The sequence below is a fragment of the Arthrobacter sp. SAFR-044 genome (assembly GCF_059414985.1).
In genome coordinates, this window is sequence record NZ_JBPFDN010000010.1 from 1 (window position 1) to 56,636 (window position 56,636).

A 56,636-nucleotide genomic window follows, 5' to 3' on the forward strand; every position below is an offset into this window, starting at 1 on the left:
GGCACAATCAACCAATTACATACATAATCGGTATCAACAAACTTGGCACACTATTGAGTTCTCAAACAACAGACACACCCGGCACCACCCAAACCCTCGTTCAGGATCGCTCCGGAGCAACTTTTCAAACTTACCCGATCCTCCACCGCGAAGCAAATCCATCTTTCAGGATCCGCATCGAATTGAAGACCGCCCCAACCGATTTCCAGCGCCCTAAAGAGCAACCAGATTTTGGCTTTGATTGGGGTTTTTGGCCACCCGGTGATCAGTTCTTCACTGTCTCCCCCGCGGCGACTTAGAAAACAATACACGCAGTCCGGGCCCACCGCAAACCGGCCCTCAGGGGGTAGGAAATCCCCGGGATTCCGGGGCGATACGCGTGGTGGGGCACCCAGGAAGCCAACCGGCGTCGGAATTCCACCCTGTGTGCTGCCGCACAGCCCACCGGACCGGCGCCCACCTGCCACGGCTTAACGCAGAAGGGCCGGCAACCCTAAGGTTGCCGGCCCTTCTCAAGCAGCTGGAATGAGCGGTGCTGGATTACCAGGAAGACTTGGTGATGCCCGGGAGTTCGCCCTTGTGTGCCATGTCGCGGAAACGGACACGGGAGATGCCGAACTTCTGGAAGGTGCCACGGGGGCGGCCGTCGATGATGTCGCGGTTACGCAGACGGATCGGGGACGCGTTGCGGGGCAGCTTCTGCAGGCCCAGGCGGGCTGCTTCGCGTGCTTCGTCGGTTGCGTTTTCGTCAACCAGGGTCTTCTTCAGTTCGAGGCGCTTGGCAGCGTAACGCTCAACGATGACCTTGCGCTGCTCGTTGCGAGCAATCTTGGACTTCTTAGCCATGTTTAGCGCTCCTCTCGGAATTCGACGTGCTGGCGGATCTTGGGGTCGTACTTCTTCAGGACCATGCGGTCCGGGTCGTTACGACGGTTCTTGCGGGTTACGTAGGTGTAACCCGTGCCCGCGGTCGACTTGAGCTTGATGATCGGACGTACGTCCTTGTCCTTAGCCACTAGAGCTTCACCCCACGAGCCAGGATCGAGGCGACGACTGCGTCGATGCCTCGTACGTCGATGGTCTTGATGCCACGAGCAGAAACCTGCAGCGTGACGTTACGGCGCAGGGACGGAACCCAGTAGCGCTTCTTCTGAATGTTCGGATCGAACCGACGCTTGTTGCGGCGGTGCGAGTGCGAAATGCTGTGCCCAAAGCCCGGCTCGGCTCCGGTCACTTGGCAGTGTGCTGCCATGACTTCTCCTCAAGAATTGAAAGTAATGATCCGCATATCTGCTGCTGGACCATGCTGCCAAGTGCGACCCACAGAATGTACGGGCAACGGTTAGTCACGCAACTTGAGCCCCTAACTACCGGCCACCCTGGAGAAAATTACCGGGCAACCGGAGCAATTGCGCACGCTCCGCGCACTTAGCGCCTACCAAGTCTACGAGTTGACGCAATTAAAGACCAATCGGGTGTATAAGAGGTACCCAAAGGCGGAAAGGTCACAGCCGCCGCTGACCCCTTTTCACAGCCTGGACATAGCTTCCCCACGCATGTTTGATCCATGAACACGCAGCTCCTGCCGGTATCACCGGCCGCAAGCAGCTCCGGCCGCCCGGAGCTTTCACCACCGAAGATACCCGCCCGCGGCTGGTTCGCCCGCCAGTATCGCCAGCGCATGCTGCGGACGGACTTCCTGACCGTCATTGCCTGGGCATCCGTGGCTGCCGCCATCGCCTTGTGGCTGGCCGACGGCGGTGCCACCAACATCACGTCGCCCGCCGCACTGTTCACGGCGGCGGGAATCGTGGCCGGGCTGGCGGGCATGGACCTGGTCCTGCTCATGCTGCTCCTGGCCGCAAGGATCCCTTTCATCGACCGCACGATCGGGCATGACCGGGCCCTGGAATTCCACGGCAAACTGGGCAAGCCCTCCCTTTACCTCCTGTTGGCACACGGCCTCCTGCTCGCCGTCGGGTACGGCATGGCCGAGGGACTGGACCCGGTCAGCGAATCCATCAACCTGTGGGTGCAGGTCCCCGATATGTGGCTGGCGTTCGTCTCCATGGCTCTGTTCATCGCCGTCGTGGTGACCTCCCTGGTGGCTGTGCGCCGGCGCTTCCCCTATGAGTTCTGGTACGTGGTCCACCTGCTGACCTACGCAGCAGTGGCAACGTCAATCCCGCACCAGTTCAGCGTGGGCGGCCTCTTTGCGGCCGGCACCTGGCAGCGGTGGTACTGGCTCGCCATCTGCATCTACACCGGCAGCGCCCTGGTGTACTTCCGCATCCTGGAGCCGGTGCTGGCCACCGCGCGCCACCAGCTGACGGTGGCCCGCGTGGAAGCTGTGGCTCCCGGCGTGGTGAACATCGTCATGAGGGGCCGGAAGCTGGACCAGCTGGCAGGGACAGGCGGACGCTTCTTCATCTGGCGCTTCCTGGCGCCGGGCATGTGGTGGCACCCCCATCCGTTCAGCCTGTCCGCGGAGCCCGTCGTCAACGGCCGGGACGGCCAGGGGACGCTGCGGGTCACTGTCCGGAACCTTGGCGACGGGTCCGCCCAGCTGCTCCGGCTGCGGAAGGGCACAAAGGTGGCCCTGGAGGGTCCCTACGGATTGCTCAGCACGGCAGCCCGGACGAAGAACAAGGTGGTGATGATCGGCGCCGGCATCGGCATCACCCCCCTGCGGGCGCTGCTGGAAACCACGCCCTTTGCTCCGGGCGAGGCGACCGTCCTGCTCCGCGGGCACACAGAAGAGGAGCTTTACCTGGGCAGCGAAATCCTTGACCTCTGCCAGGCCCGAGGGGTGCGGCTCTTCCACCTCACCGGGCCGCGGGGCCACGGCCGGTCCACTTGGCTTCCCGAGGACTCTGTGCGCCACGGCTACAGCCTTGCCTCCTATGTGCCGGACATCAGGGATGCGGACGTCTACGTCTGCGGCCCGGCGGCGTGGGCGGCCAACGTCATTGCGGATGCCGGGAAGGCCGGCGTCCCTGAGGAACAGATCCATCACGAAAGGTTTGACTGGTGAAAATTCGCGGAACAGTCGCAGCAGCTTTGGCCTCCGCCGGGATCCTCCTGGCCGGCTGGCAGACAGGCACCCAAGTCAACGGCATCAGCACCGTGGCATCAAGTACGACGGCGACAGGCACCACGGGTGCCACCGGCACGGGTTCGTCCGGCACGGGGACAGGTTCGTCCGGTTCGGCTGGGTCCTCGAGCTCATCGGGCACAACAGGTTCCTCCGGTACTACAGGTTCTTCCGGGTCCTCCGGGTCCACTAACTCCTCTGCCTCCGGCACCTACAAAGGAAACACCGTCCAGACCCGGTTTGGCCCCGTGCAGGTCCAGATCACGGTGGCGAACGGGAAGATCACCGATGTCACGGCGCTGCAGCTGACCAACACGGACGGCAAATCCATCCAGATCAGCAACCGCGCGGCACCCCTGCTCCGCAGCAAGGTCCTGGCGGCACAGTCGGCCGATGTCCAGACCGTCAGCGGCGCCACCATCACCAGCGACGCCTACCTCACCTCTCTCCAGGCAGCCATCGATGCAGCAAACCTCTGACGCACAGCCGGCAGCCACCGGCACGGTCCTCAAGGCCCGCACCTTTGAATGCATGGGAACGGTCATCGGCCTGACGATGCCGGTGGGCTCGCCCGCGGAAGGGCAGCCGGGGCTCGACGAGCTCGGTGCCGCCACCGCCGTCGTCGAACGCCTGTTCCGGGACCTGGACGAAACGTTCAGCCTGTACCGTCCCGATTCGGAGGCGAGCAGGCTGGCGTGCGGTGACCTGAAGCTGTCCCACGCCTCGGCGCAGATGCGCGAGCGGTACGCCGAGGCCCATGAGTGGCGCCTGGGTACGGAAGGGGCCTTCACCCCTGAAAGGCCCGACGGGGTGCTGGATCTGTCCGGGATCATCAAGGGCCATGCCGTCCGTGAGGCCGGGACGTCACTCCTCGCCCTAGGCCGGCGGGACTGGTGCCTCAATGCCGGTGGCGACGTCCTGGTCAGCGGCTCTCCGCACCCGGGCAGCGCTGAGCCTTGGAAAGCAGGCGTGGTGGACCCGGCGGACCGCCAAACGCTCATCACCGCACATCCGCTGGGCGGCACGGGGCGGCACAAGGCGATGGCCACCTCCGGCTCCGCTGAACGTGGCGAGCACATCTGGCGGGTGGGAAGCGGCACCCGTGACGCCGGGTTCGTCCAGGTCACCGTTGCCGCCGCTGATATTGTCACCGCCGACGTCCTGGCCACGGCCATCGTTGCCGGCGGAACGCCGATGCTGGACCGGGCCGCTGACAACTGGGATGTTGCCGTGCTGGCCATCCACGCGGACGGCTCGATGCTGGCGACCCCGGCGTTCCAGCCGGCGTAAAAAAGCTACAGCCGGGTGAGCTGGGGGTACCTGGGCTGCAGGTTGTCCCCGGAGGACTTGCCGGTGACACGGCGGACCACCCACGGCGCCGCGTACTCCTTGAACCACTGGGCGTTGACGCGAATGGCCTCGGCGCGGCTGAGTTCCGGGACCTGCGTCATGGGCGGGATGTCGATGGAGTGGTCGTACTTAAGGACCTCGAGAACCCGCTTGGCCATGTTCGCGTGGCCGGCAGCGGACATGTGCATCCGGTCGTGGGCCCACATGCCCCAGTCGTAATATTCGCTGAAGCGCCAGTAGTCCACCAGCAGGGCGCCGTGGTCCCCGGCGATGCCGCGGACCAGTTCGTTGTAGATGGCAGTGCGGCCGCGCATGGTGCCGAACACCTTCGAACCCCGGGCGTCGAAACCCGTGAACATCACCACGGTGGCGCCGGTGGCAGCGAGCTTCGCCACGGCGTCGTTGTATTCCACCAGGAGATCATCGATGTCCACGCGCGGGCGGAGGATGTCATTGGCGCCGGCGTAGATGCTCACCAGTGTGGGGTTGAGTTCGACGGCGGCGTCCACCTGCTCAGACAGGATCTGCCGGAGCTTCCTGCCGCGGATGGCTAGGTTGGCATAGCCGAAGTCCGGGTCGGCGGCGCAGAGCTGTTCTGCCACGCGGTCGGCCCACCCGCGGACGCCATTGGGACGTGCCGGGTGGTCGTCACCGACCCCTTCGGTGAAAGAGTCGCCAAGTGCCACGAATCGGGAAGTGAAATCCATCCGGTTAGTTTGCCGTCCGTTGCCGGGAGCAACCAATCGACCGGTATCTGCCCCGGTCAGCCCTGCTTCTCGCGCAGGATCCAGTGGTCCGTATCCAGCCGACCCACCACTTTCTCGCCGATCCGCGCCAGGTCCAGCACGTCCTGTTCGGTCAGGGCGTCGAGGAACAAGTCACGGACGTCTTCGACATGACCCGGGGCCAGGCCCACGATGGTGGCCATGCCTTCCTCAGTGAGGTGCGCGGTGGTCACCCGGGCGTCGGAGGGGTGCGGGCGGCGTTCCACCCATCCGCGCTTCTGCAGCTTGGTCACCACATGCGAAAGGCGGGACAAGGATGCACTGCTGCGGGCGGCGAGCTCGCTCATGGGCAGGAACCGGTCCTCAGCTTCGGACAGCATGGCCAGGACGGTGTAGTCGAAGAGGGACAGCTTTCCCGCGGCATGCAGCTTCGTGTCCAGGGCCGCGGGCAGCAGCGTATTGATGCTCACCAGTGCCAGCCAGGCACGGCGTTCGTCAGCGTTGAGCCAGCGGGGTTCGGTCATGTTCCCCATTCTACGATTGATCCTTCAAGTAGCTTGTGCGGCGCCGGTAGGCTTGCCCCATGTATGTTGTCTCCCTTACCTACCGTGTGCCCCAGGAGATCGTCGACTTCCACAACGACGCCCACATCGCCTGGCTGCAGAAGGCGTTCGACGACGGCGTGTTCATCGCCGCCGGCCGCAAGATTCCGCGTACCGGCGGGTTGCTGCTGTCGCAGGCCGAACGGGAAACCCTGGACGCGAGCCTGTCCCAGGATCCGTTCTACACCAACGGGGTTGCCGACTTCGAAGTAATGGAGTTCCACGCGGGCCGGGTGGCCCCGGGCTACGAAATCCTGCTGGACACCCCGCCGCAGCCCGCACCCTAAGGCGCGATGCCTTCGTAAGGTGCGCTGCCGCCGTCGGACGTTCCCGCGGCGAGCTTCTTCAACCCGCCCTTCCGCGGGACTTTGACCGGCTGGGGCCAGCGCGGGGTGAGGGTGTCCCCCAGCGTGACGCCACGGAGCTTGCGGCCGAAGAGCGGCAGGACCCAGTCGTGGACCCAGCGCCGCTGGCGCCGCTCCCACTCGCGCAGGCTGGGCCGGGCGGGCGGTTCCCAGTCCCTGGGCTTGATCTTGTGCGGCACGCCCAGCTGGTCCAGCACCTGCCCGGCAAGGTATTTGTGCCCGGCCTTGGACATGTGGAGCCGGTCCGAGTCCCACATCTGCCGGTCGTGGAAGGCGTCCAGGCACCAGTAGTCCACCAGCACGGCCCCGTATTTATCCGCGATGTCCCGGACGCGCTGGTTGTAGTAGGTGTTGCGCTTCTTCAGCGGTTCCAGCAGCGCGGACACCTTGACGTCGAATCCCGTGAAGAGGACCAGCGTGGCCCCGGTACCGGCCAGCCGGGCCACCAGCTGTTCGTAGTCCGCCATGAGCGCGGGCATGTCCGTCTTCAGGTCCAGGATGTCGTTGCCGCCGGCGTAGAGCGTAATCAGCGTTGGCCGCATCCGCAGCGCAGGTTCCAGCTGCTCGTCAACGATGTGCCGCAGCCGCTTGCTCCTGATGGCCAGGTTGGCGTACTTCCACCCTGGCTGCGCTTTGGCGAGCTTCTCGGCCACCCGGTCGGCCCACCCCCGCACCCCGTTGGGCAGCCGCTCATCCCGATCCCCCACTCCCTCGGTAAACGAGTCGCCAAGGGCAACAAACACCCGCCCGGAGTCAGGAAGCAAGGGATCACAGGGCACCACGCCAACCTAACCCCACCATAGAAAGCGCAGGGAAAGCCGAGGTAAAGCAATGGTGACGAACCCTTGCAGCCGGAGCCGGGGGCTTGCGTAGGAGCGCATCGCCGACAGGAGCGCAGTGAAGGCCGCCCGCGGCCGAAACGCAGCGGAAGGAGGTGTCTAAGCGACGGCAAGCCGCCGGTTCCGGCGTAGCCGGCAACGGTGCCGGGGCTACCCTTCGGCTTTGCCCTGCCGCCAGTACCCCATGAACGCCACCTGTTTCCGGTCGATCCCCACGTCACGGACGAGGTACCGCCGCAGCTCCTTGATAACCCCTGCTTCGCCCCCCATCCAGGCGTAGAAGGGCAGGGCACCAGTTGGTAAGTGCGGGTTCCTGGAGCCGCTGATGACCGAGGATTCCAGGCGTGCAGGCGTCTCCCAAAGGATGTCCACGTCCACGTTGACGTCATCGGGCTCAGGCCCGGCGCCGCCGTCGTCCGCCGTGATGCCCACCCAGCCGGGCACGGGGACGGCGTTGCGCACGGCCTCCTGCAGCAGCTGCCCGTGCGGCCGGGACCGTCCGATGGCGGCGCCGCGGGCCAGCCAGGTGATTTCGATGTCCGCCGGGGAGCTGAGTTCCAGGAAGTCGGCGGCCTGCGGGACCTCCAGGAAGGCGTGCCCGCTCATGTACGGCGGGAGGGTTTCGAGGATGGCGGAGAGGGCGGGAACAGCGGTTTCGTCACCGGCGAGCAGGACGCGCTGCGCCATGCCGGGGCGCCACTCGATGCCGGAATAGGTTTCCGCGGTGACGCAGTGCGCGGCGCGGTTGTTCGGGCCTATGAGGGTGAGCGGGTCGCCAGGTTTGGCCTTGGATGCCCAGTCCGCGGCCGGCCCGGCGTGTCCGTGGTCGTCGGCGTGCATCACGAAGTCGACGTCGATCTCCGGGTACACCGCATCCAGCCGCGCCTCCCGGACCGTATAGGTGCGCATCGATCCGCGAACGGCCGGGTCCATGGCCAGCCAGTCCCGGTACCAGCCCGCGTGGCCCGTGTCGAAGGCGGGGAGCGGAAGTTCCGCGCCATCCGGGGCCTTCGACGGGATCAGGAGTTTGATCCGCAGGTCCAGGGTCTCGCTGTGGACGCCGAAGTCACGCAGCGAGTAGCCGCCGAACGTGATCCTGCGGAACGTGGGGCTCAGCTGCTGGACAGCGGACACGGTCACCTCGAAGGCAAGGCTCATCGGCTGGGTGGCGGTTGGCTGCCCAGCGCTTTCCCGGGTCTTCATGAAACGAGCTCCAGTTCGGTGGTTGTGGCGTGGTGGCGGCCGATGGGAATGATCAGCGGGGTGCCGGAGACGGGATCCGGGATGACGCGGCTCTCCAGGCCGAAGACGTTCCTGACCAGGTCCTCCGTCACCACGTCCCCCGGGGAGCCCAGGGCCGCGACGGTGCCGTCTTTCATGGCGATGACGTGGTCCGCGTAGCGTGCGGCCAGGTTGAGATCGTGCAGGACGATGGCCACGGTGGTGCCGCGCGTGCGGTTCAGGTCCGTCACCAGATCCAGGACCTCCACCTGGTGCGCAAGGTCAAGGTAGGTGGTGGGTTCGTCCAGCAGCAGGACGTCGGTTTCCTGGGCGAGCGCCATGGCGATCCAGGCCCGCTGCCGCTGCCCGCCGGACAATTCATCCACGTTCCGCCCGGCGAGCTCCAGCGTTCCGGTGGCTTCCAGCGCGCGCTGCACCGCGAGATCATGTGGGGATGATTCCCCTTCACTCCAGCTGCGGAAGAAGCCCTGGTGCGGGTAGCGCCCCCGGCCCACCAGGTCGCGGACGGTGATCCCGTCCGGGGCGCTGGGGTGCTGGGGAAGGAGGCCCAGGGTGCGGGCCAGTTCGCGTGCCGGACGGGAATGGATGTCCTTGCCGTCCAGGGTCACGGCGCCGCCGGCGGGTTTCAGGAGCCGGGAGAGGCCGCGCAGCAGGGTCGACTTTCCGCAGGCGTTGGCGCCCACGATCATGGTCACCCTGCCTTCCGGGATTCCGACGCTGAGCCTGTCCACCACGCATCGTTGGTCGTATTTGAGCGTCAGGTCCTTGGCTTGGAGAACTGCCACGTCAGGCATCCTTTCGGTTGGCTGTGACCAGGAGCCACAGCAGGAACGGGGCGCCGAGCGCGCCGGTGACCACGCCCACCGGCAGGACGGTGCCGCCCAGCAACAGGGGCGCCAGGTTCGCGGCGAGGAAGTCCGCGGCCAGGACGATGAGAGCCGCCACAAAGGCCGACGCCGGCAAACTGGCTTTGCCGGTGAAGCGGCGGGCGATGGGACCGGCCAGGAAGGCGACGAACGAGACCGGCCCGGCAGCCGCCGTCGCCACTGCTGCCAGTGATACCGCGATGGCCACCAGTGCCAGGCGCGCGGTGTTGACCCGGACGCCCAGGCCGGCGGCTGCGTCATCCCCCAGTTCCAGGATGCGCAGCGGCCCGGCGATAAGCCCGGCCGCGGGAACCAGGACGGCGAGCGCGAGGAACAGGATCCCTGCGCGGTCCCAGTTGGCGGATTTCAGGGATCCGTTCAGCCACACCAGGGCGTCGGCGGCGGTGCGGATTTCAGCGCGCGTCATCAGGAAGCTGACCACGGCCTGCAGGGCGGCCGCGATCCCCACCCCTGCCAGGACCAGCCGGTTTCCGGCACCGGTTCCCCTGCCAATTCGGCGGGCTCCGCGGGAGATCGCGTAAATCAGGGCCGCCACGGCCAGGGCTCCCGCCAGCGCCGCCCCGGACACCGCGGCACCGGATACGCCGAAAACAACGATCGCAACAACCGCCGCCGCGCTGGCCCCGGAGCTGATGCCGATGACGTCGGGGCTGGCAAGGGGGTTGCGGAGCATGGTCTGGAACAGGGCGCCGGCCAGGCCGAACGCGATCCCGATCAGGGTGCCGATGACGGCACGTGGAAGCTTGTTCTCCATCACGATGAAGCTGGCGCCGGGAATCTTGATGCCGCCGGTGAGGTGGTTGATGACGATGGTGAAGAAATCCGGGATGGTCACCGTATAACTGCCCAGCAGGACGGACGCGAAGAACATCAGCAGCGCGGCTGCGGCGAGAATCCCCGTCCGGTTCACTCCGCGAGATGGCAGATAACCCCAATGTTTGGGCGGGGGACTGCTGCGAAGTGCCATCTCGCGGGGTTGGGTGGGGGTTGCAGTCTCCTTGGCACTCACAGCCCGGCCCCCTTGCCGCGGCGGACCAGCCATACGAACACCGGTGCGCCTACCAGGGCGGTCATGATCCCGGCCGGGACCTCACCGGGCAGCAGCACCACCCGGCCAACGATGTCCGCGCCCAGGAGCAGCGCCGGGGCGGCGACCAGGGAAAACGGCAGGATCCAGCGGTAGTCCGGGCCGGTGAGGAATCGGACGGCGTGCGGGACCACCAGGCCCACGAAGCCGATGGGCCCCGCCAACGCGGTGGCCGTGCCGCACAGCAGGACGACCCCCAGTGCCACCACGGCGCGGGACAGGCCCACCCGTTGGCCCAGGCCGCGGGCAATGTCGTCGCCCAGGGCCAGGTTATTGAGGCTCCGGCCGGCCAACAGCGCGATGAGCGCACCGGCTGCCAGGAAGGGCAGGCCCGGCAGGAGCACTGACCAGTCCCGGCCCGCGATGCCGCCCACCTGCCAGAAGCGGAACCTGTCCAGCGTGTCCTGGCTGGAGACGAGGATGACGTTCATGAGCGACGACAGCCCGGCGCTCAGCGCGGCTCCCGCCAGCGCGAGTTTCACCGGGGTGGCACCGTCCCTACCCAGCGAGGCGATGAGGTACACCACGACGGCGGCCGCGGCGGCCCCGGTGAACGCGAACCAGATGTAGCCGGTGAAGGTGGTGACGCCGAACACGTAGATGCCGGCGACCACCGCCAGGGCAGCTCCGGCGTTGACTCCGATGATGCCGGGATCGGCCAGTGGGTTGCGGGCAACACCCTGCATCGCGGCACCGGCCAGGCCCAGCGCGCCGCCCGCGAGCAGGCCAAGGACGGTGCGAGGGATGCGGGCGCGCACCACGGCATGGTCGCCATTGGCGGGATCGAAGGCCGTCAGGGGCTGCCACACGGTGCCGAGGGGAACGTCACGCGCGCCCACGGCCAGCGATATGCCGGCCAGGAGCACCAGCACGACGACGGCGGCCAGCAGCCAGGCGGCCCGCCTCCTTCCCGAAGCATCACCGCGGAGGGTGCCCGGGGCTGCCGTGGCCGACACCTGGGCGCCGTTGTCCGCTGGCGGACGCGCCGTCGTCGTACTCATGGAGGTGCGCCTACTCCACTGCATCCGCTGCCGTGGCCAGCTGCGGCAGGAACATGTCCAGGGACCACGGCAGGCTCAGCGGTGATGAGGCCGAGATGGAAAGGGTCAGCGTGTTGTCCGAATCGGCTACCAGGGCGCCGTTCTTGATGGCGGGGATCTGGCCCAGCAGCGGATCGGCCTTGATGGCGTCGGTGGTTGAGGCGTCCGGGACCCAAGTGACGAAGATGTCGGACTGGAGTTCGTTGGCTTTTTCGGCGGACCACGGAATGTAGAACCCCTTGGAGCCCTTGGAGTTGTCCGCCACCACCGGGGCCAGGGTCATGCCGATTTCGCTGAGGAAGCGGGGGCGGTTGTCGTTGGCGGTGTAGACGTTCACGCCGTCGCCCTTGGCGGGCTCCAGGTTGCCGTAGATGAAGCTCTTGCCTTGGATCTGCGGGTACTGGGCGACCTTGTCCTTGACGGTCGATTCGGTGTCGGAAACCAGTTTGGCGGCTTCGGCGTCCTTGCCCAGGGCCTTGCCGGTGATGGTGGTTGCGTCCTGCCAGGAGGTTCCGTAGGCCACGTCCGGCTGGGCCACCACCGGGGCGATTTCGCTGAGCTTCCTGTAGTCCTCTTCCGTGAGGCCCGAATAGGCGGCGAGGATGACGTCCGGGCTGAGCTTCGCGATCTCGGTGAAGTTGATCCCGTCCGCCTCGGAGTACTGGGCGGGAGCCTTGGCCGAACCGAATCCGGCGCCCAGCTTTTCGAGGGCCGCATCTTTCCAGGGGGTGGATCCCTTGTCGTTGCCGCCCCATTCGTTCTTGGGGACGCCCACCGGAACCACGCCCAGGGCGATGGCGACGTCGTCGTTCACCCAGGAGACGGTGGCCACCCGGGTGGGCTGCTTCTCAATAGTGGTGGTGCCGTACACGTGGTCGATGGTGACCGGGAACTGGGCGCTGCTGCCGTCGTTGCTTGCGTCCCCGACAGAGGAGGCGGGCCCCGTGCTGCAGGCGGACAGCGTGAGGGCTGTTGCGGCCAGCACTGCCGCAGCCTTACCGGCGGATGAGAAGAGGGTCCGCCGGGTTGGATGGCCGGGGAAGAAGGGGTTGGTCACGGGACTCCTTGGATCAAGCTGACGAAACTTAAGTAAGGCTAACCTATGTAAATGGCAATTACGCAACTGTTTTGTCACCTAATCCGCGTAGGGTGACGAAGGCGACACTGCCTGACCAGCTCCTTGAACAGGACCCGCATCATTTGGCAGGATGGCCCTTGCCGGTCCGGGCTTTAGGACACCGGATGGCTGAACAGGAACAGGACAACGGGAACCATGCGCACGCAGAAGGCCAGCTGGGCCGCCGCTGCCTTGGAGAGCGGGGTGGCCGCTTTGGCCTGCACCGCGGGAACTGACTGAATCCCCCGTTACCCTTGGCCCGGCTCCGGGCCGCCCACCTTCACGAAAGTTTCAGCCATGCAATCAGTCACACCCCAACAGATCCGTTCATCCTTCGTCAACGCCAGCCGGTCAGAAGCCGCAAAGCTGACGCTGCCCAGGAACTTCGACTCCCTGGACTGGGACAGCCTGGAGTTCCTGGGATGGCGCGATGACAAGATGCCGCTGCGCGGCTATCTGGTGGTTCCGGGACCTAAGGGCCTCACCGGGATCATGCTCCGCGCCCCCGAAGGAGGCGCCAAAAAGAACCGGTCGGTGCTGTGCGAGCTTTGCCGGGACGTGTTGTCCAAGGAGGACGTCCTCCTGTGGGTCGCCAAGCGGGCGGGCCAGTCCGGACGCAACGGCAACACCGTCGGAACCTTAATCTGTGCCGACTTCGTGTGCTGCGGCAACGTCCGCAGGGAACCGCCGGTCAATGAGATCAACCCCGATCCCGCCGCCGTGGTTGAACGCCAGATCAACGGCCTGCAGGACCGGACGGCGCAGTTCCTTGCGCGCGTTCAGGCCACGTAGAACGTCGGGCCAAGCAGGCGGGCAGGGAACCCCGTTCACTCCCTGAACGGGGTTCCCCGCTTGCCGGTCAGCGGTAGGAAAAGCTCATCAGCACCGACTTCAGCGTTTGGCCTTCAGCGCTCCAGTACCAGGCTTTCGCCGCATCATCATCGGCAAACGGCTGCCCGTCGAACAGGACGTCCGCGCTCAGGACCCGGTCGCCAAGCAGCACCGGACCTTCCCGCACCTGCCCGTCCGGGGAAACAGGCAGTCCGGCCGTGAGTTCCATGCGGTACCTTGCGGTGCCTTCACTGCGGTCCACGAAGAACGACGAATGCGGCGTGGGGACAGAATGGTCCCGGAGGCCCAGGACGGGGTCTGTTTCGATGACGGTCCGGGTGGCAGAGCCGGCCACGACGTCGGCGATTTGGCCGTAGTAGATGTTGATGCGGCTGTTTCCTTCGGTGTCGTGAACCGTGGCCGTTCCCACGTACGGAGTCTTCGACGGCTCGAAAACCTGCACCGTCCAGTCCGCCGGATGACTGAAGGACAGCCGGCCATCGGGAAAGGTGAAGGTTTCCGGACCCGCGGGAACCGGTGACGATGTGGCGGCGGGAACTACTGACGGAGCCGGGTCCGGGGCCACTGTGGAAATGGCGGCGGACGCCGGGGATGACCCGCCATCGCGCGGGGTCCCGTCGGCACAGGCCGCGAGGGGGAGCAGCACAGCAGCGAGCGTCAGCGGTGCAGATTGCAGGAGGCGCATGGGAATGCCTTTCAAGAGGACGCCATCGTTCTCTTGGGGAACAGCGCGGACCCAGCATCCAGCAGTACCTATGGGATTTATTCAGGCGAGGTGTAGTTGGTAAAGCCCAGAGTGGCACAACGAAAACACCAGCCACCATTACCCGGACAATAAATCCATCAATTTGTTATATCCAATTTGTTATATAGCTGTTCCCGATCAGCGCAGAACGATGTCCACCGGGTTCGCTTCCGACCGCCAAACCCCTTCCTCCCCCGGCCGGGGACGGATCACCGGCGCCGTGAGGACGCCGGAACGGTTGGTTCGCCGGTCGCGGAGGATCTCGGTGACAGAGCCCAGGTGCCGGGACAGGTCGATCACGTTTTCGGGTGCGGCCAGCAGCAGCTGGAAACCGAACTCGTGCAGCGCCTTGATGCCGGCGCCGGCGAACTCCTCCGACGCGAGCACGAAGGCCTCGTCCATCATCACCGTGCCGTAGGTGGTGAAGCCCTGCTCGGCGATGCCCAGCTGGTAGCTCAGGGCCGCGGCCATGATGAAGGCGGTGAACCGCTGCCGCTCGCCACCGGACATCGAACCGGTGTCAGCGTGCATGAACACCTCGGTCTTCTTGCCACTGCGTTTCCCGTTTGACGGCGTTCCGGTGACTTCCCTGTGCTCCTTGCACTGGATAAACAGGTGCCCGCGCACGTCCAGCACCTCGGCCCGCCAGCGCCGGTCCTCGGGCGCCTGGGAACCAAGCCGCTTCACCAGGGTTTCCAGGGACTTGTAGCGGGCGGTGAGCTCGCCGTCGTCGTCCTTTTCCGGCCCGGAACCCTCTGCACGGCTCGCTTCCGCTTTCGCCGGCCGGGTGTGCCGGGCCTTCAAGGCGCCCTGGATGGCGTCCTTGAACTGCTTGGCCGTGGGCGGCAGCGTCTGCTTGATGTCCAGTTCCAGGTAGCTTCCCTCGTGGAAGTTCACCTGCGAGAGGATGCCGTTCAGGGGCAGGATGCGGCTGGTGATGGAACGGCGTTCCTCGTCCAGCAGGTGCAGGAGGGTGCTGAAGGACTCGTGCGTGCGCTGGTTGAAGAACTGGCGGAACTCCGCCTCCTGCGCGGGCAGTCCGTCGTTGACGATCGCGTGATAGCGCGCCTCGAACTCGCTTGCGGCGCCGATGCTGGTCCCATGGTCAGCCGAGATGGCGCTGCCCCACTCGCGCACGAAGCCTTCGAAAATACGGGTAAGCCGCTCCGCCGTCGCCTGGCCCCGCGACTCCGCGGTGTGCAGTTCGCCGAGCAGTGCGGTCCGGATCCGGTTGGCCAGGTTGTCCAGCTCGTGCATCTCAGTGATGTCGCCAAAGTCGGCGAAGTAGGGTTCCAGGGCTGTGACGGTGGCGGCCGACGGCGGTGCCTCGGCCAGACGGTCACGCGCGGCTTCCAGCAGGGTGTCCGCAGCGGTCAGCTGGCGGTCGAGTGCCTTGTATTCGCTTTGCAGGACGGCGGCGGACTCAGTGCTGGACTGGTGCTTGTGCCGGACCTCCTCGATGGTGGCGCGGAGCGGCTCCAGGTCGGCCTGGGCAGCAAGCGCATCCTTGAGCCGCTGCTCGATCCGTGCGAGCTCATCGGCGGCCACCGCGGCAGACACCTGTTCCCAGGGGCGGTCGTCTTCGGCGATCCGCCGCAGTGCGTCAAGCTGCCGGCTCATGCCCTGGTGCGAATCCTCGCGGCTCTGCGCCAGTTCGGCGGCCTTGGCCACTTCCTCCCGGAGGTCCTCCACCTGCCCGGCCACGAGCTCCAGCTTGGCCGCGTTGTCGAAGCCCAGGACGTAATCCTGGCGGCTGGTGAAGCGGTCGTCCTTCTCCACCGTGTGCCGGTTGCGCTTGACCACGCCACCCAGGCTGAGCCCCTTGTCCAGCGTGGCCAACTGGTCCGGGTCCTCCACGCAGGGATAGGCGAAGTCCATGGCGATCCGCTCCCGCACCCATTCCCCGGCTTCGGCAGCCGCGCCCGAGGCGAGGATGTCCAGCTTGGTGAGCAGGTCGCCGTCGCGCGTGTCCTCCACGGCGAGCGCGCCGCCTGCGAGCGGCTTGGAGACGTCCACTGCCCGGAGCGCGCCCCGGACGTTGTGGTCGTTGAGGTAGCGGGTGACGGCGCCGAAGTGCTCTCCGGGGACCAGCAGGGTGGTGGCCAGGTTGCGGAGCGCGCGTTCGGCAGCGGGGCGCCACCGTTCCTCCCCTTCCGCGAGGTCCATCAGCTCGCCGGCGAAGGGCATGCGGTCCTCGGGGATGCCGGTTGCGGCGGCAATGGCGGCGCGGTTTTCAATGCTCGACGGCGGCAGCAGGGATTTGCGCGTCTTCAGTGAGACAAGTTCCTGCTCAGCCGCGGCCAGTTCCCGTTTCCGGCTGGCATGCGCGTCGAACGCCTCGAACCGCAGCTCCTGCAGGGCCTGCGAATCATCCTTCAGCTCAGCTGACCGGGCCGCCGCCTGCTCGTGTGCCTGCTCCCAGCCGGCAGCGCTCCACTCGAGCTGCAGGCCGGCGTCGGCCAGTGCCTGCTGGGCTGCCTCCTCCACCTGTTGGCGGAGTTTCAGGCCAACCCGGGCGTTCTCCAGCGACTGCTCGATGGCCGAGATCGCGTTGCCGCCCTGGTTGTTGTAGTCGGTTTCCAGCTGCCGCAGGTCCTTGGCAAGGGCATCGCGGACCGCCCGTTCAGTGCCGAGTTCCTTGGCCTTTGCCTGCGCGAGCTCGCGGAAACGGACCAGGGTCTTCTGGTGGACCGTGACGGCCAGCTGCTGCCGGTAGGCCTCGAACTCCCCGCCCACCAGCTCCCGGAGCCGGTTCGCGTCCAGCAGCGACTGCGCATACTCCCTGTTGAGCCCCGGGACCGGAGCCAGCTGGTCCCGCTGTTGCCGGACGTCCTCCAGCCGCTGGCGGATGGACATCAGGTTGCTGAACTCCTCCACCACATCGTCCGCGGCGGCGAGCGTTGCCGGTGCGTCGAGGACCTGGTCGCGGAAGAAGGTGTTGACGCTGCCGCCCAGCCCTTTCCCCGCCTGAATCACGCGCAGCAGGGGCAGTGCCTGGTCCGAGCTGATCCCCAGGAGGCGCCGGAAGCGCTCCGCGAACGCCTTGTGGACGTCGAACACCTGGGCGTGCGGGAAGATCGTCTCCAGCGCGCCCTTGGTGAACCGCTTGTCGGCGATGCCCTCAACCGCTTCAAGGTCCAGGGGAACGTTGTCGATCAGGTAGAACCGGCCGACGCTGGACTCGGTCCCGTTCTTGGGCAGGTCGAACAGCGCCGAGACCGTCACCCGCGTCCCGGCGGCGTTATCGAACGTCAGGGCGACGGCGGACCAGGTCGCCCCAGGGCGCTGGAACGCACTCGCCGAGCCCTCGCCCACGGCTTTGTCGCCCACCTTGCCACGCATGTACGTGAAAGTGGTCCGTTTGTCTTCTACGGCACCCGAACGCTGCGCGGCGGCTTCGTTGGATCTCGGCCGGGCGTCGAACACCCGCAGCATCGCATCGAACAGCGTGGACTTGCCCACGCCCGAGTTACCCGTCAGCAGGGTGCCGTTCCGGTCCACGTGCATCGTGTGCGCCCCGTGGAACGTCCCCCAGTTGACCACCTGCACCAATGCCAGGCGCATTTGCCCCGGGTTGGTCACGTCCCCCAACGGAAGCATGCTCGCGATCGTCACTTGGTCACCTCAGTCTTGGTCGCCTTTGGCTCCGCAGCCGATGCCGCCCCCGCCCCTTCGCCGGGCGGCATCCGTCCTACGGACGATGCGCCCGGCTCCGACAGGCCCGATGCCACTCCCTGGGCGGCATCGGCTGCTTCGCCTTCTCGTCCGTCACCAGAGGCGGCATCGGCGTCGTCGTCCCCCGCGCCTTCCTCGTCCTCGTTCTCGTTCTCGTTCGAGGAAGACTCGGCGTCGAGGTCCAGCATCGCTTCTGTGCCGGTGGCGTCTGCCGAGGCCGCTACCAGGGCCTCGATGTGGGCCGGGATGTCGCCGATGTTCTCGAACGGGAGGGCCAGGGGCAGGGCGTTGGAGATGGTGTAGACGTCGTCCAGGCCGGTGGGGAGCAGGAGCTGGCGGGCCAGGAGCTTGGTGATGGCGCGGGTGACCACGTCCGAGTCGCGCAGGGCGTCCTGTTGGCCGGCGGGCTGGTAGTGCGCCACCAGGTCCGTGATTTCCTCGCGGGTGATGGTGGGGTCCGTCTGGGCCGTGACGTGCCGGTCCAGGAGCAGGCGCAGCCGGAGCAGCACGATGGTTTCCACCCGGCTGAGGGCGCGCTGCTGGCGCAGGATGCTGGACCGGCTGTTGCCGCCGATTACCTCCGGCTCCACGGGACGCAGGACGGCGATCTTCCGCTCATGGTCCAACTGCAGGGTCAGGAAAAGCTCGGAAAGGCGGCTGCGTAGGATCACCTGGTTGTCGAGCAGGACTGTCCAGAGCTTTTCGTCCCGGCCGCCGTCAATGTAGGGGCCCTTGAGGAGCTTCACCAGGGCCTGCCGCACCTTCATGGACAGGACTCCGGTGTCGCCGGGGAACAAGGCCGCGCCGTCGACGAAAGTGTCGCGCGGTGAAACAGGTCCGGGGTACCCAGTGCCCGATGCCGCCCCCGCCCCTTCGCCGCGCGGCTGATCTTCGATCAGCCCAGCGCGCGGCTCCGATAGCGGGTCCGGACTTCCCGGTGCTCGCAAGCTCGCACCGGGGCCCTCGTTCGTCCCCTTCAATGCCACTCCCTGGGCGGCATCGGGCGCTGGGGTGGTGACGTGTGAAACCTCAGTCATCTGAATCCTTTGCGAGCGTGACCACCGGCAGGTAGGCCCTGCGGGTGGAGCCGTCTATCTGTTCGAAGTCCAGGCCATCCCAGGCGCCGCGGTCGAAGTCCGCCCCGGCATGCAGGGCCTCCGACAGGAGGGCGCGGATGGTATTGATGTGCTGCTCTTCGGGCGGCAGCTGCTGCCAGGCGTCGGCGAGGGTTGCGGCTCCTGCCATGGCCGCCCGGACCACTGCCGGTTTGGCCTTGCCGGTCCTCGGCGAGCGCACCCGGTCCGAATCGGTGAAGGCGATGGGATCCGCCAGGCGGGGCGGTGCCGCGAACTCGTCGGGATCGAAGAGCTTCACCATGGACAGGGACTCGAAGCCGGCGTTGTAGAGGACAGGTCCGGGTACCAGGCCGGGGCGTTCCCGCTCGTACGGGAGGGACCGGATGGCCTGCTCCGCTTCGCGCAGGACCTGCCGCAGGCGGACCGACTGGCGGAAGTCGTCGCTCTGGACGTAGGTGTTGAGACTTTCGCTGAGTTTGCCGTAGATGCGCTGGATCTGGCTGTGCTGCTGGCGGAGCTCGGCCACCAGGTTCTTCAGGGTTTCCCGGTCATCGGGCGAGAGGTCGTCGGCGAACTGGCGGCTCAGCACCTCGCCGATGGCCGAGCGGAACCTCAGCTGCTGCTGCGGATCCTCGAGGAATGCCGTGAACGACCGGAACGTCCTGCCCTCGGGGCTTTGGCGGAGCCGCTTGTCCGCGTCAAGGACCTGGGCCATGGTGGCGCCCTTGGTCAGGGACTCCTCGATAATCTGGTTGCGGAGCCCGCCCACCAGTTCCTCGATCCGGTCACGCATCTTCTTGTAGTCCGCGGGCAGGCTGGCGGCCAGGTCCAGGATGTTTCCTGCAGCCTCCACCGCTTCATCGTCGTCCAGCAGGCCGTCGAACTCTCCGGTGCTGATGTCCTGGATGAGCTGCTGCCGCTCTTCGATTTCCTCTTCGAGGGCTTCGAGCCGCGCGCTCTGGTCCGGGTTGGTCTCATTGGCGAGCTTTTCCACGTCGCCCAGCAGGGTGCCCAGGCGGGAACCGTTCAGCGTTGACCTTTCACTGGAGAGGCTGTCCAGGAAGGCGAGCACGCGGGCTGCCGGCTCGGTAGCCTCATAGACGATCTGCCCTGACTGGTTCCGGCGGGTCAGGAACTGCCGCCGGGTCCACTCGTCCCCAAAGGCCTTTCCGCTGGCTCCTCCTCCCAGCCCGGGATCCTGGCGGCGGAGCTCCTCAAGGAAGGAGTCGACGTCGGCATGGAATTCCTCGAGCGGAACCTGCGGGCGGGTGCGGGTAAAGGAAGCCTGCAGCACCGCGATCACCCACGGCGCCGACCGCGTCAGGGCCCAGGCAGGACCCTTGGTGAGGAGTTCGAGGTCCCGGAGCCGGGCGCTGATGGCGTCAGCGGATGACCTGGCGGAGCGGGGCACACACTCTCCTTGGACTGGTGGGCGGGGGCTGGGCAGGTGCGGGCCGAAGGGGCCTGACGGGAAAACTGCCAACAACAAGGTTAACGCAGGCTGCCGCGACCACTCCGTGACCTACCTGCCGGTAGTGTTTCAATCCCGTATCAAGAGTCACATCCGCCCCATCCTCCTCTGGCTGGCTGTGCGGCTGTCCCCCTAGGCTTCTGCTACTGGTCTTCGCCACAGCAGTCTTTCGGAAGCAATGTCGCAGCAGGGGGATTCATGCAGTTCGATCTAAGCTCAGTGGAAACAGCCACCTTGGTCTTCATCGGGACACTGGTTTTCGGTGCAATCCTGGCCGGTTTCGTCCTCACGGCGGGGCTGGTTGCCCTGGTAGTCCTGGGGGCAGGAAAACTCACCTGGATGGTGGTGGCCAATACCCTGATGGCGGTAGTCCACGGGATCAACGCCGGCTGGGACAAGCTGGTCCACCGCGCCTCCGCCGTTGAGCTTCCCGGCGACTTCCAGGCCCAGCCATCCCCTAGCACCGGAACCTACCCGCGGGTAATCTTGAGGGACAGCTGAAGGGTTCTCCAACCCGGCGGATCCATGGCTACACCGGCCAATCCGGCCAAGGAGATAACCCATGACCTCCGCAACTGACAGCCAGGCCAAAGACGCCCCGGCTGAAGAAACCCCCGTCCCCGCCGGCAACATCGGCGCTGGAGCCACCGCCGAAGACGCCCGGGCCGTCGCTGAGGCCGCCCGGGAATCCGGCTGGGACCGGCCAAGCTTCGCCAAGGGCCTGTACCTTGGCAGCTTTGACCTGGACCTGGTCCACCCCTGGCCTGCCGCAGACGCCGTCTCCGTGGAACGGGGCGAGGAGTTCATGGCCCGCCTCACCGGGTTTGCAAAGACCATGTCCGGCCGCGTGATCGAACGGGACGCGAAAATCCCCTACGACTACATCAAGGGGCTGGCGGACCTGGGTGTCTTCGGCATGAAGATCCCGGAGGAATACGGCGGTCTTGGCCTCTCCCTGGTGTACTACGGACGGGCCCTTGCGCTCCTGGGCAGCGTGCACCCCAGCCTTGGCGCCCTGATCTCCGCCCACCAGTCCATCGGCGTGCCGGAGCCCGTCAAGGTCTTTGGAACACCCGAACAGAAACGCGAGTACCTGCCGCGGTGCGCCGGCGGCGCCATCACAGCCTTCCTCCTCACCGAACCGGACGTGGGCAGCGACCCTGCCCGGCTGGGCAGCACGGCAACGCCCACGGACGACGGCGATGCATACCTTTTGGACGGCGTGAAACTTTGGACCACCAACGGCGTGATCGCCGAACTTGTGGTGGTCATGGCAGTGGTTCCGGCGCACAGCGATGCGGACGGCACCAGGCACAAGGGTGGCATCAGCGCCTTTGTGGTGGAGATGGATTCGCCGGGCATCACGGTGGAGAACCGGAACGCGTTCATGGGCCTGCGTGGCATCGAGAACGGCGTGACCCGCTTCCACCAGGTGCGGGTGCCGGCCGCCAACCGTCTGGGCCGCGAGGGCCAGGGCCTGAAGATCGCGCTTACGACGCTCAACACCGGCCGTTTGGCACTGCCCGCGCTCTGCGTGGCCTCCGGACGGTGGAGCCTCAAGATCGCCCGCGAGTGGTCCGACGCCCGCACCCAGTGGGGCAGGCCCGTGGGCGAGCACGAGGCCGTGGGCAAGAAGATTGCCTTCATCGCGGCCTCGGCCTTTGCCCTGGACGCCGTGTTTGAACTGTCCGCCGAACTTGCCGATGCCGGGCAAAAGGACGTCCGCATCGAAGCCGCCCTCGCTAAGCTCTGGGCCACGGAGATCAGCTGCCGGATTGCCGACGAACTGGTCCAGATCCGGGGCGGGCGGGGGTTCGAAACGGCCGAGTCGCTGGCAGCCCGCGGCGAACGTGCGGTCCCGGCGGAGCAGCAGCTGCGGGACCTCCGCATCAACAGGATCTTCGAGGGTTCCTCCGAAATCATGCGGCTGCTGATTGCACGGGAAGCGGTGGATGCGCACCTTGCCGCCGCGGGCGACCTTGCGTCGCTTGATGCGAGCCTGGCCGACAAAGCGAAGGCCGCCGTCGGGGCTTCCAGCTTCTACGCCAAGTGGCTGCCCAAGCTGGTGGCCGGCGCCGGAATGGATCCCCGCTCCTACGGCGAGTTTGGCAGGCTGGCCAAGCACCTGCGGTTCGTGGAACGCTCCTCACGCAGGCTGGCGCGGCAAACCTTTTACGGCATGGGCCGGTGGCAGGCCAAGCTTGAACGCAAGCAGGCGTTCCTGGGCCGGGTGGTGGACATTGGCGCCGAACTCTTCGCCATGACCGCCTGCTGCTCCCGCGCAGAGATGCTGCTCAAGACCTCCCCGGACAAGGCGGCCAGCGCGTACGAGCTCGCCGACGCCTACTGCGAGCAGGCCAAGGTGCGCGTGGACGAGTACTTCGACCAGCTGTGGCGGAACACGGACGACGCCGACCGGGCCTTGACCCGCAAAGTCCTCGCCGGTGACTACACGTGGCTGGAAAAGGGCGTCCTGGACCAGTCCGAAGGGACCGGTCCATGGATTGCCGATGCCACGCCGGGCCCATCCCAGAAGGAGGACCTGCACCGGAAATACCGGTAAAACCGCAGGTCACAAAATAGTAAGCACGCTTGCTATCACCGTGGCCGGGTGGTTGAGTTGAACCATGAGCAGCTCAACGGACCCAGAGAACCTGCCTCCCCGCCGTGCCCGGGAGGACGACACCACCCGCAACGGAAGCTACCGCGCGGGTGCCACGGACGACGCCGCCACGCGCTCGATGGACCAGGCGCCGGCCCGGGAAGGGGCGGCAGCCCGGTCCGTGGACCGGGACCGCGCCTCAGACCGGGGCCGCGTTGTGGACCGGGACCGCGTTGCACCCACGGCGGAGCGGGAGTACCAGCCTGCTCCCACCACTGCGACGCCAGTCGTGGCGCCCGCGGTGAACCCGGGGATGGCAGACCGGGAGACCGCCGTCGCACGCCAAAAGGAGCGGTTCGGCGGTATCAAGGTCGGCTCCGCCTTCTTCGGGTGGCTGACCGCCACCGGCATGGCCGTGCTGCTCACCGCACTGGTGGCAGCCGCCGGAACCGCCGTGGGCCTTGCCAACAACACCGACGTCAACCAGGCCGTGAACCAGGCCGCCCAGAACAGTGGCACGGTTGGCTTGGTGGGGATCATTGTCCTGCTGGTGATCCTGTTCCTCTCCTATTACTGCGGCGGCTACGTGGCAGGCCGCATGGCCCGCTTCAACGGCGTCAAGCAGGGGCTCATGGTGTGGGTCTGGGCCTTGATCGCGGCCGTTGTGGTGGCCATCCTGGGCCTGGTGGCAGGACAACAGTTCAACGTCCTGGCCAACCTGAACAGCTTCCCGCGCATCCCCATTAACGAAGGTCAGCTGACCACCACGAGTATCATCGCCGCGGTGGTGGTAGCCGTCGTGGCCCTGATCGGAGCCGTGCTCGGCGGCCTTGCCGGTATGCGCTTCCACCGCAAGGTTGACCGTGCCGGCTTCACCCCGGACAGCGAGTTTTACGACGACGAGGAGTAGTCACCCGAGGATGTCGCCGTCCACGTAGAACCACCGGCCGTCCTCACGGACGAACCGGCTGTTCTCGTAGAGGATGCCTCGCGCGCTGCCGTGACGGTAGTACGCCTTGAACTCCACCGTGCCAATGGTGTCAAAGGGGCCGCCACCGCCGGTGGCCACGATGTCCAGGCGGCGCCACTCCATGGCGGGGTCCAGGTCCAGGGCAGGTGGCGCCGTGGATGGATGGTGGGTGCGCAGCAGATAGTCCTCATTCAGCAGGACAAATGCGCTGTAGCGGGAGCGCATGAGCTGTTCCGCCGTGGATGCCTCCGCCTGGCCAGAATGGAACCGGCCACAGCAGGCAGCGTAGGGCTCCCCGGACAGACATATGCAGTTTGCGGAATCTATTGATGCGGTCACCCGGCGATGCTGTCATATCGGGTAACAGCTTCGCTACAACCTGCGTCGGGCCCCTGCCGGCAGGGGCATGGAAGGACAAAAATCCGTATGGTGGAGAAGGAGCTTATGCCCGGCACCGTACACCGGAAGCGGCCCCAGGATGTTGGCTAGAGAGGAGAAGACGTGGAGAACCCGGACACTCTCGTCCTCAACCTGACCTTCCTGGGCACCATGGGTGTGGCTCTCCTGATGTTCCTGGTCCTCTTCCTGCTCGGAGTTATCACTTTGGTCCTTGCGGGCCTTGGGCGCCTCACGGCCGTCGTGCTGATGACCTTGTTCGGGCGGCCTCCAGGCAAACGGGATGCCGTCGGTTTTTCCGGCGCACCGGCCAAGCAGGCCCAGCCGCGCACGCCGCTGCGGGAACGTGCCGCCATCATGAAGCCGGACCGGCTGAAAGAGTCGCTGCGCACCGCCGTCGTACGCCACCCCAAACTTGCCGCCGCCCGCCCTGAACCGCAGGTCCTCGCCGAAGACTGGGCCTCCGCCGTTGCCGAGGCCGATAAGCGTGCCGAGGCCAGGGCCCGGGCAGCTGCGCCGGAGATCAAACTGTCGGTGCGGGATCTTCCGGATCCGGCTGTACCTGCGGACAAAGTGTCCGAGGTCGCGCCGCTGGTGGAGTCCGCCCTGCACAACCACCGGCCGCCGCATGAAATGCCGCGGTCCTTCAAAAAGCCCCAGCCGCCGCATCCGCTGCCGCCACTGGACACCGGATCCCTCGTTTCCCTGGCCGGGCCCCAACAGGTGCTCAAGGAGCAGGCCAAGGAGAACGGCTAAGCCCTTACCCTGAGCAACCATCTGGGTTAGCGTGAACACATGGAATTCAGATACCTCGGTAACAGCGGCTTCAAAGTTTCGGAAATCACGTTCGGCAACTGGCTGACCCACGGTTCGCAGGTGGAGAACGACGTCGCAAGCCAGTGCGTGCGCGCGGCCCTCGACTCCGGCATCAGCACTTTCGACACAGCTGACGTCTACGCCAATACAGCCGCGGAGACCGTCCTGGGTGAGGCCCTGAAGGGTGAGCGCCGCGAGTCCCTGGAAATCTTCACCAAAGTTTTCGGCCCCACTGGCCCCAAGGGCAAGAACGATCTTGGCCTGTCCCGCAAGCACATCATGGAATCCATCAACGGCTCGCTGCGCAGGCTGCAGACCGATTACGTGGACCTCTACCAGGCCCACCGCTACGACTTCGAAACACCGTTGGAAGAAACGATTCAGGCGTTCGCGGACATCGTCCGGCAGGGCAAGGCGCTGTACATCGGCGTGAGCGAATGGACCGCGGAACAGCTCCGCGAAGGCCACAAGCTGTCCAAGGAACTCGGCTTCCAGCTCATCTCCAACCAGCCGCAGTACTCCATGCTGTGGCGCGTGATCGAGGCTGAGGTGGTTCCGGCATCGGAAGAGCTGGGCGTATCCCAGATTGTGTGGTCGCCCATGGCGCAGGGCGTCCTCAGCGGCAAGTACCTGCCCGGCCAGCCGGCCCCCGAAGGCACCCGCGCCACGGATGAAAAGGGCGGCGCCAAAATGATCCAGCGGTGGATGCGCGACGACGTCCTGGCAGCCGTCCAGGAACTGAAGCCGATTGCCCAGGACGCAGGCCTGTCCATGCCGCAGCTTGCTGTTGCCTGGGTGCTGCAGAACCCCAACGTGGCGTCCGCCATTGTCGGCGCCTCCCGGCCCGAGCAGATCGCCGACAGTGTGGGCGCTGCGGGCGTGAAGCTGGAGGCGGAGGTCCTCAAGAGGATCGACGACGCCGTCGGGGGGTTGGCCGAACGCGATCCCGCACAGACCAAGTCGCCGGCCACCCGGGAAGCCTGAGTGGCGTCCCCGTCGGAACTGCCGGAACTGCCGGACCTCGCTGTCACCGGGTCCACCGGGGGCCTGGGCGGAATGGTGGCGCGGCAGCTCGCCGCGTCCGGTTTCGCCCAGCGCCTGCTGGTGCGCGACGCCGCACGGGCACCGCAGCTGGACGCCGCACATCCGGTGGTGTGTTCCTACGGGGACGCCGCCGCCTCCCGCCAGGCGCTGGACGGGGCGAAAGTCCTGTTCATGGTGTCCGCCGCCGAGGCCGAAGACCGGCTGCAGCAGCACTACGCATTCGTCGATGCTGCTGCGGCCGCCGGGGTGGAGCACGTGGTGTACACCTCCTTCTACGGGGCGGCACCGGATGCCACCTTCACCCTGGCCAGGGACCACTACGCCACCGAGGAGCGGATCAAGGCGTCCGGGATGGCGTACACCTTCCTGCGGGACAACTTCTACCTCGACTTCCTGCCGCTGATGACCGGCGACGACGGCGTGATCCGGGGCCCTGCGGGGGATGGCGTTTTCTCCGGGGTGGCCCGGGAGGACGTTGCCCGCAGCGCCCACGCCGTGCTGCGGGATCCTGCCATCCACAAGGGCAAGACCTACCACCTGACCGGCCCGGAGGAACTGAGCATGGCGCAGGCTGCCGAGGTGCTGAGCACCGGTACGGGGCGGACGGTGCGCTACCAGCCGGAGACGGTGGAAGAAGCCTACGCGTCACGGGCTTCCTACGGTGCCCCGCAGTGGCAGCTGGACGCGTGGGTCAGCACCTACACCGCGATGGCGGCCGGCGAGATGGCAGGGCTTTCGCCGGATGTCCATGGGCTGACCGGGCAGGATCCCATCAGCCTGGCCGAGTTCCTGACCCGGCCGGTGCTATAGCCGGGGTTAATCTCGTTGACGGGCGGGGCGGCCCGGCGTAGACCTGTGGCGGGGGGCCTTTAGTCCGCCGAGCAGAATCGCACCGCCATGAATCCCAGCAACCAGCAGTCCACCCGGCAGGAGCCGGCGCCGGCTCCTGCCGCCGCCGCGCAGCCCACGTCAGGCCCACTGACCCGCGAGGAACTGCAGCTCGCCGCCCGCAACCATTCCATGCCGCTGGAGGCACTCCGCCGCGAGGTCACGCCGCCCGGGCTCCACTACGTCCTCACGCACTTCGACATCCCGGACCTGGACGTTTCCGCCTGGCACCTGCGGATAAGCGGTGCGGTGGAACTCGCCCTGGAGCTGAGCATGGCCGCGCTAAGGAGGGACCCGGCCATTACTGTGCCCGTCACCCTTGAGTGCGCGGGCAACGGCCGGTCGCTGCTGGAGCCGCGGCCCCTCAGCCAGCCCTGGGTCCTGGAGGCGGTGGGCACCGCCCACTGGACCGGTGTGCCGCTGGCCTACCTCCTTGGCAAGGCCGGAGTGCTGCCGGACGCTGTGGAGGTGGTCTTCACCGGGGCCGATGCCGGCGTGCAGGGCGGCGTCCCCCAGCGCTACGCACGCAGCCTGCCGATCCGCGAGGCGCTGCGTCCCGACGTCGTCCTTGCCTACAGAATGAACGGCGCCGACCTGCCGCCGCAGCATGGCTACCCGCTGCGGCTGGTGGTGCCGGGCTGGTACGGGATGGCCAGCGTCAAGTGGCTGGAGTCCATCGAGGTGGTGAAGACGCCGTTCACCGGGTTCCAGCAACAGGTTGCCTACCGCTACCAGAGCTCGGCGGACGACGGCGGGAGCCCGGTTTCGCGGATCAGGGTGCGTTCGTTGATGGCCCCGCCGGGTGTCCCCGACTTCTTCACGCGGCGGCGTATCCTCCGCGCGGGCCCGGTGATGCTGGAGGGCAGGGCCTGGTCCGGCGAAGGCGCCGTGACCGCCGTCGAGGTGGGGATTGATGGAACTTGGCTGCCCGCCCACCTTGATAAGCCCGTAGGTGGTTTCGCGTGGCGCAGGTGGAGCCTGCCCTGGGTGGCGGACCCCGGCGAGCACGTCCTGGCCTGCCGCGCCACGGACATCACCGGCGCCACCCAGCCGCTTGAGCAGGACTGGAACTACCAGGGAATGGGCAACAACGTGGTGCAGCGGGTCAGCGTGACGGTGGAGTGAAACTGGTTTTACTGCCGTGGGCAGCGCTGGCGGGGGCTATACTCGGTGCCAATTATGACCAGCCTCCCATCCGCTCCCGCCAGTGTCCGCATCGATGCGTGGCTGTGGGCCGTCCGCGCCTACAAGACCCGGTCGGCCGCCACTGCAGCCTGCCGCGCCGGGCATGTCCGCCTGAACGGCAACCCCTCCAAGGCGTCGGCAGCGCTGGTAACGGGCGATACCGTCACCGTACGCATGCCCGGGTACGAGCGCATCCTCGAGGTCCGGCGGCTCATCGCCAAGCGCGTGGGGGCTGAGGCTGCGTCGCACTGCTTCACCGACCACACTCCGCCGCGGCCGGTGCTGCCGGCGCTTGGCCTGCCGCAGCGCGACCGGGGCGCGGGCCGGCCCACCAAGAAGGACCGCCGTGAGATGGAGCGGCTGCGGGGTCCTGCGTGACGGATGTGGTGCCGGCGTCAGGCACCCGCCTTGGTGCGTGCCTGCACGAGGTTGGCGAACGGCAACCGCCCATATTCCGCCACGAAAGCAGCGTGGTAACCCGCTTCTGCGCCGTTCAGCTGGTCCGTTGAAAGTTCCTTCCATGCAATGGCCAGTGATCCGGTGTCAGCGAGCTGCCAGATGAGCCGCCCGTCCCAGTGGCCGGGTGGCTTTCCTTGCCCAAAGTCCATGAACTCCTGGATCTGGCGACGGAGCCCACGGTTGCCCTTGCTTCCTGGTCCGGCCTTCCCCACGTAGAGAACAACGGCGGCATCCACCCACTCGGCGGTTAGCGCGGCTGCGGGGAGGGAAGGGTCCTTCTTCTTGAAGACGCCGGCGGTGCTTTTCGGGAGAAAGCGCGCTTCGAAATTTTCCGGCGCCACGACCGCAAAGAGCCCTGTTCCCTGCGGAATCCTCATGGTCTCAAGGTTTCGGATAGGCCGGAAGCCGGCGAAGCCTTCTGCCTTCAGGCCCTTTCTGGTGAACTGCATGATCCATTGAACAGCATGGTTTGGGATCGTGGCTGCGTCGTGTTTTCCACATAGGGCTTTTGGGCGGTCCGCGTTGTCGGACCCTGGTGGAAGACTTTGGTTATGGAAGCGGTTGTGGAATCGGCGGGAGTACAACGGGCGGTGGGACGCGTCGGATTGTCCGCCGGTGGTGCCGCTCCCTACCCGCCCGCACCTTCCCTTGGTGATGTCCTGGGCCTGCTCTCCCGCGTCCCGTTCCCTGCCGATGGTGCGGGGATGATCGAACAGATTCGTGGCCTGGAGGACCTGAAATCACTCGCGGGTGCCCGGCAGGCCGAAATATCCGTGGCTTTTGATCTGTCCCAGCGGCGGGAGCAGGCAGCCGCCGGAGTGCCGGCCGAGGAACAGGGCTCTGGAGTCGCGGCGCAGATCGCGTTGGCCCGCCGGGAGTCACCAGCCCGGGGTTCCCGGCTGCTGGGCCTGGCCAAAACATTGACCGGAATGCCCCACACGTTCGCCGCGTTCCGCAGTGGGTTGTTGGATGAGTGGCGGGCCACCCTGATCGTGAAGGACACCATCTGCCTCTCGGTCGAGGACCGGGCCGGGGTGGATGAGGAACTCGCCGCCGACACCGGTGCGCTGGAGGGCATGGGAGACAAGGCCATCATCGCCGCAGTCCGGGCGGCGGCGTACCGGCGGGACCCCGCCTCGGTCGCGAAGCGGGCCAGCCGGGCCGTGGGCGAGCGGTGCGTGAGCCTGCGCCCGGCCCCGGACACGATGGCCTACCTGACCGCGCTGCTGCCCGTCGCCCAGGGCGTGGCCGCGTACGCCGCTCTCAGTACAGACGCTGACACCGCCCGCTCGAACGGTGATGACCGGTCGCGGGGGCAGTTGATGGCGGACGCCCTGGTCGAACGCGTCACCGGCACCCCCGGCGGCATCACCGGGGTGGAGATCCAGCTCGTCATGACCGACCGCACCCTCCTGCAGGCCGACGCCGAACCCGCACGGCTGCCCGGCTACGGCATTATTCCCGCAGCAGTCGCCAGGGAACTCGCCCTTGCCGGCACCAAAGCACGCACCGGAACGGCAACACGTGACTCGGGGTCGAATCCCGAGCTCGACGTGTGGGTCCGCCGGCTCTACACCGCCCCCGCAACGGGCGAGCTGGTGGCAATGGACTCCAAAGCCCGGCTCTTCCCGGCAGGACTCAAACGCTTCCTCCAGGTCCGGGACGATACCTGCCGGACCCCGTACTGTGACGCCCCCATCCGGCACCACGACCACGTGACGTCCTGGCACAACGGCGGACCCACGATGGCCAGTAACGGCCAGGGTTTGTGCGAAGCCTGCAACCACACCAAAGAAACACCCAGGTGGACAGCGGAACCCGTCCCCGGTCCGCGGCACACGGTGGCGACCACCACCCCAACCGGTCACACTTACCACTCCACCGCACCACCACTCCCCGGCAGAAGGACAAGGCGCTTTGGGAAGCCGAGCGCAGCAACGCAGGTGCAGTCTGGACCGCCGTGAAAATTCGCGGTGCCCACCCCTCCCCGGGGAAGCGTAGAGTGACATAGGACGCCTGATTCTGGACGCCTCGCTGCCAAGGGAGAAATCGTGACAATTGATTGGGACGAAAAAAAGGCCCTGCTACAGGAACCGAATATCGCGAAGGTAACCCAGCTTTGCGATGAATTGATGGAAAAGAAGCCCGGTTCCACCGTCCCCTACATCGACCCCATCCACGATGAAGATGAGTGCAGGATCATCAGCCTCCAGGCCAGCCCTGGCAAGGGCACCGAGTCCGGATTTGTCTCCCACAACAACGATGATGAAGCGGCCCGCCGCGCAACCCAGATCTACGAGCTCGCCGAGCTGGACCCCAGTTACGTCATGCCGTGGAACGCCTACCCGTGGGTCCGAGAGAGCGGCAGCCCCTCGGCCCTGAGTGTCCAGGAGAAGACCGACGGCCTCCGCCCATTCAGGCAGTTCCTTAAAATCAACTCCCGTGTTTCGGCGATCATCGCGCACGGCACCGACGCATCCACGTTCCTGACCCTGTTCGAGAAGACTTACCACTCCTCCTTGAAGAACGCCGGCATCAAGATCTATAAGGCCTCCGCCCTTGGCGGCAGGGCCTTTGCTGTTTCCGAGGCCAAGCAGGAAGAACTCCTGGCTAAGAACGTGGACACCTACCGGGACGCGATGCAGCGGGCGGGCATCCAGCACCTCTAGCCGCCGCTTTGCTGCTCACCCAAAAACTGCGCGCACCTTGATGCACTCTTGATAAATCCTTGCTTCTACATCTTCAGCATTAGTGGAGTAAACACTCAGGATTCTCGGAGGTAGAGCACTTAATTCGACCTCGTTTCCTGCTGCAACTGGGCGAACTTGGCATGAAGAAACTCATCATTGCGTCACTGGCGGCCACCGGCCTGGTCGCAGGATCATTCGCTGCGGGTGCAGCTGCCAACGCTGGTACCGGCACAGTTGTCCGCGTGGTTGATGGGGACACTCTGGTGGTTTCCATCAACAATGGTGACCACACCATCCGACTGTTGAACATTGACACTCCTGAGACCAAGGACCCAAACCAACCGGTCGAGTGCCTCGGGCCGGAGGCCTCGAAGTACCTGGAGGGCCTTCTGCCGAAGGAGGCCCAAGTCAGGCTCGAGTTCGATGCCGAGCGCCACGACAAGTACGGCAGGACTCTCGCGGGAGTCTTCACAGCCGACGGCTTCCTGGTCAATGCCAAAATTGCGCAGCAGGGACTTGGAATTCCAGTCGAGTACGGCGGCAACCGGAAATTCCTGCCGCCCGTGCAGGCAGCCTACGAAGAGGCAAGGGCTGCCAAGAGCGGGCTTTTCTCTGAAGGCGTTGGTTGCACGCTCCCGGCCCAGTTGGCCGAGACAACCAAGGGACTGGCAACCGCCACCGCGGCTGCCCCGGCAACCACATCCGCCGCAGCAGGTGCGGCGGCCGGCGTACTGGCAACTAAGGTGGCTGCTGCAAAGGCACTCCGGAAGCTCCTCAACGCCGACAAAGCAACGGAGCGCGCCCTTTTGTGGGCAGGGCTCAACTGCCGTGTTGGCCAAGCACGTATCAAATCTGGATAAGAAAATTACCGCCGCAGAAACGAAGGCGGAAGATACGAAGGCCCTGAAAGCCACCCTGGCCGCGGCAGAGAAGAAGGCCGAGGAGGATCGCATTGCGGCTGAAGCCCGGGCCGCCTCCGAACGCAAAGCAGCAGAGGAGCCGGCTGCCGCTGAAAAGAAAGCGGCAGACGAGGCTGCGGCGGCCGCGGCTGCAGCAGATGAAGCAGCCCGAAAAGCGGCAGCTGAGGCTGAGCGCTTACGCAATCTCCCCGTACCGGCACCGAACCCAGCACCCTACGTCGCGCCAGCCCCGCAACCGTACGTTCCTCCTGCACCCTCCACCAAGTACACCGGGCCGCGCTGCTACGCCCCGGGCGGCAAAACCTGGCGGCCGTGCTGATCTAGATTCACCCGGTCAGTCGTCCGCCTCGACCTTTCGGCGCTCCTCAATGCTCCGGGCCACGTGCAGGATTCCGTCCTCCACCCCTCCCGCGATCGCTCTAGGTGCTGCCGCCACTCCCCCAGCCACAGCGCTCACTGCGCCCGCCACAGTGGTGCCAGCCGCTTGCCCCAGCTCCATGACCGACTCGTGCCATTCCTTCCGCTGAAACTCAACGTTCCAGGGCATGTCATAGGCATCAGAGAAGGCTTTGAGGAGTCTGTTGATTTCTGCGACCGAGTCGTACAGCTTGGGCATCTCAAGTGGATTCATAACGCGGGCCATCATGTCTGCTTTAGCAGCCGCAGCGGCCGCTTCAGCAAGTCGCTGCAGCTTAGCCTTTGTGGCATCGCGCCTGCGCATCCGAGACCGCTCAACATGCGCAGCGTGGAGGCCTGCGTTTCCTTCGGCCGCTCCGCGCACAATCTCGAGCGAATCCATGCGGACCATGTTGGTAAGTGCAACTGCTGTAATGATGAGCCAGTGTTGAAGTTCTCCAGATGCAGCGAGCTGCGCTGCATTCAGTCGTTTCCCAAATCCTCTGGCCTCAAGCCCTTCCCTCATCCCATCAATATGGTTCAGCGCCACCGCCTGCATCTGGGCGAGCACCGCTGCCTGGCCAGCCACTTGATCCCAGAGTGTATCGCTCAGCGTGCCTGTGTCTTCAAAGTAGCCAAAAGCCTTGTCCAGGATGTGGCTCGTCCCCTGGATGTTGCCGAGAGCTTCATTGCGAGCATCCCGGAGGACGGTATCCAACTTGGCGTCGATCGATTCGAGCTGCACCTCCAGACTGTGGATTGCCGTCCGGATGGCAAGAGTTGCTGCCAGGACATAAGGGTTCACCACTGCAGCAGGATTGGCGGGGGTAGAACTCACCAGCTCAACCACGGTGTCGATGGTGCCGTCAGGCTGCCGCAAAAGACCGCTGATTATGCCGGCCTTTTCCTTGGTTGAACCCACCAATTCCAGGTAGCGGGCATAGGACTCTGGTGTCATCTGGAATGAGTTTCCACTGATGCCTGCACCTGGGACTGCCCCTGCTATGCCAGCAGCCAGGGCAAGCACGTCCGCAACGGCGCTTCCCAACTTCGAAGTCGCCTCTGGCTGGACATCCAGCTTCCGGAACAGCTCAGTAATGGCTTCGGGCGTCCCGGCAACAAGGGCTGACTCACCCTCCACGTAGAGGGCAAGGTTCGGTTCTGCATCGTCCATAGGGCAAATCTTCACACAAACGACAGGCGACTGGCTGGTGGCCCACCGCTGTCGCCCCAGGCCACTAAACTCGCATGGGTGATCACAGGTGAAATTAAGTCCCAAGTAGACAAGGTCTGGAATACGTTCTGGAGCGGCGGCATCTCCAACCCGCTGGAAGTCATCGAGCAGACCACGTACCTGCTGTTCCTTAAGCGCCTCGACGAGAACCACACGCGCGAGGAGAAGCGCGCCAACCTGCTGGGCCAGCCCCTGCAGAACGCGGTGTTCCCTGACGGGCTGGACCCGCAGGGCCGCCCCTACTCGGACCTCCGCTGGTCCAAGTTCAAGGACTTTTCCCAGTCAGAGATGTTCGAGGTCTTCTCACAGCACATCTTCCCTTTCCTGCGCAACGAACTGCCCAAACTGTCCAACGGTGAAGACTCCACCTACAGCCACCACATGAAGGACGCGCAGTTCAAGATCCCCAATGCCGGCGTCCTGAAGCAGGTCGTCGACGTCATCGACGGCATCAACATGGACGGCCGGGACACGAAGGGCGACCTGTACGAGTACATGCTGTCGAAGCTGGCGTCCGCCGGCACGAACGGGCAGTTCCGGACGCCCCGGCACATCATCGATCTGATGGTGGCCATGACCGCCCCCAAACCGTTGGAGGCCATCTGCGATCCCGCCTCCGGAACCTGCGGGTTCCTGGTCCAGGCCGGCGAATTCCTGCGGAAGAACAACCCAAACCTGCTCACCAATGACGAGAGCAGCAAGTTCTTCCACCACCAGCAGTTCCACGGCTTCGACTTCGACAACACCATGCTCCGCATCGGCTCCATGAACATGCTGCTGCACGGCGTCGAAAACCCGGACGTCTCCTACCGGGACTCCCTCGCCGACCTGCACAGCCTTGAGGAGGAGAAGTACCACGTCATCCTGGCCAACCCACCGTTCGCCGGGAGCCTCGACTACGACAATGTGGCCAAGGACCTTTTGAAGGTCGTCAAGACGAAGAAGACCGAACTCCTGTTCCTGGCGCTCTTCATCAAACTGCTCAAGCCCGGGGGCCGCGCGGCCGTTGTTGTCCCCGACGGGGTGTTGTTCGGTTCTACAGGCGCCCACAAGTCACTTCGGAAAACGCTCGTTGAGGGCCACAAGCTCGACGCCGTGGTGAAGCTTCCTTCCGGTGTCTTCAAACCGTACGCCGGAGTGTCCACCGCCATCCTGTTCTTCACCAAGACCAACTCCGGCGGCACAGACAACGTCTGGTTCTACGACGTGAAGTCCGATGGCTTCAGCCTCGACGACAAGCGCACACCCCTTGGTTCCTCCGACCTTCCCGACGTCCTGCGCCGCTGGAATGAACGTACGACGACGGAACTTGGGCGGGTGCGCACCGACCAGTCATTCTGTGTGCCGCTTTCCGAGATCGCGGCATACGACTATGACCTGTCGCTCAACCGGTACAAGGAGATCGTGCACGAAGACGTCGAGCACGCCGAGCCTGAGGAGATCATGGCGGCACTGGACGGACTCGAAGCCGAGATTGTTGAGGGTCTCGCAGAGCTGCGGGAGCTGCTCAAGTGAACCTTGTTCCACTCGGCGATATCTCACGTGTCACATCTGAACGAGCGGGAACGCAGACCGGACTTCCGGTTTTTTCGGTTACAAAGCACGACGGGTTCGTTCGAAGTGATGAATACTTCCGGAAGCAGGTGTTCAGCCGGGACCTCTCGAACTACAAGGTGGTGCGCGAGGGACAGCTCGCCTACGCGACCATCCACCTCGATGAGGGCAGTATTGGCATCGCCCCCGAAGACAGCCTCGTGAGTCCGATGTATACCTCCTTCGAGGTTAACGAGAGCGCAGTTAGTAACGACTACCTAATACGTTTTCTAAAAAGTCCCCGTGCTATGGCCGCTTACCCATCACTTGGCAAGGGCTCTGCTGAGCGTCGTCGGTCAATTCCATTCGCGCGGCTGGCCGAGCTGAGAGTTCCCCTGCCACCCCTCGACGAGCAGCGGCGGATTGCCGCGATCCTGGACAAGGCAGACGAACTTCGCACCAAACGCAGCGAAGCCCTTGCACACCTCGACTCCCTCACCCAGTCAATTTTCCATGCAATGTTTATCGAATTCGCCGCAACTACAACACTCGGCGAGATCTGCGGCCAGAGGTTCAGAAATGGCGTATCACCATCGACTCGCGGATCCATTCAACAAAGAGTTCTCACACTCAGCGCAGTCACCGGATCTTCGTTCGACCCTACGGCAGTAAAGACCTCCACCTTTGATAAGCCGATCCCAGACAGCAATCGCGTTTCCAGCAATCTCCTTCTGATTTGCCGAGGGAACGGCAATCGTTCGCTGGTTGGCAAAGGCTATTTCCCTCGAGCGGACATCGCGGACGTCGGGTTCCCCGATACCGTGATCGCGGTGGAACCGAATACTGATGTGATAGACCCGACGTTTCTTGAAGCGTCTTGGGGGACTCCAGCGGTCCGAGCCCAACTCGAAGCTGCTGCGAAAACAACAAATGGAACTTACAAGATCAATCAAAGCGGCTTATCCGGGGTTCAACTCCCGCTGCCCCCGACGAAACTCCAACAGACCTTTGCGGCCCGCGCGGCCGCCGTTGAACGTCTAAGGGAATCCCATCGCAAGCACCTGGCTGAGTTGGACGCACTGTTTGCGTCGCTTCAACACCGCGCGTTCAAGGGGGAACTCTAATGTCCGAAACAGCAACTGAGTCGCTGGCAACCGAGGTACCGATTTGGCCGGCACTGATCGTTCCTGTCCTGGAGGCGCTTGAGGACGGCCGGACGCTGCACCGCAAGGACCTGTTTCATCAGGCCGCAGACAAAGCGGACCTCTCAGAGTCGGCACGTCTGGAGACACTGAACTCGGGCGGCCTTCGATACGAGCAGCGGATGGGCTGGGTCCTGAGTCACGTCACCCGGGCCAACTGGATCGACCGCCCGACGAAGGGGCACTATTGCATCACGGACGAAGGGCGCCGATGGCTCAAAGCGAACCCGGACGGCATCAACTACAGCCAGGCCCACGAAATCTTCGCCAAGTACTGGCCTAAGTCCGAAAAACCAACAGAATCTTCGCATGCAGTCGCAACAGAAGCAGTCGCGTCGGAGGAACTGGAGCCCGTCGAGCAAATCGAGGACGGCATCAATCGTATCCATGCAGAAGTGGGAGTTTCACTGCTCGCTCGACTCCGTGAGGGGCACCCGGACTTCTTCGAAGAAGCCGTGGTCAAGCTCCTCTTGAAGATGGGCTACGGCGGCGCTGAGCAACGGGGCCGCCGCATCGGTGGAACCGGAGATGGCGGCGTGGACGGGGTCATTGACCAGGACGCCCTCGGGCTCGACCGGATTTACGTCCAGGCCAAACGTTACGCCGACGGCAACACGGTGGGCCGCGAGACCATCCAGGCTTTCGTGGGCGCCCTGCACGGCGTCGGGGCGTCCCGTGGTGTCTTCATCACCACCAGCGGCTTCACGTCCGGGGCCCGGCAATACGCCGAGAACGTCCCGTCGCGGATCATCCTGATCGACTCCGCGCGACTGGTCGGCCTGATGATCAAGTACCGCGTGGGCGTGCAGGTGAAGCAGAGCTACGACGTGGTGGAACTGGACGAGGACTTCTTTGAGTAGGCCCACGGCAAATGTGTACGTGGACGGATCCAATCTCTACCGCCGGCTCCTGCAAGGACATCCTCAGGACAAGTGGCTAAATCTAGAGGCCATGGCGGAGTTCCTGCTCCCGGAATTCGACCTCAGCCGGGTCCGCTATTTCACGGCAATCGTCAAACCAATCCCCGGATCGGACCCGCAGACGCGGCAACGCCAGCAGGCCCATGTCCGTGCCTTGGAGACGTTGTCACGCACCAGTGTCCCTCTTGGCAAGTACAGGGTGGATCCGCGCATCATGCCGGTGCACCCCACTGCCTACAATCCGGACGGCACGCCCCAGACCGTCAAAGTTAAAAAGACCGAAGAAAAGGGCTCAGATGTATCCCTTGCGAGCCACCTGCTCCTGGACGGATTCAACGATGACGCAGACACCTACGTCATCTGCACGAACGATTCCGATCTGGTGACGCCGTTGCGAATGGTGCGCTTCGATCTAGGGAAGCAGACCGGTCTGTTGTCTCCGATGGAACCAAAGCGCGCAAGTAATGAGCTGAAGCAGACAAACCCGAGCCTTCACCGGCAGGTCACGCTCGACTCATTGGGCTGCGAGCCAACTGCCGGACAAACTACATGACGACCACGGCATTATTCACCGCCCTGCGAAATGGTCAGCTTAAATTCCGAAGGCCCCGATTACTCGGAGCCTTCTAACCAGTAGCCGAAGCATCTGGGGTGTGTTTCCACTATAGCCAGATCAGCTCCCCCAGTACAGAAACGCAATCAAACGGCATCAAACGAGACTGCGCCAAACTTCCCGGCAACAGTTTGTTCCACAGCATCACATGGTTGACTGGTCCCAGAAGAACTTGGGGCGCATGATCGGAGACAAACTGCATGGGGGCAGTGAACAGCAACTTTGGCTTCCTGTTGGAGGACTGGCCGGAGCTGGCACAGCAAGCCCGCCGTTCCGAACAGTTTGCCCGGATTGATCCTCGCGCCTCTGTCTTCTACGCCCGGTACACCATCGAACGGATTGTCGAGTGGCTGTACAAGGTGGAGCCCACGCTCAGCCTCCCCTACAAAGAGGACCTCAACGCCCTACTCAGCGAGCCCGCGTTCAAGAATCTCGTCGGCAGCACAATCGGCAACAAGCTCACCATCATCCGCAAAGCCGGGAACAACGCCGTCCACAATGCCGTCTCTCCGACGCCGCAGGGTGCCGAACTTGTGCTGCGGGAACTGCACCATGCCTGCTACTGGCTTGCGAGGAACTATGCGAAGAACGGCAGCCAGCTGCCGCCGTCGCTGGCGTTCGACGCCGCACATCTCGCTCCGCCGCCGAAGGCTGCAGTCCTCCCGCAGCAGTCGCCGGAGCAACTGCAGGAGCTGGAAGCGCAGCTGAAGGCACGTGACGACGCGCTGGCCAAGGCCGCAGCCGAGTCCGAAAGCCTTGCTGCGCAGCTGGCTCAGCTCCAGGCCGAGGTAGCCGAGGCCAAGAAGCAGAACCAGGCCATCCCGGACCGCCACGACTACGACGAAGCGCTGACGCGCAGCCACCTGATTGATCTGGACCTGCACGAGGCCGGCTGGCCGCTGGACAACATCGAAGACCGCGAGTTCAGGGTCGACACCATGCCCACGTCCAGCGGAACCCTGACCGGCACCGGCTACGTTGACTACGTCCTGTGGGGAGCCGACGGCCTCCCGCTCGCGGTGGTGGAGGCAAAGCGGACCACCGTGGACCCGCACATCGGCAAGCAGCAGGCCAAGCTGTACGCTGACTGCTTGCAACGCCGGTACGGCCGCAGGCCTGTCATCTACTACACCTCCGGCTATGAGACCTGGATCTGGGATGACGAAATGTACCCGGAGAGGCCGGTCCAGGGATTCCATACCCGTGACCAGTTGCAGCTGTTGATCAACCGCCGGCAGACGCGGAAGCCCTTGGCGAGGCAGCAGATCGACGACGCCATCGTCGAACGCCCCTACCAGCACAATGCCATCCGCGCGGTCACCGAGGCCTACGAGACGGACTGCGAGCGCAAGGCCCTGGTGGTCATGGCGACGGGCACTGGCAAGACGCGAACCGTCGTCGCGCTTGCAAAGCTGCTGCAGGAGGCCAACTGGGCCAAGCGTGTCCTGTTCCTGGCGGACAGGGTTGCCCTGGTAAAACAAGCCGCCAACGCGTTCAAGACCCACCTCCCCGGCTCCGGACCCGTCATCCTTGGCGCCGGCGAAGATGGCGACAGCCGAATCCATGTGGCCACGTATCCCACGATGATGAACCTCATCAACCAGACCGAGGGAAAGTTGGGAAAGCGCAGGTTCGGCATTGGCCACTATGACCTCATTGTGGTGGATGAGGCGCACCGCTCGGTGTACCAGAAGTACCGCGCCATCTTTAGCTACTTCGATTCACTCCTGGTCGGCCTCACCGCCACGCCCCAGTCCGAAGTGGACCGCAACACCTACAGCCTTTTCGGAATCGAAGACAACGTCCCCACGTTCGCGTACGAGCTCAACGAAGCCATTGATGCGGGGTATCTCGTTCCACCGCGAGTGGTTCCGGTCCCGCTGAAGTTCCCCTACGAGGGGATTTCCTACGACGACCTTCCCGAAGTTGAAAAGGAGCATTGGGACGAACTTGAATGGGATGAGGAAGGCGAAATCCCGGACTCTGTGGACGCCAACGCCCTGAACTCCTGGCTCTTCAACGCCGACACTGTGGACAAGGCGCTGGAGGTCCTCATGACGCATGGCCACAAGGTCGCCGGCGGGGACCGGCTGGGCAAGACCATCATCTTCGCCAAGAACAACCTTCACGCCCAGTTCATCGAAGAACGTTTCGACAAGAACTACCCGCACCTGAAAGGCCACTTCGCCAGGGTCATCACCCACCAGGTCAAGTACGCCCAAAACCTGATTGATGCCTTTTCGGAGCGCGATAACAATCCGCATGTCGCAATCTCCGTGGACATGCTGGACACCGGCATCGACGTTCCCGAGGCCGTCAACCTTGTCTTCTTCAAAATGGTCCGGTCCAAGACCAAGTTCTGGCAGATGGTGGGCCGCGGCACCCGGCTTTGCCCCAACCTCTACGGTCCGGGCGAAGACAAGGAAGACTTCTTCATCTTCGACCTGTGCCGCAACGCGGAGTTCTTCAATGCGGGCATGGCGGGCAACGAGGGTTCAGTGGGAAAGTCCCTCGCAGAAAGCACCTTCACCACGCGAGTACAGCTTCTGCGGACGACGGCGGACCTCACCTGGGACGCGAAGGTCCCCTTCGTGATGGACCTAAGAAAGTCCCTGCAGCACACGGTTGACCGGCTCCCCCGCGACAACTTCCTGGTGAGGCCGGCACGCAAATGGGTGGACAGGTTCGCTGAGCCCGCGGCATGGGATGCATTGGATGTCGAAGACTTCGAGGCGTTGGAAACGCGCATCGCCAGGCTCGCGTCTATTGGCGCCCTACCTGATACCGAGGAGGCCAAGCGGTTCGACTTCCTCATGCTGCAAACCGAACTCGCGTCGCTCCAGGGCAAGTCACTGGGACCCTTCCGGGCCAAGGTCCAGGCAGTGGCCGCTGCCCTGCAGGACCAGCCAAACGTTCCGGCCATCGCTGCGCAACTCCAGCTGATCGAAGGAGTCCTGGACGACGAAGAGTGGAACTCGGTATCGGTGGAATGGCTGGAGGAGATCCGGCTCAAGCTGCGGGAATTGGTGCACCTTATCGAAAAGCGCCGCCGGAACGTTGTGTACACCAACTTCCAGGATGAACTGGGGGAGCTGGAAGAGATTGAGCTCACGGGTGCCAGCAACGGGCACGTGGATCTGGATCGGTACCGCGACAAGATCCGCCAGTACCTCCACCAGTATCAGGAGCATGCCTCCATCCAGCGCCTCCGCCGGAACAGGCAGCTGACCGCTTTGGACCTCTCCGAGCTCGAGAGGATCCTCCTCGAGAGCGGTCTGGGCTCCCCCGAGGATCTCAACCGTGCAGCCGCCGACGGACTCGGGCTCTACGTGCGGTCCCTTGTTGGCCTGGACCGCGACGCAGTGCAGGAAGCCCTGCAAGACTTCGTAGCCGGGACAACCCTGACATCACAGCAGCTCGACTTCCTGCAGGTCCTGACGAACCACCTTGTGGACAACGGCAGGGTGCCACCGTCCGCACTCTTCGATTCCCCCTACAACGAACTGGCACCCTCCGGACCGGATGTCCTCTTCGGGGACGAGAAGGTTGTCCAGTTGTTCACCATTCTCAGGGACATTGAAGGGCGGGCACGAGTGGTTCAGGCCGGCTAGGCAAAAAGTCCGAACTGTCAGGGATTTCCCAGCCACGCGAGCGCATACTCGTAGGTACCCTGACCGGCGAAAGAACCAGGCTGACCCTTGACGTCCCACACCAACCATTCCCCCGAGGCGGCATCCCCATCGGAGGCTGCAGCCGTACGCATGGCGGCCCTCCCCCAGCTGCGGCACTGGGTCGCCGTGCCGTGCACGGCGGCTGTCCTGATCGTGGCCGCGGGCCTGGCCCTGCGCTTCATTCCCGCACTGACGTCGGCGGACATGTCCGTGGATGCCGAGCTGAGCCATGACCACACCGCTCCGCTGACCGGGGTGGCCATGTTTATCAACGTGGTGTTCAGCCCGGCAGGCGGCGTCCTGATGATCGCGGCCCTGTGCTTGTACCTGCTGCTGGTGCGGCGCAGCCCCGTGAACGCGGTGGCAACGGGCCTGGTGGCGGCCGGGGGCTGGGTGAGCAGCGAACTGTTCAAGGTGCTGGTGGCCAGGCACCGGCCGGACTCCACCGCCCTGTTCAACCCCCTCATCCCCGAACCGGGAACGGACAGCTTCCCGAGCGGACACGTGGCACTGGCCTCGGCGCTGGCCATCGCCGTCTTCCTGCTGGCCCGGGGCACCCGGTGGCAGCGGCCCGCGGCCATCCTCGGGATTGTGGTGGCGGTCGCCGTCGCACTCTCGCGCGTCTACCTTGGCGTGCACTATCCGACCGATGTCACGGCGTCGTTCCTCACGGCTGCCACCGGCGCGGCGTTCCTGACCGGTTTGTGGAACCGGTTCGGCCTGGCGCTGCTGGCCCGCATACCGTTCCTGGCGAAGCTCGGCCCCGTCCCGGCGCCCCAAGCCTGATCCGCTGCCATGACGGGCTTCATTGACGGACTCCTGAACGTCAGCCCGCTCGTGGCGTACATCGCCGTCTTCTGCCTGGTCTTCGCCGAGGACGCACTGTTCGTCGGCTTCGTCATCCCCGGCGAAACCGCCGCCGTCCTGGGCGGAGTGGTTGCCAGTCGGGGAGAAGTGCACCTGGGCACCATGATGGCCCTGGTGGTGGGCGCCGCCATCATTAGCGACAGCGTGGGCTACGAGGTGGGCAAGCACCTGGGCAACCGGCTCATGAAGACACGGATGCTGGCCCGCCACTCCGGCAGGCTGGAAAACGCGCAGGACTTCCTCCGGCGCAGAGGCGGGTCCGCCGTATTCCTGGGCCGCTTCACCGCCTTCTTCCGTGCCGTCATGCCCGCCCTGGCCGGCACGTCCCGCATGCCCTACGGCCGCTTCATCGCCTACAACGCAGCGGGCGGCGTGGTGTGGGGCATCGGCTTCGTCCTGCTGGGCTTCCTCGCAGGAAACTCCTACGAGACCGTGGCCCAGGCAGTCGGCCGGGACCTCGCCGTCGTGATTGCCGCAGTGGCAGTGGCCGCACTCATCGCCTGGCACCTCCGCTCACGACGGCGGCAGCAGCGGCGGCGCGCGGCCAACCTGCGGCAGGACAGGGCCCCGAATTCCTAGGAAGGGTTTGACAGCAACTGTGACCAGTGCCATATTTAAAGCGTGAACCTGTCAGACAGCCGGACAGCAGGACAGCCTGCATTCCGTCCCCTTGCCCGGCTGAGCGCTGCCGAGGCGGTGTTCAACGCCATCCGCGGGGACATCGAGTCGGGCAGCATTCCGGTGGGGAGCAAACTCAGCTCGGAGGCCACCCTTTCGCAGCAGTACGGAGTGAGCCGCTCGGTGATCCGGGAAGCCCTGCGCTCCTGCACCGCCTTGGGCCTGACGGTCACCCGGACGGGCAAGGGCACGTTTGTCATTGCCAGCAAGGTGGCCAATGACCTGACCCTCGGCCAGTACTCCGCCCGCGACCTTACCGAAGCCCGTCCCCACATCGAAATTCCCGCCGCCGGACTGGCCGCAGAGCGTCGAACGGAGGAGGAACTGGACACCCTCCGCCACATCATGGGTGCCATGGCCACCGAAACGGATCCCGAATCCTGGGTAGCCCTGGACTCCACCTTCCACGCCACCATCGCCCGTGCCAGCGGCAACAAAGTGTTCGCAAGCGTCGTGGCTGACATCCGGGACGCGCTGGCGCATCAATCCGAGACGCTGAACATGGTGGCAGACCGCCAGCATGCTTCAGACATCGAGCACCAGCAAATCCTTGCCGCCATCGAGACCGGCTCCGCGGAAAAAGCCCGCGCCGCCATGGCCCACCATCTGGAAGCCGTAGGCGTGGCCCTCGACTCCATCCTCAACAGCTAGCAAGATCCAACCAACCCTCCCAAGGACCCCATGCCATCCCCCGTGTTTTCTGCTGCCCACACCGCTGCCCCGGCCGGGCTGTCCCTGCCGCAGCACACCCCGCTGGTCGCCGCCATCCGCGACGGCCTCGTGGAGAGTGTCCACTACGGCTCCGCACTTGCCCTCGCGGCTGACGGCTCAGTGGCGGCGACGGCAGGGGACCCCCTGGCACCGTTCTACCCCCGCTCCGCACTCAAACCCCTCCAGGCAGTGGCCATGGTCCGCGCCGGCCTTGAACTTCCCGCCGACCTCCTGGCACTGGCCGCCGCGAGCCACTCGGGTGCTGCCGTCCACCGGGACGGCGCCCTGCGCATCCTCGAACTGCACGGGCTCGCCCCCACCGACCTGGAAAACAGCACGGACCTGCCCTACGGCACCACGGAGCGGGAAGACTGGCTCCGCACCGGCGGCAGCGCTACGCAGATCACGCAGAACTGCTCCGGGAAGCACGCTGCAATGGTGGCCACCTGCAAGATCAACGGCTGGCCCGTGCAGGGCTACTTGGATCCCTCCCACCCGCTCCAGCAGCTTGTGGCGCAAACGGTTATCGGCCTGACCGGAGAGGAGCCGGCCGCCGTCAGCACTGACGGCTGCGGTACCCCTTTGTTTGCCCTCACGCTGCGCGGGATGGCCCGCGCTTTCGGCCGGATCGCCCAGGCGGCCGCGGCCTCCTGGGAAGGAAAGCTCGACGGCGGCAGCCCGGAAGCCGCCGTCGGGCTCGCCATGCAGCAGCACCCGGAGATGGTGGCCGGCGAGGGCCGCGACGTCACCGAGCTGATGCGCCTGCTGCCCGGCGCCGTGGCCAAGGACGGCTTTGAGGGCGTGCAGCTGGTGGGCCTGCCCGACGGCAGCGCCGTTGCCGTCAAGATTTCCGACGGCGGCGACCGCGCCCGGATGCCCGCCACCGTCCGCCTGCTGGAGGCGCTGGATGTGGACACGGAGCCGCTCGCCGGCATCGCCACGGCCCCGGTGCTGGGCGGCGGCCACGAGGTGGGCCGGCTGCTGGCCACCGACTTTCTGAATCACCTGTCCGCACCCGTCAACGAAGCCCTGTAAGGACACCATGACTGCCACCCAAACCGCCGCACCCGCCCAGGTCCGGTCCGAACACGACCTGCTCGGCGACCGGGACGTGCCTGCGCACGCCTACTGGGGCGTGCACACGCTTCGCGCCGTGGAGAACTTCCCCATCACCGGCCAGAAGCTGTCCTCCAACATGCACCTGGTCCGCGGGCTTGCCGCGGTGAAACTGGCCGCCGCCCGCACCAACCGCGAACTCGGCCTGCTGGATGCCGAACGCGCCGATGCGATCGAGCAGGCATGCCAGGATGTCATGGCCGGACGCCTTGCCGACCAGTTTGTGGTGGACGTGGTCCAGGGCGGTGCCGGGACATCGTCGAACATGAACGCCAACGAGGTCATCGCCAACCGCGCCCTGGAAATCCTTGGTCACCCCAAGGGCGACTACGCGCGGCTGCACCCGAACGACCACGTCAACCTCAGCCAGTCCACCAACGACGTCTACCCCACCGCCGTCAAGCTGGGCACCATCTTCGCCGCCCGGGAACTGCTGGCAGCACTCGAGGAACTTGAGGATGCCTGCGCCGCGAAGGCCATGGAATTCCGCACGGTGGTGAAGATGGGCCGCACCCAGCTGCAGGACGCCGTGCCCATGACCCTGGGCCAGGAGTTCGGCAGCTACGCCGTCACCATCGGCGAGGACCGGCTGCGCCTTGCCGAAGCCGAACTGCTGATCCACGAAATCAACCTCGGCGCCACCGCCATCGGCACCGGGCTGAACGCCCCTGCCGGCTACGCCGATACAGCCTGCCGGCACCTGGCGGAGATCACCGGACTCCCGCTGGTGACCGCCGTCGACCTCATCGAGGCCACCCAGGACGTGGGCGCGTTCGTGCACCTGTCCGGCGTGCTCAAGCGCGTGGCGGTCAAGTTGTCCAAGATCTGCAACGACCTCCGCCTGCTCTCCTCCGGCCCGCGCGCCGGCTTCGGCGAAATCAACCTGCCGGCCGTCCAGTCCGGGTCCTCCATCATGCCCGGCAAGATCAACCCGGTCATCCCGGAGGTGGTCTCCCAGGTGGCCTACGAGGTGATCGGCAACGACGTCACCATCACCATGGCTGCCGAGGCCGGGCAGCTGCAGCTCAACGCCTTCGAACCGATCATCGTCCACAGCCTCCACAAGAGCATTTCCCACCTCGAGGCAGCCTGCCGCACCCTTACGGCCCGCTGCATCCAGGGAATCACCGCCAACACCGACCACCTGCGCCGCACCGTGGAGCAATCCATCGGCCTGGTCACCGCCCTGAATCCCCACCTCGGCTATGCCACCGCCACCGCCATCGCGCAGGAAGCACTTGCCACCGGCAAGGGCGTGGCCGAGCTCGTCCTGGAACACGGGCTCCTCACCGATGCCCAGCTCCAGGAACTCCTCAGCCCCGAACGCCTGGCAAACCTCAGCAAGTAGTCCCTACATCCCCCAAAGGACACCCCATGACAAATACCCCGCTTCCTGACCACTTGATTGACGGTGGCCACGCGCATGCGTCAGAGACCTCCCTGCACGCGGAGGACAAGGGTTACCACAAGAACCTCAAGCCACGGCAGATCCAGATGATCGCGATCGGCGGTGCGATCGGTACCGGCCTGTTCCTGGGCGCCGGCGGCCGGTTGAACGCCGCGGGCCCGTCCCTGGTCATCGCCTACGCCGTCTGTGGCTTCTTCGCGTTCCTGATCCTCCGCGCCCTGGGTGAACTGGTCCTGCACCGCCCCTCGTCCGGTTCGTTCGTCTCCTACGCCCGCGAATTCTTCGGCGAAAAAGCCGCGTTCGTCTCCGGCTGGTTCTACTGGATCAACTGGGCCACCACCACCATCGTGGACATCACCGCCGCCGCCCTCTACATGCACTTCTTCGGCAACTACGTCCCCTGGATGGCCGACGTCCCGCAGTGGGCCTGGGCACTGACCGCCCTCATCGTGGTCCTCGCCCTGAACCTCGTCTCGGTGAAGGTCTTCGGCGAAATGGAATTCTGGTTCGCCCTCATCAAGGTCGCCGCCCTGGTCGCGTTCCTGATCATCGGCACCTACTTCGTCATCTTCGGCACCCCCGTTGACGGCCAGCAGGTCGGCATCAACCTCCTCTCGGACAACGGCGGCATCTTCCCCAACGGCCTGCTGCCCATGATCATCCTCATGCAGGGCGTCCTGTTCGCCTACGCCTCGATCGAACTGGTGGGCACCGCCGCTGGCGAAACCGAGAACCCCGAAAAGATCATGCCCAAGGCCATCAACTCCGTGGTCTTCCGCATCGCCGTGTTCTACGTCGGCTCGGTGATCCTGCTGGCCCTGCTTCTGCCGTTCACGTCCTACCAGAAGGGCGTCAGCCCCTTCGTGACGTTCTTCGGCTCCATCGGGGTGCAGGGCGTGGACGTCATCATGAACCTCGTCGTCCTCACCGCCGCCCTGTCCTCGCTGAACGCCGGGCTCTACTCCACCGGACGCATCCTGCGCTCCATGTCCGTCAACGGCTCCGCCCCCAAATTCGCCTCCCGGATGAACAAAGCAGGTGTCCCCTACGGCGGCATCGCCATCACCGCCGTAGTGTCCCTGCTGGGTGTTCCGCTGAACTACCTGGTTCCGGCCCAGGCGTTCGAGATCGTGTTGAACATCGCCTCGGTGGGCATCATCATGACCTGGGCCACCATCGTGCTGTGCCAGATCCAGCTCAAACGCTGGGCCGACAAAGGCTGGGTGGAGCGCCCCTCCTTCAGGATGTTCGGCGCCCCCTACACCGGCTACCTGTCGCTGGTCTTCCTGGTGGGCGTCCTGGTCATGGTCTTCATCGACTCCCCCCTGACCATGCTCGTCACCGCCATCGCCTCCATCCTCATGGTCGTTGGCTGGTACGCCTGCCGCCACCGCATCCGCGAAATCGCCGAAACCCGCGAAGGCTTCACCGGAACGTCGCCCGTGGTCGCCAACGCACCGGCTGACACCTTCAAGAAGTAGCTGGGCTTAACGTCCGACGGCGGCACTTGGGTTCTTTTGCTGAAGAACCCAGGTGCCGCCGTCGGGTTTAACGGCAGTTCCTGCCCGTCACTTGGACAGCTTGACCACCATGGCGGAGCCGCCGCCGCGCCTCACCGGCTCAGCGGCAGCCAGCACCCGCCCGTCCTCAAGGAACTCGATGGCCGTGGCTGCCCCGATCTCCGCAGCGGACGTGAACGAGTCACCCGACTTTGCCAGCGTGTGACCAAACCGGGAAGTCAACTCAGCGCCGTACTTGTCGATGAATGCCGGCTCGGCAGTGACGCTGGCAGTGTTCCGTTGGGACGCACGGGGAGCCGCAATGGCGTCCGGAGTGCTCATCCCCAGGTCAATGCGGTTGACCAGGGTCTGCAGAACCGTGGTGATGATGGTGGAGCCACCCGGGGAGCCCAACGCCAGGAAGGGCTTGCCGTCCTCCAGGAGGATGGTGGGCGACATGGACGACCGCGGCCGCTTGCCCGGCTCGATCCGGTTGGGGTCCGTGGCGCTGTAGACCGTCGAGAAGTCCGTGAGCTCGTTGTTGAGCAGGAACCCGCGGCCGGGAACAACCATGCCGGAACCGCCGGTCTGCTCAATGGTCAGCGTGTACTCCACCACGTTGCCCCACTTGTCCGAGACCGTCATGTTGGTGGTGGAGATGTTCTCCGTGTCCTTCTCATCGGCGGCAGAAGCGGGATCCACCGGGCAGGAGCCGTCGTAGGAGGAGACATCGCCAGCCGTCTTCAAGGGCTTGGGAGCTGCCGTCAGGGGGTCCAGTTCACAGGCCCGTTCCTTGCCGAAGATGGGATCAGTCAGAGCCTTGGTAGGCACTTTTACAAAGGCCGGATCACCTACGTACTTCGCACGGTCCGCGAAGGCCAGGGCGCTGGCCTCGAGGTAGTGGTGCAGTACGGCCGGCTCGTCCTTCAATGCCGGCAGGTCAAACACGTCCAGAATGTTCAGCGACTCGCCCACGGTGGTCCCGCCGCTGCTGGAGGGTGCCATGCCGTAGACGTCATAGCCGCGGTAGTTTACGTGCGTCGGCTTCTGCTCCACGACCTTGTAGTGCTCCAGGTCCTCCTCGGTCATGGAGCCGACGGGGACGGGGAGCGCTGTGTCCGAAGACTTGGGCGGGTTCTGGACGGTCTTGGCGATTTCCTTCGCCAGCGGTCCGTCATAGAACGCGTCCATGCCCTTGTCGGCTAGAAGCCGGTAGGTGTTTGCAAGGTCCGGGTTCTTGAAAATAGAGCCCTCTGCGGGAAGCTGCCCACCGGGGAGGTACAGGTCCTTGGTGGACGTAAATGCTGCGAACCGTTTCTGGTTGTCTTCCGTCTGCTGACGGAAGGTCGTGTCTACCACGAAACCGCGGTCAGCGACCTCGATGGCAGGCTCCAGGGCATCCTCCAGACTGAAGCTGCCCCAACGCTTCAACGCGCGCTCCCAGGTGGCGGGCGTACCGGGAACACCTACAGAGACACCGCTGGTGACGAGCTCCGGCGTGAACCGGTACGGCTCGCCGGTGGCAGGATCGATGAACGCATCCTGCTTGATCCCTGCCGGCGCGGTTTCCCGGCCGTCAATGGTGCTGACCTTCTTGTTCTTCGCGTCGTAGTAAACGAAGTAGCCGCCACCGCCGATTCCGGCGCTGTAGGGCTCAGTGACGCCAAGGGTGGCTGCGGCGGCGACGGCCGCGTCCACTGCGTTTCCGCCCTTGCGGAGGACTTCGATGGCTGCCGCTGATGCTTCCGGGTCCACCGTGCTGACCGCGCCACCATAGCCGGTGGCTGTGGGGTCCTTGTCTGTATGGCGGGGATCGGCCGAAGCGGGGCTGATGGCCCCGGTGGTAACGCTCATCGCCAGTGCCGCAGTAACAGCTGCGAGCCGGCGTCCGAAATGTGGCATGGTGGCTCCTAGGGATGTCGAGTGATGTGGGCCACGCTACTCTTCGGGTAGGACACACTCAACGAATCCGGGAAGGAGGGACTCCGTGCCAGGATCCAAACTCGCGGTGGTGGGTGCCGGGAGCGTCGGCACCTCGCTGGCGTACGCGGCATTGATCCGTGGCTCCGCCAGCAACATCGCCTTGTTCGATGCCAACGCGCCCAAGGCCGAGGCGGAAGCCCTGGACCTCGCCCACGGCAGCCAGTTCGCCGCAGCCTCGGCTACCGTCACAGGAGGCGGGGATATCGCCGTGACGGAAGGCGCCGACGTCGTGGTCATCACGGCTGGTGCCAAACAGAACCCCGGCCAGAGCCGGCTGGACCTGGCCGGCACCAATGTGCGGATCCTGGAACAGCTGATGCCGCCGCTGCTTGAGCGGGCACCGGACGCCGTCTACGTCCTGGTGACCAACCCGTGCGACGTCCTGACCGTGGCGGCCCAGCGCATCTCAGGGTTGCCTCCGGAACGGATCTTCTCCTCCGGCACGGTGCTGGATACGTCCCGGCTGCGCTGGCTGCTGGCCCGCCGGGCAGGGGTTTCGGTCACCAGCGTCCACGCCAGCATGGTGGGCGAGCACGGCGACACGGAGTTCCCGCTCTGGTCCGGCGCCACCATTGGCCCGGTGCCGATCCGCGAGTGGACAGAAGGCGGCGAGCGGATCTTCATGCCCGAATACCTCGCCGACACTGCCAGGGAAGTGGTGCAGGCCGCCTACAAGGTCATCGCCGGCAAGGGGGCCACGAACTACGCCATCGGCCTCTCCGGTGCCCGCATTGTGGAGGCCCTGCTCCGCGACGACAACGCCGTCCTTCCGGTCTCCACGGTCCTGTCGGGGCTTCACGGGATCTCCGGGGTTGCCCTGTCCCTGCCCAGCGTGGTGGGCCGCGGCGGCGTGCACCGCGTCCTGGAAACACCCATGGACGACGGCGAGCTGGCGGCTTTGCGGCATTCCGCGGACACCCTGCGCAACACCATGGACGCGCTGGGGCTCTGAGAAGGCGTCATGCAACGCCGCGGCAACCCTCCCGGTGGCGTGTTCGCATAAGCTCAGTTCCACGTGCCAAATGCTGACTCGTACACGGCTGGCTCAACGACGAACCAACAGGAGTGACCCATGACCAACTGGCGGATCAGGGATTTCCATTCGGCCGACCTGGACGGCATCCTGCACCTGTGGGAGACGCTGAAGGCCAACAACGTCGAACCCGTCTATGCCCTGTCCGAAGTCCTGGCTTCCTGCGAAAAGGACCATGCCGTAGTGGCCGTCCAGGGTGATCAGGTGGTGGGTGCCGCCGTCGGACGCGCCGCCCACGACCAGGGCTGGATCGTCTTCCTGGCCACCCTTCCCGAGTACCGCGGCCGCGGAATCGGCACCTCGCTGCTCGCCTCCGTCGAAAACCGCATGGCCCCGCACGGCCTGAACAAACTCTCGGCCCTGATGCCGGAATCCGAAACCCGGGTGGAGGCGTTCCTGGGCCGCGGCTTCGCGCTCAAGAAGAACCTCCGCTACTTCGAACGCACCATCCCGGTGCAGCGCCAGGAGCTCGGCGCGCTCGGCCAGCTCGGCGGCCGCGTCCTGGCACGCGACCTGTGGGAAAACGTGGCCGGCATGCGCAAGGAAAAGGAACTGCTCGAACGCCGCCTGGTGCTTCCGCTCGCCGAGGCGGACCTGGCCGATGAATTCGGCGTGGTGCCGCCGCGCGCCGTCGTTCTCTTTGGTCCGCCCGGCACCGGCAAGACCACCTTCGCCAAGGCCATCGCCTCCCGGCTCGAATGGCCGTTCGTGGAAGTGTTCCCCTCCCGCCTGGCCGGCGATCCCCAGGGACTGGCCGGCGCGCTGCGCGAAACCTTCCTGGAAATCGCCGAGCTGGAGCACGCCGTGGTGTTCATTGACGAGGTGGAGGAGATCGCCTCCCAGCGTGCCGGGGATCCGCCGTCGCCGCTGCAGGGCGTAACCAACGAGCTGCTCAAGATCATTCCGGCGTTCCGCGAACAACCCGGCAGGCTCCTGGTCTGCGCCACGAACTTCATCCGCGCCCTGGACTCGGCCTTCCTGCGACACGGCCGGTTCGACTACGTCATCCCCATCGGACTGCCGGACCGGCAGGCCCGTGAAGCCATGTGGCAGCGGTTCATCCCTGCCGCGGTGGTGGACGCGGTGGACGTGGAGCTCCTGGTGGAACGGACCCAGGGCTTCTCCCCCGCCGATATTGAGTACGCCGCCCGCAGCGCATCCCAGCGCGCACTGGAAAAAGCCGTGTACGACGACGGCGGGCTGGCCTCGGGCGGCGACGTGTCGGTCCGCGAGGCGGTCCGGAAAGGTCCCTCCACCCAGGACTACCTCGACGCCATCGGTGATACCCGGACCACCGTGAGTCCCGAGGTCCAAGCCGATTTCCTCGAGGACATCGAGGCGCTGGGGCGGGTCTAGCTGGGACCTTTGCCCCTGTGCGGTGTCCTGCCGGGACGCCAGAGTGGTGTGCATGGCAAAGATTCTGATCCCCTACGGGACCACCGAGGGCCAGACGGCCCGGATCGCCGACTACATCTCCGATGTGCTGCAAGCCCACGGCCATGAGGCGGAGACGTTGGACCTCAAGCACGCAGACCACGACCTTCCGGACGGCTACGACGGCGTCATCGTGGGCGCTTCCATCCACGCCGGAAAACACGAAGGGTACGTCGCGGACTTTGTCCGCAGGAACCGGGAGGCGCTGGAGAAACTGCACGCTGCCCTGTTTTCCGTCAGCATGTCCGCCGACGCAGACCCGGAAGAAGCACAGAAGTACGTTGCCGAGTTCGAGGACGCAACCGGCTGGCGCCCGGCAAAGGTGGCGTTGTTCGGCGGCGCACTCCTTTACACGGAGTACGGGTTCCTCAAGCGCATGCTGATGAAGAAGATCGTCAGCAGCCAAGGCAGCACGGACACCGATACCGGCCGCGACTACATCTACACCGAGTGGGACGGCGTGCGGCGGTTCGCGGAGGAATTCGTGGCTGATCTCGAGCGCAAACCGGCCGGGGAGTAGTCAGCTTCCAGGCCAGACCCACGGTTCCCGGGGCAGGGCGGCGGGCTGGAACGCCTGCAGCGCCTGGTCGAGCGTTCCGCCCGGCAGGCCAACGGAGGCAAGCAGCCTGTCCCGGACCTCCTCCACCGGCACCCCGGCTTTGGCCAGGTCCGTGAGCGTCACCGCCCCATCGCGCTTGGCCAGCCGCGCGCCGTCGTGGTTCACCACCAGGGGAACATGCGCATATTCCGGGGTGGGAATATTCAAAAGGGACGCGAGGTAGGCCTGCCGCGGCGTGGACGGGAGCAAGTCATCACCCCGAACTACCTGGTCTATCCCCTGCTCGGCATCGTCCACCACCACGGCGAGGTTGTAGGCTGTGACGCCATCGTTGCGCCGCAGCACAAAGTCGTCCACCACGCCGGTGAACCGGCCATGGAGGACGTCGTTGACGGTGAACTCCGCAACCCCGGCGCGCAGCCGGAGGGCCGAGGGCCGGATGGAGCGCTTGAACTCCAGTTCAGCGCGGTCCAGGTTGCGGCAGGTCCCGGGGTAGGCGCCCTGCGGGGCGTGGGGTGCCGACGCCGCCTCCTGGATCTCGCGGCGCGTGCAGAAGCACTCATACGTCAGGTCCGCCTCCTGAAGGCGGGCAATCGCCCCAGCGTAGAGGGGGCCGCGGGCCGTCTGCCGGACCGCGTCACCGTCCCAGGTGACACCCACGGCGGCCAGGTCACGCAATTGCACGGCTTCCGCTCCCGCGCGGGCACGGTCAAGGTCCTCCACCCGCAGCAGGAACGTCCGGCCGGTGGAGCGGGCGAAGAGCCAGGCAAGGATGGCGGTGCGCAGGTTCCCGACATGCAGTTCGCCGGAAGGGCTGGGGGCGAAGCGGCCTGCGGAGGTCATATACCCACCCTAGACCGAACAACACAAGAGCCCCTCAGCTACCGATGACTGCGGAATTCCGACGTCGGTAGCTCAGGGGCTCTTGCCGTGTTTGCAGAGTGAGCATGGTGTGAACAAGCCTCAATCAGCGGCGGCCTCCTTGCGGGAAGCGGTGTCCAGGGGCCGGGTGGTGTTCCGGGGATCCTGTAGCCTGCGGGGCCAGCGGTAGCTTTTGCCCTTGTTGCCACTATTTCAGCAGACCTCATACAGTTGGAACAACAAGCAGGACTTGAATTAGTCATTCTGGTCAATTCGTGACAGTAAAGCAGGCAGGAAGTGATCAGATTGCAGGAACTGGACGCCACGGACAAGCGCATCCTGAACGCCTTGGACGAAGACCCGCGCATCCCGGTCATGGTGCTGGCGCAGAAGCTGGGCCTGGCCCGCGGGACTGTGCAGTCGCGGATGGAGCGGATGGCGGCATCAGGTGCCCTGCGCCCCAACAGCAGCCGAGTGCTGCCATCGGCCCTTGGCCGCGGCGTCGCCGCAGCCGTGAGCGCGGAACTGGACCAGAGCCACCTGAACGAGGCCATCGCCGCACTGCGCAAGATCCCCGAAGTCCTGGAGTGCCACGCACCGGCCGGGGATACCGACCTCCTCATCCGCGTGGTTGCCAAAAGCCCGGACGACCTCTACCGAGTCTCAGAGGAGATCCGCCTCTGCCCCGGCATTGTCCGCACGTCCACCAGCATGTTCCTGCGCGAGGTCATCCCGTACCGCACCACCGGCCTGCTCGCTGAATAGCCGCCGGCAGCCCCTACACTGGCGGGCCCGCGTTGGATTTCAGGTTCTTCATGACCAGCGTTGAGGTCAACCGTTCCACGCCGGGCAAGGACGTGAGTTCGGTGTCGTAGAAGCGCTGGTAGGCAGGGAGGTCTGCGGCGATGATCTTGAGCAGGTAGTCCGGCGAACCGAAAAGCCGTTGCGCCTCGATGACGTTGGGATTCTCCGCCACCCGGGTTTCAAAGATCTCCATGGTGGACCTGTCCACCTGGCGGAGCGTGACGAAAACGATCGCCTCGAAGCCCAGCCCCACGGCAGCGGGGTCAACGTCCGCCCTGTACCCGCGGATGACGCGGGACTGCTCCAGTTCCCGCAGCCGACGGTGGCACGGTGCCACCGTCAATCCCACCTTTGCGGCGAGGGCGGTGGCTGTCATCCGGCCGTCCTCCTGGAGGTGGCGCAAAATATTTCTATCAATTCGATCCAGCACGCAATAAATATACTGTGCGGACAGCGGGGCGGGCGAAAACAGGACAGCACTTTTGGCCCGATTCTCCCTATGGTTGCTCCTGAGAGCCCTTCGACAGGAGAAACCCATGAATCCGCAGCTGTTCCTGGCCTTCCTGGTGGTGGCCGCAGCCCTGGCCTGCACGCCTGGAGTGGACTGGGCCTACACCATCGCTGCCGGTCTCCGGCAGCGCAGTTTCGTCCCCGCAGTCGCAGGGCTCTGCGGTGGCTACGTCCTCCATACCGCCCTGCTGGTGGCAGGCCTGGCTGCGGTGCTGGCCGGAACGCCCGGAGTCCTGGGCTGGATCACCCTGGCAGGCGCAGGCTACCTGCTGTGGCTCGGCGTGGGAACGCTGCGGTCATGGCGCGCCGCCAGCTTCAGTGCGGATGCCGCCGTCGGTCCCGGAACACAGCTGCGCACCTTCCTGCAGGGCATGGGCACCAGCGGCATCAACCCCAAGGGCTTGCTGTTCTACGTTGCCCTCATTCCGCAGTTCGTGAGCACCGACGCCTCGCTGCCAGTGCCGGTGCAGTCGGGCCTCCTGGGGATGACGTTCGTAGCGCTGGCGGGCCTGGTCTACACAGTGGTGGCCCTGCTGTCGCGCACGCTGCTGCAGAGCAGGCCCGGGGCAGCGCGTGCGGTGACGCTGGCCAGCGGCATCATCATGGTGGCGCTGGGGACCGTGCTGCTCGGCGAGCAGCTGCTGCCCTTCCTGGCCGGCCACGCCCAGCCAGGGTCCTAGTCCCCGCTGAGCTCCTTCCAGTCCTGCTCCCAGATCCGCCGCATCTCCTCGTCCTTGCGGATGGGAGCCGGCGCTTCAAGTTCCCGCTGTGGTTCCGCATCCCCGCGCCGGCGTCCCCAATCGCGCGGGTTGAGGGACCGGCGGCTTGATTCCAACACCAGCAGCGCCCGGTCCGTCAAGGCGTCGTTTCGCAGCGCAAGGTGCGTCTTGCGGCGGCGCAGGACTTCGGCGACCGCCTGGTGCGCCGCGTCCAGCCGGCCTTCCCTGCGCAGGGCCCGGGCGCGGACCAGCAACAGGGCAGCGGAGAGATCGTCCGCATTCAGCAACCCCTCCGTCCAGTCGATGACGGTGCGGCTGCGGCCAAGGCTGAGGGCCAGGGAGCAGCGCGCCAGGGCCATGGGAAGCGACGGCGGCAGCCCCGTCAGGGCGTCGAGCGCGGCTTCCGTGCGGCCGGTCTCGCGCAACGAGTGGGCCAGGGCAAGGAACACCGATTCCTCGCTGAACAGCACGGGGATTTCCACCCGCTCGGCCAGTTCGATCCGGGTGACGATCCGCGTGAGGTAGGTGGAGGAGTAGCGGTTCGCTTCGTCATCATTCCTGGTGGTCAGCCCGCGCTGGAGGAGTTCGGAAGCGCGGAGGTAGCCGCCGTGCTTGTACACCAGCAGCCCGGCCATCAGGTAGCAGAGCCCGGCCCATCCCGGGTAGGCGCGCGCCAGGGTGATCAGGCGCTCCGGCTCGCGGCTGGTAAACACCGCTTCATGCACCACTTTGGCAGGTTTGGGCATCA

Annotated in this window: 54 protein-coding genes and 1 pseudogene (1 of these 55 running past the window's edge); 33 read left to right on the forward strand and 22 right to left on the reverse strand. The window is 65.4% G+C overall.

Features of this window, described 5'->3' with window-relative positions:
* The coding region (locus ACR65J_RS15435) for a hypothetical protein (protein WP_440170624.1) at nt 1-299 on the forward strand (299 nt) is incomplete at its 5' end.
* Between the two features lie 241 nt (nt 300-540).
* Here the strand turns inward: ACR65J_RS15435 and rpsN are convergent.
* Genes rpsN through rpmB form a run of 3 tightly spaced genes read right to left on the reverse strand, consistent with a single transcriptional unit; the run spans nt 541 to nt 1,252 of the window.
* Nucleotides 541-846: a 30S ribosomal protein S14 gene (gene rpsN / locus ACR65J_RS15440; RefSeq protein WP_009358853.1), complete on the reverse strand. Its 306-nt coding sequence runs from the start codon at nt 844-846 to the stop codon at nt 541-543.
* 2 nt (nt 847-848) lie between these two features.
* On the reverse strand, nt 849-1,016 hold the full coding sequence (rpmG, locus tag ACR65J_RS15445; protein WP_013602737.1) for a 50S ribosomal protein L33: 168 nt from the start codon (nt 1,014-1,016) through the stop codon (nt 849-851).
* The gene (rpmB, locus tag ACR65J_RS15450; protein ID WP_015938871.1) at nt 1,016-1,252 is read right to left on the reverse strand and encodes a 50S ribosomal protein L28; all 237 of its coding nucleotides are present in this window, start codon (nt 1,250-1,252) and stop codon (nt 1,016-1,018) included. The genes rpmG and rpmB overlap by 1 nt, the downstream gene beginning before the upstream one ends.
* Nucleotides 1,253-1,567: 315 nt before the next feature.
* On the opposite strand from rpmB, the gene ACR65J_RS15455 reads away from it, so the two are divergent.
* The 3 genes from ACR65J_RS15455 to ACR65J_RS15465 are packed head-to-tail and all read left to right on the forward strand — an operon-like array spanning nt 1,568 to nt 4,384.
* Complete coding sequence (locus tag ACR65J_RS15455) at nt 1,568-3,034, forward strand: ferredoxin reductase family protein (RefSeq protein WP_440170626.1); 1,467 nt, start codon at nt 1,568-1,570, stop codon at nt 3,032-3,034.
* Complete coding sequence (locus ACR65J_RS15460; RefSeq protein ID WP_440170628.1) at nt 3,031-3,573, forward strand: FMN-binding protein; 543 nt, start codon at nt 3,031-3,033, stop codon at nt 3,571-3,573. Before ACR65J_RS15455 ends, ACR65J_RS15460 begins: the two co-directional genes overlap by 4 nt.
* The gene (locus tag ACR65J_RS15465; RefSeq protein WP_440170631.1) at nt 3,557-4,384 is read left to right on the forward strand and encodes an FAD:protein FMN transferase; all 828 of its coding nucleotides are present in this window, start codon (nt 3,557-3,559) and stop codon (nt 4,382-4,384) included. Before ACR65J_RS15460 ends, ACR65J_RS15465 begins: the two co-directional genes overlap by 17 nt.
* Before the next feature lie 5 nt (nt 4,385-4,389).
* Here the strand turns inward: ACR65J_RS15465 and ACR65J_RS15470 are convergent, their stop codons facing one another.
* Complete coding sequence (locus ACR65J_RS15470; protein WP_440170633.1) at nt 4,390-5,151, reverse strand: SGNH/GDSL hydrolase family protein; 762 nt, start codon at nt 5,149-5,151, stop codon at nt 4,390-4,392.
* Nucleotides 5,152-5,207: 56 nt separating this feature from the next.
* Nucleotides 5,208-5,693 (reverse strand): MarR family winged helix-turn-helix transcriptional regulator, encoded by a 486-nt coding sequence (locus tag ACR65J_RS15475; RefSeq protein ID WP_440170635.1) that lies wholly within the window; start codon nt 5,691-5,693, stop codon nt 5,208-5,210.
* Between the two features lie 59 nt (nt 5,694-5,752).
* Between ACR65J_RS15475 and ACR65J_RS15480 the strand changes: the two genes are divergently transcribed.
* Nucleotides 5,753-6,058 (forward strand): YciI family protein, encoded by a 306-nt coding sequence (locus tag ACR65J_RS15480; RefSeq protein ID WP_440170637.1) that lies wholly within the window; start codon nt 5,753-5,755, stop codon nt 6,056-6,058.
* Here the strand turns inward: ACR65J_RS15480 and ACR65J_RS15485 are convergent.
* The 6 genes from ACR65J_RS15485 to ACR65J_RS15510 all read right to left on the reverse strand — a co-directional run bounded on the left by ACR65J_RS15485 (nt 6,055) and on the right by ACR65J_RS15510 (nt 12,288).
* Complete coding sequence (locus tag ACR65J_RS15485; RefSeq protein ID WP_440170640.1) at nt 6,055-6,918, reverse strand: SGNH/GDSL hydrolase family protein; 864 nt, start codon at nt 6,916-6,918, stop codon at nt 6,055-6,057. The genes ACR65J_RS15480 and ACR65J_RS15485 overlap by 4 nt on opposite strands.
* 207 nt (nt 6,919-7,125) lie before the next feature.
* The gene (locus ACR65J_RS15490; protein ID WP_440170642.1) at nt 7,126-8,178 is read right to left on the reverse strand and encodes a siderophore-interacting protein; all 1,053 of its coding nucleotides are present in this window, start codon (nt 8,176-8,178) and stop codon (nt 7,126-7,128) included.
* Nucleotides 8,175-9,002 (reverse strand): ABC transporter ATP-binding protein, encoded by an 828-nt coding sequence (locus ACR65J_RS15495; RefSeq protein ID WP_440170644.1) that lies wholly within the window; start codon nt 9,000-9,002, stop codon nt 8,175-8,177. Before ACR65J_RS15495 ends, ACR65J_RS15490 begins: the two co-directional genes overlap by 4 nt.
* A gap of 1 nt (nt 9,003) precedes the next feature.
* The gene (locus ACR65J_RS15500) at nt 9,004-10,071 is read right to left on the reverse strand and encodes a FecCD family ABC transporter permease (RefSeq protein ID WP_440170989.1); all 1,068 of its coding nucleotides are present in this window, start codon (nt 10,069-10,071) and stop codon (nt 9,004-9,006) included.
* Between the two features lie 38 nt (nt 10,072-10,109).
* Nucleotides 10,110-11,192: a FecCD family ABC transporter permease gene (locus tag ACR65J_RS15505; RefSeq protein WP_440170647.1), complete on the reverse strand. Its 1,083-nt coding sequence runs from the start codon at nt 11,190-11,192 to the stop codon at nt 10,110-10,112.
* Nucleotides 11,193-11,202: 10 nt separating this feature from the next.
* A complete protein-coding gene (locus ACR65J_RS15510; protein WP_440170650.1) occupies nt 11,203-12,288 on the reverse strand; it encodes an iron-siderophore ABC transporter substrate-binding protein in 1,086 nt (361 codons plus the stop codon).
* 357 nt (nt 12,289-12,645) lie between these two features.
* Between ACR65J_RS15510 and ACR65J_RS15515 the strand changes: the two genes are divergently transcribed.
* Nucleotides 12,646-13,140 carry an FBP domain-containing protein gene (locus tag ACR65J_RS15515; RefSeq protein WP_440170652.1) on the forward strand — a complete coding sequence of 165 codons (495 nt, stop codon included), beginning with the start codon at nt 12,646-12,648 and terminating at the stop codon, nt 13,138-13,140.
* A gap of 67 nt (nt 13,141-13,207) precedes the next feature.
* Here ACR65J_RS15515 and ACR65J_RS15520 read toward each other — a convergent pair whose 3' ends face one another.
* The 4 genes and pseudogenes from ACR65J_RS15520 to ACR65J_RS15535 form a co-directional block, all read right to left on the reverse strand.
* Nucleotides 13,208-13,885, reverse strand: a complete 678-nt coding sequence (locus tag ACR65J_RS15520; RefSeq protein WP_440170653.1) for a hypothetical protein — start codon at nt 13,883-13,885, stop codon at nt 13,208-13,210.
* A gap of 198 nt (nt 13,886-14,083) precedes the next feature.
* On the reverse strand, nt 14,084-17,560 hold the full coding sequence (locus ACR65J_RS15525; RefSeq protein ID WP_440170656.1) for an ATP-binding protein: 3,477 nt from the start codon (nt 17,558-17,560) through the stop codon (nt 14,084-14,086).
* 191 nt (nt 17,561-17,751) lie between these two features.
* Nucleotides 17,752-18,519, reverse strand: a pseudogene (locus tag ACR65J_RS15530) (DUF4194 domain-containing protein); the annotation flags it as partial.
* Between the two features lie 130 nt (nt 18,520-18,649).
* Nucleotides 18,650-20,107: a DUF3375 family protein gene (locus tag ACR65J_RS15535; RefSeq protein WP_440170658.1), complete on the reverse strand. Its 1,458-nt coding sequence runs from the start codon at nt 20,105-20,107 to the stop codon at nt 18,650-18,652.
* A gap of 258 nt (nt 20,108-20,365) precedes the next feature.
* Here ACR65J_RS15535 and ACR65J_RS15540 point away from each other — a divergent pair, with 258 nt between their 5' ends.
* From ACR65J_RS15540 to ACR65J_RS15550, 3 genes are all read left to right on the forward strand, one after another.
* Nucleotides 20,366-20,668: a hypothetical protein gene (locus ACR65J_RS15540; protein ID WP_440170660.1), complete on the forward strand. Its 303-nt coding sequence runs from the start codon at nt 20,366-20,368 to the stop codon at nt 20,666-20,668.
* Between the two features lie 61 nt (nt 20,669-20,729).
* The gene (locus tag ACR65J_RS15545) at nt 20,730-22,730 is read left to right on the forward strand and encodes an acyl-CoA dehydrogenase family protein (RefSeq protein ID WP_440170663.1); all 2,001 of its coding nucleotides are present in this window, start codon (nt 20,730-20,732) and stop codon (nt 22,728-22,730) included.
* A gap of 64 nt (nt 22,731-22,794) precedes the next feature.
* Nucleotides 22,795-23,679 (forward strand): TIGR04086 family membrane protein, encoded by an 885-nt coding sequence (locus ACR65J_RS15550; RefSeq protein WP_440170666.1) that lies wholly within the window; start codon nt 22,795-22,797, stop codon nt 23,677-23,679.
* On the opposite strand, the gene ACR65J_RS15555 is transcribed toward ACR65J_RS15550, so the two are convergent.
* Nucleotides 23,680-24,078 carry a YchJ family protein gene (locus tag ACR65J_RS15555; RefSeq protein WP_440170669.1) on the reverse strand — a complete coding sequence of 133 codons (399 nt, stop codon included), beginning with the start codon at nt 24,076-24,078 and terminating at the stop codon, nt 23,680-23,682. It lies immediately after the preceding gene.
* A 162-nt stretch (nt 24,079-24,240) separates the two neighbouring features.
* On the opposite strand from ACR65J_RS15555, the gene ACR65J_RS15560 reads away from it, so the two are divergent.
* From ACR65J_RS15560 to ACR65J_RS15580, 5 genes are all read left to right on the forward strand, one after another.
* On the forward strand, nt 24,241-24,891 hold the full coding sequence (locus ACR65J_RS15560; RefSeq protein WP_440170671.1) for a hypothetical protein: 651 nt from the start codon (nt 24,241-24,243) through the stop codon (nt 24,889-24,891).
* Nucleotides 24,892-24,930: 39 nt separating this feature from the next.
* Entirely contained in the window at nt 24,931-25,935 is a 1,005-nt protein-coding gene (locus tag ACR65J_RS15565; protein ID WP_440170673.1) for an aldo/keto reductase family protein, read from the forward strand.
* Nucleotides 25,936-26,805, forward strand: a complete 870-nt coding sequence (locus ACR65J_RS15570) for an SDR family oxidoreductase (protein WP_440170676.1) — start codon at nt 25,936-25,938, stop codon at nt 26,803-26,805.
* Between the two features lie 87 nt (nt 26,806-26,892).
* Nucleotides 26,893-28,008, forward strand: a complete 1,116-nt coding sequence (locus ACR65J_RS15575; protein WP_440170678.1) for a sulfite oxidase — start codon at nt 26,893-26,895, stop codon at nt 28,006-28,008.
* Between the two features lie 54 nt (nt 28,009-28,062).
* On the forward strand, nt 28,063-28,446 hold the full coding sequence (locus ACR65J_RS15580; protein ID WP_440170681.1) for an RNA-binding S4 domain-containing protein: 384 nt from the start codon (nt 28,063-28,065) through the stop codon (nt 28,444-28,446).
* A gap of 17 nt (nt 28,447-28,463) precedes the next feature.
* On the opposite strand, the gene ACR65J_RS15585 is transcribed toward ACR65J_RS15580, so the two are convergent.
* Nucleotides 28,464-28,976, reverse strand: coding sequence for a hypothetical protein (locus ACR65J_RS15585; RefSeq protein ID WP_440170684.1), 513 nt, complete (start codon nt 28,974-28,976; stop codon nt 28,464-28,466).
* A gap of 102 nt (nt 28,977-29,078) precedes the next feature.
* Here ACR65J_RS15585 and ACR65J_RS15590 point away from each other — a divergent pair, with 102 nt between their 5' ends.
* From ACR65J_RS15590 to ACR65J_RS15600, 3 genes are all read left to right on the forward strand, one after another.
* Nucleotides 29,079-30,491, forward strand: a complete 1,413-nt coding sequence (locus ACR65J_RS15590; RefSeq protein WP_440170686.1) for an HNH endonuclease — start codon at nt 29,079-29,081, stop codon at nt 30,489-30,491.
* A gap of 87 nt (nt 30,492-30,578) precedes the next feature.
* A complete protein-coding gene (locus tag ACR65J_RS15595) occupies nt 30,579-31,196 on the forward strand; it encodes a uracil-DNA glycosylase family protein (protein ID WP_440170688.1) in 618 nt (205 codons plus the stop codon).
* A 161-nt stretch (nt 31,197-31,357) separates the two neighbouring features.
* A complete protein-coding gene (locus tag ACR65J_RS15600) occupies nt 31,358-32,077 on the forward strand; it encodes a thermonuclease family protein (RefSeq protein ID WP_440170690.1) in 720 nt (239 codons plus the stop codon).
* Nucleotides 32,078-32,471: 394 nt separating this feature from the next.
* Here ACR65J_RS15600 and ACR65J_RS15605 read toward each other — a convergent pair whose 3' ends face one another.
* Nucleotides 32,472-33,707 carry a hypothetical protein gene (locus ACR65J_RS15605; protein ID WP_440170693.1) on the reverse strand — a complete coding sequence of 412 codons (1,236 nt, stop codon included), beginning with the start codon at nt 33,705-33,707 and terminating at the stop codon, nt 32,472-32,474.
* A 78-nt stretch (nt 33,708-33,785) separates the two neighbouring features.
* Here ACR65J_RS15605 and ACR65J_RS15610 point away from each other — a divergent pair, with 78 nt between their 5' ends.
* From ACR65J_RS15610 to ACR65J_RS15660, 11 genes are all read left to right on the forward strand, one after another.
* The gene (locus tag ACR65J_RS15610) at nt 33,786-35,282 is read left to right on the forward strand and encodes a type I restriction-modification system subunit M (protein ID WP_440170695.1); all 1,497 of its coding nucleotides are present in this window, start codon (nt 33,786-33,788) and stop codon (nt 35,280-35,282) included.
* The gene (locus ACR65J_RS15615) at nt 35,279-36,424 is read left to right on the forward strand and encodes a restriction endonuclease subunit S (RefSeq protein ID WP_440170697.1); all 1,146 of its coding nucleotides are present in this window, start codon (nt 35,279-35,281) and stop codon (nt 36,422-36,424) included. The genes ACR65J_RS15610 and ACR65J_RS15615 overlap by 4 nt, the downstream gene beginning before the upstream one ends.
* Nucleotides 36,424-37,362, forward strand: a complete 939-nt coding sequence (locus tag ACR65J_RS15620; RefSeq protein ID WP_440170700.1) for a restriction endonuclease — start codon at nt 36,424-36,426, stop codon at nt 37,360-37,362. Before ACR65J_RS15615 ends, ACR65J_RS15620 begins: the two co-directional genes overlap by 1 nt.
* Before the next feature lie 19 nt (nt 37,363-37,381).
* The gene (locus tag ACR65J_RS15625) at nt 37,382-37,975 is read left to right on the forward strand and encodes an NYN domain-containing protein (protein ID WP_440170703.1); all 594 of its coding nucleotides are present in this window, start codon (nt 37,382-37,384) and stop codon (nt 37,973-37,975) included.
* A gap of 260 nt (nt 37,976-38,235) precedes the next feature.
* Nucleotides 38,236-41,646 (forward strand): DEAD/DEAH box helicase family protein, encoded by a 3,411-nt coding sequence (locus ACR65J_RS15630; protein ID WP_440170705.1) that lies wholly within the window; start codon nt 38,236-38,238, stop codon nt 41,644-41,646.
* A gap of 87 nt (nt 41,647-41,733) precedes the next feature.
* Nucleotides 41,734-42,492: a phosphatase PAP2 family protein gene (locus tag ACR65J_RS15635; protein ID WP_440170708.1), complete on the forward strand. Its 759-nt coding sequence runs from the start codon at nt 41,734-41,736 to the stop codon at nt 42,490-42,492.
* Between the two features lie 9 nt (nt 42,493-42,501).
* Nucleotides 42,502-43,152 (forward strand): DedA family protein, encoded by a 651-nt coding sequence (locus tag ACR65J_RS15640; RefSeq protein ID WP_440170710.1) that lies wholly within the window; start codon nt 42,502-42,504, stop codon nt 43,150-43,152.
* 42 nt (nt 43,153-43,194) lie between these two features.
* A complete protein-coding gene (locus ACR65J_RS15645) occupies nt 43,195-43,902 on the forward strand; it encodes a FadR/GntR family transcriptional regulator (protein ID WP_440170712.1) in 708 nt (235 codons plus the stop codon).
* A gap of 30 nt (nt 43,903-43,932) precedes the next feature.
* Entirely contained in the window at nt 43,933-44,997 is a 1,065-nt protein-coding gene (locus tag ACR65J_RS15650) for an asparaginase (protein ID WP_440170714.1), read from the forward strand.
* A 7-nt stretch (nt 44,998-45,004) separates the two neighbouring features.
* Nucleotides 45,005-46,426: an aspartate ammonia-lyase gene (locus ACR65J_RS15655; RefSeq protein ID WP_440170716.1), complete on the forward strand. Its 1,422-nt coding sequence runs from the start codon at nt 45,005-45,007 to the stop codon at nt 46,424-46,426.
* A 26-nt stretch (nt 46,427-46,452) separates the two neighbouring features.
* Nucleotides 46,453-47,967, forward strand: a complete 1,515-nt coding sequence (locus ACR65J_RS15660) for an amino acid permease (RefSeq protein WP_440170719.1) — start codon at nt 46,453-46,455, stop codon at nt 47,965-47,967.
* An 87-nt stretch (nt 47,968-48,054) separates the two neighbouring features.
* Here ACR65J_RS15660 and ggt read toward each other — a convergent pair whose 3' ends face one another.
* Entirely contained in the window at nt 48,055-49,887 is a 1,833-nt protein-coding gene (gene ggt / locus ACR65J_RS15665) for a gamma-glutamyltransferase (RefSeq protein WP_440170721.1), read from the reverse strand.
* A gap of 85 nt (nt 49,888-49,972) precedes the next feature.
* On the opposite strand from ggt, the gene ACR65J_RS15670 reads away from it, so the two are divergent.
* The 3 genes from ACR65J_RS15670 to ACR65J_RS15680 all read left to right on the forward strand — a co-directional run bounded on the left by ACR65J_RS15670 (nt 49,973) and on the right by ACR65J_RS15680 (nt 52,955).
* Complete coding sequence (locus tag ACR65J_RS15670; protein WP_440170723.1) at nt 49,973-50,920, forward strand: L-lactate dehydrogenase; 948 nt, start codon at nt 49,973-49,975, stop codon at nt 50,918-50,920.
* A gap of 120 nt (nt 50,921-51,040) precedes the next feature.
* A complete protein-coding gene (locus ACR65J_RS15675; RefSeq protein WP_440170725.1) occupies nt 51,041-52,357 on the forward strand; it encodes an ATP-binding protein in 1,317 nt (438 codons plus the stop codon).
* Between the two features lie 52 nt (nt 52,358-52,409).
* The gene (locus tag ACR65J_RS15680) at nt 52,410-52,955 is read left to right on the forward strand and encodes a flavodoxin domain-containing protein (RefSeq protein WP_440170728.1); all 546 of its coding nucleotides are present in this window, start codon (nt 52,410-52,412) and stop codon (nt 52,953-52,955) included.
* Here the strand turns inward: ACR65J_RS15680 and gluQRS are convergent, their stop codons facing one another.
* Nucleotides 52,956-53,837 (reverse strand): tRNA glutamyl-Q(34) synthetase GluQRS, encoded by an 882-nt coding sequence (gluQRS, locus tag ACR65J_RS15685; protein WP_440170730.1) that lies wholly within the window; start codon nt 53,835-53,837, stop codon nt 52,956-52,958.
* 324 nt (nt 53,838-54,161) lie between these two features.
* On the opposite strand from gluQRS, the gene ACR65J_RS15690 reads away from it, so the two are divergent.
* The gene (locus ACR65J_RS15690; protein WP_440170991.1) at nt 54,162-54,620 is read left to right on the forward strand and encodes an Lrp/AsnC family transcriptional regulator; all 459 of its coding nucleotides are present in this window, start codon (nt 54,162-54,164) and stop codon (nt 54,618-54,620) included.
* A 13-nt stretch (nt 54,621-54,633) separates the two neighbouring features.
* Here the strand turns inward: ACR65J_RS15690 and ACR65J_RS15695 are convergent, their stop codons facing one another.
* Nucleotides 54,634-55,089, reverse strand: a complete 456-nt coding sequence (locus ACR65J_RS15695; protein ID WP_440170732.1) for an Lrp/AsnC family transcriptional regulator — start codon at nt 55,087-55,089, stop codon at nt 54,634-54,636.
* Nucleotides 55,090-55,195: 106 nt separating this feature from the next.
* Between ACR65J_RS15695 and ACR65J_RS15700 the strand changes: the two genes are divergently transcribed.
* Nucleotides 55,196-55,849: a LysE family translocator gene (locus ACR65J_RS15700; protein WP_440170734.1), complete on the forward strand. Its 654-nt coding sequence runs from the start codon at nt 55,196-55,198 to the stop codon at nt 55,847-55,849.
* On the opposite strand, the gene ACR65J_RS15705 is transcribed toward ACR65J_RS15700, so the two are convergent.
* Nucleotides 55,846-56,636, reverse strand: partial view of a hypothetical protein gene (locus tag ACR65J_RS15705; RefSeq protein ID WP_440170736.1) — the 3' portion only. It continues 187 nt past the right edge of the window; 791 of the gene's 978 nt are visible here — the last part of the coding sequence; the start codon falls outside the window, past its right edge — the gene reads right to left on this strand; its stop codon occupies nt 55,846-55,848. The two genes, ACR65J_RS15700 and ACR65J_RS15705, sit on opposite strands and share 4 nt — an antisense overlap.

Bases quoted from the DNA above. Each gene is read 5' to 3' on its own strand.
- ACR65J_RS15655 (WP_440170716.1), top strand. From the start codon at position 45,005: ATGACTGCCACCCAAACCGCCGCACCCGCCCAGGTCCGGTCCGAACAC.
- ACR65J_RS15700 (WP_440170734.1), top strand. From the start codon at position 55,196: ATGAATCCGCAGCTGTTCCTGGCCTTCCTGGTGGTGGCCGCAGCCCTG.
- ACR65J_RS15455 (WP_440170626.1), top strand. From the start codon at position 1,568: ATGAACACGCAGCTCCTGCCGGTATCACCGGCCGCAAGCAGCTCCGGC.
- ACR65J_RS15580 (WP_440170681.1), top strand. From the start codon at position 28,063: ATGACCAGCCTCCCATCCGCTCCCGCCAGTGTCCGCATCGATGCGTGG.
- ACR65J_RS15585 (WP_440170684.1), bottom strand. From the start codon at position 28,976: ATGCAGTTCACCAGAAAGGGCCTGAAGGCAGAAGGCTTCGCCGGCTTC.
- ACR65J_RS15620 (WP_440170700.1), top strand. From the start codon at position 36,424: ATGTCCGAAACAGCAACTGAGTCGCTGGCAACCGAGGTACCGATTTGG.
- ACR65J_RS15475 (WP_440170635.1), bottom strand. From the start codon at position 5,693: ATGACCGAACCCCGCTGGCTCAACGCTGACGAACGCCGTGCCTGGCTG.
- ACR65J_RS15650 (WP_440170714.1), top strand. From the start codon at position 43,933: ATGCCATCCCCCGTGTTTTCTGCTGCCCACACCGCTGCCCCGGCCGGG.
- ACR65J_RS15565 (WP_440170673.1), top strand. From the start codon at position 24,931: ATGGAATTCAGATACCTCGGTAACAGCGGCTTCAAAGTTTCGGAAATC.
- ggt (WP_440170721.1), bottom strand. From the start codon at position 49,887: ATGCCACATTTCGGACGCCGGCTCGCAGCTGTTACTGCGGCACTGGCG.
- ACR65J_RS15520 (WP_440170653.1), bottom strand. From the start codon at position 13,885: ATGCGCCTCCTGCAATCTGCACCGCTGACGCTCGCTGCTGTGCTGCTC.
- ACR65J_RS15465 (WP_440170631.1), top strand. From the start codon at position 3,557: ATGCAGCAAACCTCTGACGCACAGCCGGCAGCCACCGGCACGGTCCTC.
- ACR65J_RS15470 (WP_440170633.1), bottom strand. From the start codon at position 5,151: ATGGATTTCACTTCCCGATTCGTGGCACTTGGCGACTCTTTCACCGAA.
- rpmB (WP_015938871.1), bottom strand. From the start codon at position 1,252: ATGGCAGCACACTGCCAAGTGACCGGAGCCGAGCCGGGCTTTGGGCAC.
- ACR65J_RS15540 (WP_440170660.1), top strand. From the start codon at position 20,366: ATGCAGTTCGATCTAAGCTCAGTGGAAACAGCCACCTTGGTCTTCATC.
- ACR65J_RS15600 (WP_440170690.1), top strand. From the start codon at position 31,358: ATGAAGAAACTCATCATTGCGTCACTGGCGGCCACCGGCCTGGTCGCA.
- ACR65J_RS15500 (WP_440170989.1), bottom strand. From the start codon at position 10,071: ATGGCACTTCGCAGCAGTCCCCCGCCCAAACATTGGGGTTATCTGCCA.
- ACR65J_RS15630 (WP_440170705.1), top strand. From the start codon at position 38,236: ATGGGGGCAGTGAACAGCAACTTTGGCTTCCTGTTGGAGGACTGGCCG.
- ACR65J_RS15480 (WP_440170637.1), top strand. From the start codon at position 5,753: ATGTATGTTGTCTCCCTTACCTACCGTGTGCCCCAGGAGATCGTCGAC.
- gluQRS (WP_440170730.1), bottom strand. From the start codon at position 53,837: ATGACCTCCGCAGGCCGCTTCGCCCCCAGCCCTTCCGGCGAACTGCAT.
- ACR65J_RS15660 (WP_440170719.1), top strand. From the start codon at position 46,453: ATGACAAATACCCCGCTTCCTGACCACTTGATTGACGGTGGCCACGCG.
- ACR65J_RS15505 (WP_440170647.1), bottom strand. From the start codon at position 11,192: ATGAGTACGACGACGGCGCGTCCGCCAGCGGACAACGGCGCCCAGGTG.
- ACR65J_RS15515 (WP_440170652.1), top strand. From the start codon at position 12,646: ATGCAATCAGTCACACCCCAACAGATCCGTTCATCCTTCGTCAACGCC.
- ACR65J_RS15680 (WP_440170728.1), top strand. From the start codon at position 52,410: ATGGCAAAGATTCTGATCCCCTACGGGACCACCGAGGGCCAGACGGCC.
- ACR65J_RS15550 (WP_440170666.1), top strand. From the start codon at position 22,795: ATGAGCAGCTCAACGGACCCAGAGAACCTGCCTCCCCGCCGTGCCCGG.
- ACR65J_RS15675 (WP_440170725.1), top strand. From the start codon at position 51,041: ATGACCAACTGGCGGATCAGGGATTTCCATTCGGCCGACCTGGACGGC.
- ACR65J_RS15640 (WP_440170710.1), top strand. From the start codon at position 42,502: ATGACGGGCTTCATTGACGGACTCCTGAACGTCAGCCCGCTCGTGGCG.
- ACR65J_RS15590 (WP_440170686.1), top strand. From the start codon at position 29,079: ATGGAAGCGGTTGTGGAATCGGCGGGAGTACAACGGGCGGTGGGACGC.
- ACR65J_RS15545 (WP_440170663.1), top strand. From the start codon at position 20,730: ATGACCTCCGCAACTGACAGCCAGGCCAAAGACGCCCCGGCTGAAGAA.
- ACR65J_RS15490 (WP_440170642.1), bottom strand. From the start codon at position 8,178: ATGAAGACCCGGGAAAGCGCTGGGCAGCCAACCGCCACCCAGCCGATG.
- ACR65J_RS15605 (WP_440170693.1), bottom strand. From the start codon at position 33,707: ATGGACGATGCAGAACCGAACCTTGCCCTCTACGTGGAGGGTGAGTCA.
- ACR65J_RS15575 (WP_440170678.1), top strand. From the start codon at position 26,893: ATGAATCCCAGCAACCAGCAGTCCACCCGGCAGGAGCCGGCGCCGGCT.
- rpsN (WP_009358853.1), bottom strand. From the start codon at position 846: ATGGCTAAGAAGTCCAAGATTGCTCGCAACGAGCAGCGCAAGGTCATC.